Source organism: Streptosporangium sp. NPDC048886 (assembly GCF_055586905.1).
Window position 1 is genome coordinate 1 of sequence record NZ_JBVJHH010000058.1, and the last position, 50,917, is coordinate 50,917.

Annotated in this window: 30 protein-coding genes and 2 pseudogenes; 18 read left to right on the forward strand and 14 right to left on the reverse strand. The window is 72.0% G+C overall.

Annotation, left to right across the window (positions count from 1 at the left end; translation table 11 throughout):
• Together ACZ6R6_RS43750 and ACZ6R6_RS43755 are read left to right on the forward strand one after the other, a co-directional pair.
• A partial coding sequence (locus tag ACZ6R6_RS43750; protein WP_470102841.1) for a LamG domain-containing protein occupies positions 1 to 2,150 on the forward strand: 2,150 nt, incomplete at its 5' end.
• A complete protein-coding gene (locus ACZ6R6_RS43755) occupies positions 2,096 to 3,244 on the forward strand; it encodes a hypothetical protein (protein ID WP_470102842.1) in 1,149 nt (382 codons plus the stop codon). The genes ACZ6R6_RS43750 and ACZ6R6_RS43755, both read left to right, overlap by 55 nt.
• A 214-nt stretch (positions 3,245 to 3,458) precedes the next feature.
• Here ACZ6R6_RS43755 and ACZ6R6_RS43760 read toward each other — a convergent pair.
• The 8 genes and pseudogenes from ACZ6R6_RS43760 to ACZ6R6_RS43795 all read right to left on the reverse strand — a co-directional run.
• Positions 3,459 to 3,893, reverse strand: a pseudogene (locus ACZ6R6_RS43760) (transposase); the annotation flags it as partial.
• A 332-nt stretch (positions 3,894 to 4,225) separates the two neighbouring features.
• The gene (locus ACZ6R6_RS43765) at positions 4,226 to 5,515 is read right to left on the reverse strand and encodes a polysialyltransferase family glycosyltransferase (RefSeq protein ID WP_470102843.1); all 1,290 of its coding nucleotides are present in this window, start codon (positions 5,513 to 5,515) and stop codon (positions 4,226 to 4,228) included.
• Positions 5,512 to 6,441, reverse strand: coding sequence for a glycosyltransferase family 2 protein (locus ACZ6R6_RS43770; protein ID WP_470102844.1), 930 nt, complete (start codon positions 6,439 to 6,441; stop codon positions 5,512 to 5,514). Before ACZ6R6_RS43770 ends, ACZ6R6_RS43765 begins: the two co-directional genes overlap by 4 nt.
• A 195-nt stretch (positions 6,442 to 6,636) precedes the next feature.
• Positions 6,637 to 8,694, reverse strand: coding sequence for an N-acetylneuraminate synthase family protein (locus tag ACZ6R6_RS43775; protein WP_470102845.1), 2,058 nt, complete (start codon positions 8,692 to 8,694; stop codon positions 6,637 to 6,639).
• Positions 8,695 to 8,895: 201 nt separating this feature from the next.
• A complete protein-coding gene (locus ACZ6R6_RS43780; protein ID WP_306858280.1) occupies positions 8,896 to 9,081 on the reverse strand; it encodes a CsbD family protein in 186 nt (61 codons plus the stop codon).
• 127 nt (positions 9,082 to 9,208) lie between these two features.
• Complete coding sequence (locus ACZ6R6_RS43785) at positions 9,209 to 10,195, reverse strand: alpha/beta hydrolase (RefSeq protein ID WP_470102846.1); 987 nt, start codon at positions 10,193 to 10,195, stop codon at positions 9,209 to 9,211.
• 249 nt (positions 10,196 to 10,444) lie between these two features.
• Positions 10,445 to 11,137, reverse strand: coding sequence for a dienelactone hydrolase family protein (locus ACZ6R6_RS43790; protein ID WP_470102847.1), 693 nt, complete (start codon positions 11,135 to 11,137; stop codon positions 10,445 to 10,447).
• Between the two features lie 546 nt (positions 11,138 to 11,683).
• A complete protein-coding gene (locus ACZ6R6_RS43795; RefSeq protein ID WP_470102848.1) occupies positions 11,684 to 12,667 on the reverse strand; it encodes a DUF2804 domain-containing protein in 984 nt (327 codons plus the stop codon).
• A 176-nt stretch (positions 12,668 to 12,843) separates the two neighbouring features.
• On the opposite strand from ACZ6R6_RS43795, the gene ACZ6R6_RS43800 reads away from it, so the two are divergent.
• Positions 12,844 to 13,416, forward strand: a complete 573-nt coding sequence (locus tag ACZ6R6_RS43800; protein WP_470102849.1) for a putative glycolipid-binding domain-containing protein — start codon at positions 12,844 to 12,846, stop codon at positions 13,414 to 13,416.
• Positions 13,417 to 13,425: 9 nt separating this feature from the next.
• On the opposite strand, the gene ACZ6R6_RS43805 is transcribed toward ACZ6R6_RS43800, so the two are convergent.
• Positions 13,426 to 14,469 (reverse strand): LacI family DNA-binding transcriptional regulator, encoded by a 1,044-nt coding sequence (locus ACZ6R6_RS43805; RefSeq protein WP_470102850.1) that lies wholly within the window; start codon positions 14,467 to 14,469, stop codon positions 13,426 to 13,428.
• A 508-nt stretch (positions 14,470 to 14,977) separates the two neighbouring features.
• On the opposite strand from ACZ6R6_RS43805, the gene ACZ6R6_RS43810 reads away from it, so the two are divergent.
• The 5 genes and pseudogenes from ACZ6R6_RS43810 to ACZ6R6_RS43830 all read left to right on the forward strand — a co-directional run bounded on the left by ACZ6R6_RS43810 (position 14,978) and on the right by ACZ6R6_RS43830 (position 19,779).
• Positions 14,978 to 15,562 carry an extracellular solute-binding protein gene (locus tag ACZ6R6_RS43810; protein WP_470102851.1) on the forward strand — a complete coding sequence of 195 codons (585 nt, stop codon included), beginning with the start codon at positions 14,978 to 14,980 and terminating at the stop codon, positions 15,560 to 15,562.
• Positions 15,559 to 17,226: an ABC transporter permease subunit gene (locus tag ACZ6R6_RS43815; protein WP_470102853.1), complete on the forward strand. Its 1,668-nt coding sequence runs from the start codon at positions 15,559 to 15,561 to the stop codon at positions 17,224 to 17,226. The genes ACZ6R6_RS43810 and ACZ6R6_RS43815 overlap by 4 nt, the downstream gene beginning before the upstream one ends.
• Positions 17,223 to 18,000: pseudogene (locus ACZ6R6_RS43820) on the forward strand (sugar ABC transporter permease). The gene ACZ6R6_RS43815 and the pseudogene ACZ6R6_RS43820 overlap by 4 nt, the downstream one beginning before the upstream one ends.
• 307 nt (positions 18,001 to 18,307) lie before the next feature.
• Entirely contained in the window at positions 18,308 to 18,517 is a 210-nt protein-coding gene (locus ACZ6R6_RS43825; RefSeq protein ID WP_470102855.1) for a hypothetical protein, read from the forward strand.
• Positions 18,436 to 19,779 (forward strand): glycoside hydrolase family 13 protein, encoded by a 1,344-nt coding sequence (locus tag ACZ6R6_RS43830; RefSeq protein ID WP_470102856.1) that lies wholly within the window; start codon positions 18,436 to 18,438, stop codon positions 19,777 to 19,779. The genes ACZ6R6_RS43825 and ACZ6R6_RS43830 overlap by 82 nt, the downstream gene beginning before the upstream one ends.
• 138 nt (positions 19,780 to 19,917) lie before the next feature.
• On the opposite strand, the gene ACZ6R6_RS43835 is transcribed toward ACZ6R6_RS43830, so the two are convergent.
• Positions 19,918 to 20,787, reverse strand: coding sequence for a CPBP family intramembrane glutamic endopeptidase (locus ACZ6R6_RS43835; protein ID WP_470102858.1), 870 nt, complete (start codon positions 20,785 to 20,787; stop codon positions 19,918 to 19,920).
• A gap of 104 nt (positions 20,788 to 20,891) precedes the next feature.
• On the opposite strand from ACZ6R6_RS43835, the gene ACZ6R6_RS43840 reads away from it, so the two are divergent.
• From ACZ6R6_RS43840 to ACZ6R6_RS43855, 4 genes are all read left to right on the forward strand, one after another.
• A complete protein-coding gene (locus tag ACZ6R6_RS43840; protein ID WP_470102859.1) occupies positions 20,892 to 22,847 on the forward strand; it encodes a sensor histidine kinase in 1,956 nt (651 codons plus the stop codon).
• Positions 22,844 to 23,527, forward strand: a complete 684-nt coding sequence (locus ACZ6R6_RS43845) for a response regulator (protein WP_470102861.1) — start codon at positions 22,844 to 22,846, stop codon at positions 23,525 to 23,527. The genes ACZ6R6_RS43840 and ACZ6R6_RS43845 overlap by 4 nt, the downstream gene beginning before the upstream one ends.
• Positions 23,528 to 23,634: 107 nt before the next feature.
• Positions 23,635 to 24,606 carry a proline dehydrogenase family protein gene (locus tag ACZ6R6_RS43850; RefSeq protein ID WP_470102863.1) on the forward strand — a complete coding sequence of 324 codons (972 nt, stop codon included), beginning with the start codon at positions 23,635 to 23,637 and terminating at the stop codon, positions 24,604 to 24,606.
• A 187-nt stretch (positions 24,607 to 24,793) separates the two neighbouring features.
• Positions 24,794 to 25,363 carry a putative glycolipid-binding domain-containing protein gene (locus ACZ6R6_RS43855; protein WP_470102865.1) on the forward strand — a complete coding sequence of 190 codons (570 nt, stop codon included), beginning with the start codon at positions 24,794 to 24,796 and terminating at the stop codon, positions 25,361 to 25,363.
• An 89-nt stretch (positions 25,364 to 25,452) separates the two neighbouring features.
• Here ACZ6R6_RS43855 and ACZ6R6_RS43860 read toward each other — a convergent pair whose 3' ends face one another.
• Positions 25,453 to 30,792, reverse strand: coding sequence for an amino acid adenylation domain-containing protein (locus ACZ6R6_RS43860; RefSeq protein ID WP_470102867.1), 5,340 nt, complete (start codon positions 30,790 to 30,792; stop codon positions 25,453 to 25,455).
• Entirely contained in the window at positions 30,789 to 35,627 is a 4,839-nt protein-coding gene (locus ACZ6R6_RS43865; RefSeq protein ID WP_470102869.1) for an amino acid adenylation domain-containing protein, read from the reverse strand. The genes ACZ6R6_RS43860 and ACZ6R6_RS43865 overlap by 4 nt, the downstream gene beginning before the upstream one ends.
• A gap of 834 nt (positions 35,628 to 36,461) precedes the next feature.
• Between ACZ6R6_RS43865 and ACZ6R6_RS43870 the strand changes: the two genes are divergently transcribed.
• Positions 36,462 to 36,764, forward strand: a complete 303-nt coding sequence (locus ACZ6R6_RS43870) for a DUF6342 family protein (protein WP_470102870.1) — start codon at positions 36,462 to 36,464, stop codon at positions 36,762 to 36,764.
• An 825-nt stretch (positions 36,765 to 37,589) separates the two neighbouring features.
• Here the strand turns inward: ACZ6R6_RS43870 and ACZ6R6_RS43875 are convergent.
• Entirely contained in the window at positions 37,590 to 39,107 is a 1,518-nt protein-coding gene (locus ACZ6R6_RS43875; RefSeq protein ID WP_470102872.1) for an alpha-amylase, read from the reverse strand.
• Positions 39,108 to 39,191: 84 nt separating this feature from the next.
• Positions 39,192 to 45,014: a pullulanase-type alpha-1,6-glucosidase gene (gene pulA, locus ACZ6R6_RS43880; RefSeq protein WP_470102873.1), complete on the reverse strand. Its 5,823-nt coding sequence runs from the start codon at positions 45,012 to 45,014 to the stop codon at positions 39,192 to 39,194.
• Positions 45,015 to 45,378: 364 nt separating this feature from the next.
• Here pulA and ACZ6R6_RS43885 point away from each other — a divergent pair, with 364 nt between their 5' ends.
• From ACZ6R6_RS43885 to ACZ6R6_RS43905, 5 genes are all read left to right on the forward strand, one after another.
• The gene (locus tag ACZ6R6_RS43885; RefSeq protein ID WP_470102874.1) at positions 45,379 to 46,677 is read left to right on the forward strand and encodes an extracellular solute-binding protein; all 1,299 of its coding nucleotides are present in this window, start codon (positions 45,379 to 45,381) and stop codon (positions 46,675 to 46,677) included.
• Positions 46,678 to 46,680: 3 nt separating this feature from the next.
• Complete coding sequence (locus ACZ6R6_RS43890) at positions 46,681 to 47,697, forward strand: carbohydrate ABC transporter permease (protein WP_470102876.1); 1,017 nt, start codon at positions 46,681 to 46,683, stop codon at positions 47,695 to 47,697.
• Positions 47,694 to 48,572: a sugar ABC transporter permease gene (locus tag ACZ6R6_RS43895; protein WP_470102877.1), complete on the forward strand. Its 879-nt coding sequence runs from the start codon at positions 47,694 to 47,696 to the stop codon at positions 48,570 to 48,572. The genes ACZ6R6_RS43890 and ACZ6R6_RS43895 overlap by 4 nt, the downstream gene beginning before the upstream one ends.
• Positions 48,573 to 48,621: 49 nt before the next feature.
• Positions 48,622 to 50,238 (forward strand): glycoside hydrolase family 13 protein, encoded by a 1,617-nt coding sequence (locus ACZ6R6_RS43900; RefSeq protein WP_470102878.1) that lies wholly within the window; start codon positions 48,622 to 48,624, stop codon positions 50,236 to 50,238.
• Positions 50,228 to 50,917: LacI family DNA-binding transcriptional regulator (locus ACZ6R6_RS43905; RefSeq protein ID WP_470102880.1), on the forward strand; the 690-nt coding region annotated here is incomplete at its 3' end. The genes ACZ6R6_RS43900 and ACZ6R6_RS43905, both read left to right, overlap by 11 nt.

Sequence of the window (50,917 nt, forward strand, 5' to 3'; positions counted from 1 at the left end):
ACTGGCAGACGGCCACGGTCGACGTGCCCAACCCCACGGTCGGCGCCTTCCAGGTCACCCCCTCCCAGGTGGTGAACGGCGTCATCACGGCCACCGGCGTCACCCCGACCCTGCACACCACGGTCACCGACCCGGCCGCCCAGCCGGTACGGGCGGAGTTCGAACTCGAGCACGACCCGGCCGCCACCGGGCAGGGCACCGGCCAGATCTGGACCGGCGCTGCCGACGATGTCGCCTCCGGTACCCAGGCCACGGTCACGATCCCGGCAGGCACGCTGACCGATGGCTGGGTGGTGCGCTGGCGAACCCGCGCCGTCGCCGCCACGGCCTCCTCGGCGTGGTCGGACTGGCAGCAGGTCACGATCGACCTCACGCCACCCGAAGTGGAGCCGTTCGCGCGGACCAGCGGGCCTGTGATCCAGACGGACAAGAGCTTCACCGTCGGGGCATGGCTGCGCGTGACCGACAAGGACAGGACCTACACCGCGCTCGAACAGCGGGGCACGCAGCAGGCTCCCTTCCGCCTCGGCAACGACCCCGATCGCGGCCTGGTGTTCACCTTCACCGGTGCCGACACGGGCGACGCGGCGGTCGAGGGTGTGTTCTCCGGCGTCGAACCCCCGGTGAACGAGTGGTTCCACCTCGCCGGCGTCTACGCGAGCGATTCCCGCACCGGGACCCTCTACCTCAACGGCAAGGCCATCGGCAGCGCGACGCTCGGTTTCCCGGCCTGGGGTTCCTCCGGGGCCGCGACTCTGGGCACCAGCGTGATCGGCAGCCTGGACGAAGTCTGGATGTTCCAGCGGGACCTGGTCGGCGAGGAGGTGTTCGCGCTGTACGACGGCAGCCCCACGGCGCAGGCGTCACCCGCTGGCGAAGGCGCGAAGGCGTCCGTGGCCGCCACGGCTCCCGCCGTTTACGACCGGATCAGCCCTGAGGACTGCTGGAGGGACTTCGGCACCGGCCGGCGCACGCACGGCCTGCTGAAGAACCGCTTCAGCGGCTGCATCAAGCACAATGCGTACGTCTCGGACAAGATCAGCGTCAACGACATCGTAGGCGACGACGACAACCAGGGCACCTGGTCCGCAGACTTGATGTTCATCACCAGAACGTTCAAGAACAAGCAGGGGCTGGAGTCCGGAGCGACGTCCCGGGACATCATCGTCGACCTTTACATCGGCAATGTGCAGACCGAGAACACCCTCACCAACCTGACGTCCACGACGCTCACCATCGGGATGAGCGTGGCGCCGGATCAGACGGCGTGCCAGACGGTGGGCGGCGCCCAGGAGAAGTCCGCTCTCCTGCCGGACTGGGACGACAACGCCTGGAGCAAGCCCGGGGACAAGTGGTCCACGATCGCCACGTTCCGCTTCCGGGCCGACCCCACGAACGCCCCGCCCAGGCGGGACGACCGGCTGACCAAGAACGTGGACAACAGCGTGGACCGGGTCTCCAACTGCAAGTTCCAGCCGTACGGACGGATCGTCCGCCCCAGGGACTTCGACCCCGAGATCATGTGGCAGTACGGCACGATCAAGCAGGGTGTCCAGGTCAAGTGCGACAGCATCGTCTACATCTCGCGGGGCGGCGGCTGCACGCTGCCGGCCGTGCCGTCCATCGAGTGGCGGCAGGGCGCCCGTTACGACGACGCCTACAACCACTACTACAAGGCCTGCTACCAACCGCAGAGCACGTATCCCGCGAAGACCGGCAAGGCCCTATCCGGTTGCGCGGTGAACCAGACCGGCAGGCCCGCCCAGCTCCTGTGGCGGGTAGGCGATCCGGCGGCGACCAACAACAACGCCCGCGCAGTGACGAGGTGCCGCAGCCTCTGGAAGAACTTCAACGTGCCCAACGGCACGCAGGAATGCGATGAGTATCCGTTCGCCACGGCAGGAAACCGATCGGCCTCGGATGACGACAAGCGGCTTCTGTCCGTATGCGCCATGCCGGCGGGGGCCCAGCAGGCGAACCAGATAGCGGGCGGGTTCCTGAACCGCTTCTACCAGAAAGAGAGGTTGATGCGCGAAGACCACTACTTCAACAGGTTCGCCAAACCCACGGCCGCGCTCAAGAGCATCGATGATCTATGCTCACCGACGACGGCCGACAGCAGTTCCATTTATCGCACACCCATACCCTGATCAACGCGCATGAGGGCCGTCGCGGGGTCGCCCCCGTGACGGCCCGCTTCCGCTCGAAAAGAGAGGATCGGTCATTCATGGACTTCCCGGCCGTCGTGGCGCGCTACGAAAAGGTGCTCCAGGCCGACTCCGCATGGCTTTCGGAAGGGCTGGCCTGGACCGTGGTGCTGCCACGGTCGGAGCCCCTCGCGCTAGCCGAAGTGGGACGGCGGCTGACCGGCGGCGGCCGGCCGGTGATGAGCGAGCTCGACGAAGTCGATGACCGGGACCTCGTCTATCTGGGACAATCGGGCGCGGCCACGATGCTCGTCGAGCCTGACGGGTTCACGTATGTCGGCCATCCCCCGGTTCTGGCATGGCTCAGTCAGGGCGCGCAGGTATGGCATGTCTCGTGGAACCTCACCGGCACCTCCAGAATGTGTTACGCGGCGGACGGGCGCCTGCTGGCCGACGTCCATCGGCTGGAATCGGCCGTGGCGATCGGTGTCGCCCCCGGCGCGATCGCGGCGGAGATGGCGAAGTTGCGTGTGGCGGCCGGCACTCCGTGGCCGGCGCTGCAGGCGACAGCCATGGCCATCGTGGAGTCACGCACCGGAGCGCGCCTCGACCAGAAGTGGTTCGAGGAGTCCAGGGTCGTCGTCCATCTCGATCAGCCGATCTCGCCGGACATTCCACCGCTCGGGTTCTCTCACTACGAACCGGAGCTGGCAGCGAGAATCGACCAGGCACCGCCGCAAATGAGAAAGAGGGTCCTCGGCCACACAATCGACGAGCTGATCCACCGGTTCGACCTCGCCCTGCCCGGGATCTCCGCAGGGTTGCATCGAGCCGGAGACCTGCCTGGCGAGGCATTCTGGCATGAGGCGGATGTTCTTCACGAGGAACTCGGACAGCCGTGGGAGGGACAGCCGACGGCCGAGAGGGGGCGGGACGACTGGGGGTGGCGGCGCTGGGTCGCCGCCAACGCGGTCCGCCACAGCCTGCGATCTCTTGGCGAGGGCCTCGGCTGCCTGGACGGCCTCACCTTCGCCAGGTTCGCGTTCTCGCAGGAGTGGCCGGCGTTCAGGGAACAGATCCGCAGGCTGACGTCGTAAGCTGCTCGGGCTGCACCCTGCCGTACGAGGAGCGCGAGCTCACCGAACCCCTGGCCAGGGACGGCATCCATACGCGCGGCAGGTGCTGGCGCGGCTGAAGTTCATCGAGCACAGCGGGCGGCGTCGGCCCGTCTCGATCAGGCGCTGACGTTGCTCGCCGTCGAGGGTCTGTCCAGTGAACGGTGTAACTCGGTTTGATTGCTTCTGTCGGGAGGTCGGGGAAGGTGATGGCGAAGGCGTTGAGGGCGGCTTTCCACCGGGTCACCCAGTGCTTGCGGCCCTTGCCGGTCGGATCCAGGCTCATGATCGCCATATAGGCGCACTTGAGCGCGGCCTGCTCGTTCGGGAAGTGCCCGCGGGCCCTGACCGCCCGCCGGATCCGGGCATTGACCGACTCGATGGCGTTGGTCGAGCAGATCACCCGGCGGATCTCGGACATGGTGAGAGGGATCTGCTCTTCGTCGGTGTCGGGCTGGGATGCTGCCAGGGCGGCCAGGAAGGCCAGGGCAAGCATCGCGAGGGTGATGTGCCGGTGCCGGCCGATCCAACTGCCCACCTGGTAGTGGTCCAGCCCGACCTGGCCCTTGGCGGCTTGGAAGGATTCCTCGATCGTCCAGCGGGGGCCCGCGATGCGTACCAGGGTGGGCAGCGGTGTCGGCTGGACTGCGGACCAGCCGGTCCGGCATGCTCGGCCGGACTTCAGCAGTTCTTGCGCTCCAGGTCCGCCGGCAGGCCACGGACGTAGGCGCCGGCGATACGGCGCGGCTCGATGCGTCCGGCGGTTCGGTGCATCAGGTCATTGAAGGTGACCATCCAGCCGTCAGGGTCTTACGCTGTCGGCCACGGTCATCACGCGATCTTTGGTTGTCTTCACAAACTCCGAATGATCACGCGATGGCCGTCTTCGCGTCACTTCAACCACGAAGATCGCGAAGTGTCACTGGAGTACTGGCGATACGCGCCGGCGCCGGGCCGTACGGGTCAGGACAGTGCTCTGGACAGGCGGCGGCGGAGCCGGTCCAGCGCGCCGGGCTGCTCGGCGGAGGCCGTGGGGACCAGCTCCAGGGCGGTCAGGCGCTGGCGCTTGAAGTAGCGGGCCGGCCCGTGGGCGTCCAGGTAGGAGACGGCCGATCCGCGCAGGCCAGGGTGGGCCTCGCTCTGCATGCAGTAGCCGACCGCGCGGACCAGGGCCGGAAGGTCCACCGGGGGCGGCTCCCGCAACGACCCGTCGGCGGACAGGCGGGGGAGCAGGGCGTCGGTGATGGTGGCCGGGACGCGGTTGCTGTTCTCGTACGGCGTGAGCCGTTCCAGGACCAACTCCCCGCCCATCGTCGCCACCGGCAGGCCGAACTGCCGTCCGGCGGTGATCAGGGCGGTGGAGAAACACCCCGTCACGAGGGCGGGCCGCAGCGCGGCGAAGCACGCCTCGGCGGGGACGGTCTCGCCCGCCACCGCCAGGCGCACGCCCAGCTCCCCGGCCGTCTCGCGGAGCCGCTGGGCGTGCCGCCGCCCGGCCGCCGGGTGGGGTTTGAACAGCACGGTGCCGAAGCCCCGGGCGGCCAGGCCGCGCAGCATGTCCGCGTGGAGCGCGGCCTCCTCGTCGGGAGTGAGGATGTCCAGCGCGGACAGGTACTGGCCGAGGATCATCGGCGGGCCGGCGGGCAGGTCCCGCACCCCCTGCCCGAGCGCGCCGCCCCGTTCGATCACGTCGAGGAAGGCACTGTCGGGCAGCGCCTCGGCGGGCACGCCGTACTCCGACAGCAGCAGCGGGGACAGGCCCGGCACGAGGTCGAGGTGGAGCAGGCGGGTGATCCGGCCGGAGATCTCCGCCGGCAGCGGGTCGCGGGTGGGGCCGTAGCTCATCAGTCCGTCGGAGTAGACCGTGATGGGGCAGTCCCTGACCAGGGCGGCGAGGGTCCGCGACGGCGGGACCGCGATGGACTCCAGGATCAGCTCGTCGGGGCCGTCGTCCAGGGAGAGCCGGGACAGCAGCAGGCGGCCCAGCATCGGGACCTCGATGACGCGCGCCTTCCAGTCCGACGGGTGCAGCGGGGCCACGATGTCGTTCCAGGAGCGGACCTCGTCGAAGTACGGGCGCAGCGCGGCGAAGCCGGGGGCCTGGTCCAGGGACGGGGTGACCTCCGGGACGGCCGCGTTGTTGGAGACCAGCAGGATCCGGCGGCCCCCGCGCGGCCCGAAGCGGCCGTCGTCGATCGCCGCCGCCAGCGTCACCGCGCCGAACAGGGTCGATGCGTAGAACAGCTGTGTCATCGGGCCTCCAGGAGCCTGTGCAGGATCTGGTCGCGTTCCGGTCCCAGGCTGGTCTCGGCGAGCAGGCCCGGGGGCAGCCGCCGCAGGGCGTCGGCGCCGCGCTGCTCGAAGCGGGTGCGGAGCTCGGGGGAGAAGCGGTCGGCCAGCTCCAGGTGGTGGGCCAGCAGCGCGCAGAAGGTGCGGGCCGCCTTGGGCGCGAACTCCTCCTCCAGGTCCGCGAAGACCAGGTCGAAGGCGTCGAAGAAGTGCAGCTGCCGGGCGTCGCCGATCTGGGTCAGCGAGCCGGAGACCATCCGCCGGTAGAAGAGCCCGGCCAGCGAGACCACGCCGAACGAGCTCGCCTGCCGGTGCAGCCGCCAGATCCACGGCCGGTCCTCGGCGGTGTGCAGGTGCCCGGGGAAGGTCAGCAGGTCGCCGAGGTCGCGCCGGTAGATCCCGGCCCAGGCGTAGGGGTAGTCGACCATGGTCCTGACCTGGGCGGGCAGGATGTGGTCGCGGGGCTTCAGCACCACCTCGCGGGTGGCCAGCGGCGCCCGGTGGATCACCCGCCGGCGGCCCTCCACCTGGACGTGGTCCACCCGGACGAAGTCGCAGCCGAGCCGTTCGATCGCCCCGACCAGATCGGCGAGATAGCCGGGCGCCAGCCAGTCGTCGCCGTCCATGAAGGTCAGGTAGCGGCCCGAGGCCAGCGACACCCCGAGATTGCGGGCGTCGGCCAGCCCGACCGGCGTCTCGTTGCGCAGGACGACCAGGCCGGGCAGATCGTCGCGGAAGTCCTCGATGATCTGCCCGGTCGCGTCCGCCGATCCGTCGTCGACCACGATGAACTCGAAGTCCCGGTGCGCGTTCCTGATGAGCGAGGTGAGCGCGTCGGAGATGTAGAGCTCGGCGTCCCGCACCGGGACGACGACGGACAACTTGATCAACTTTCCCTTTCCCGTCGGGATGGAGCGCCCGCGAGGGTGCGCCGGTGGCTGGACTGAGGAGCGAAGGCCGGTGGGCGGCCCGAGGAGCGGTGGGCGGCCCGAGGAGCGAGGAGGGAGGCCGTCGGTTGCCGGCACCCGCGCCGCGACACGCGGCGTCGTCTCCCCGGGCGCCCTGCCGTACGGGGTCGCGCGGCTCTATACGGTCACGCGGCGCAGGCGGGACTTGGGGGCCTCCTCGCCGGGGAAGACCCGCTTGACGCCGTCGCCGAGGGCGGTCTCGATGATGCGGATGTCGCGGACCAGGTGTTCCAGGCCGGCCGGCTCCAGGGAGGCGGCGTGGTCGGAGCCCCACATGGTGCGGTCCAGCGTGATGTGCCGCTCCACGGTCACCGCGCCCAGGGTCACCGCCGCGAGGGAGATCTGCAGGCCACGCTCGTGGCCGGAGTAGCCGACCGGCACGCCGTAGCGCTCCTGGAGGGTGACGATCGTGCGGAGATTGGCCTCCTCGGGAGGGAGCGGGTAGGTGGAGGTGGCGTGCATCAGCACCAGCTTGGAGGTGCCGAGGATCTCCACCGCCCGGTCGATCTCCGCCAGCGTGGACATGCCGGTGGACAGGATGAGCGGCTTGCCGGTGGCGGCGAGCGCGCGCAGCAGCTCCAGGTCGGTCACGCTGGCCGAGGCGATCTTGTGGGTGACCACGTCCATGGACTCCAGGAAGTCCACCGACGGCACGTCCCACGGCGAGGCGAACCAGTGCAGGCCCCGCTCCCGGCAGTGCTTGGCGATCTCGGTGTACTCCTCCAGGCCGAACTCGGTCCTGAGCTTGTACTCCATGTAGGTCATCTCGCCCCACGGCGTCTGCCGGATCTGGTCGCGCTGCTCCAGCGGCACGCAGATCTCCGGTGTGCGCTTCTGGAACTTGACCGCCTGGCAGCCGGCCTCGGCCGCCACGTCGATGAGCCTGCGCGCGATGTCCAGGTCACCGTTGTGGTTGATGCCGATCTCACCGATGACGTAGACCGGCTGCCCGGCGCCGACCAGCGCGTCGCCGATCTGGACCGGCTTGGCGACGGGGGTGAGCCGCAGCTCGGCGCGGGGCGCGGGGGCGGCGACGGTCTCGGTCTCCGGGCGGGCCGCGAGGACCCGGTCGCACAGCTCCCGTACGGCTCCCGCCCCGCCGGGCCTGGTGAGGACGGTCCGGGCGGCGGCGCGGACCCTGGGGTGGGCGTCGGGGACCGTGACGGGCCAGCCGACCTCGCTCATCGGGCCCAGGTCGTTGACGTCGTTGCCGATGTAGGCGACGCGGGCCGGGTCCAGCCCCTCGATGGCCAGCCAGTCGCGCAGCACGGTCCGCTTGTCGGTCAGGCCCTGCAGGACCGGCACGCCCAGCTTGCGGGCGCGGGCCGCGACCACCGGGTTGTGCTCGGTGGACATGATCATCAGCTTGACGCCGGACCGGCGCAGCAGCGCGACGCCCATGCCGTCGGAGCGGCTGACCGCGACCATCTCGCGGCCGTCCTGGTCGACGTAGGCGCGGTCGTCGGTGTGCACCCCGTCGAAGTCGGTGATCACGGCGTCCACGTCGATCGGCTCGGGCTGGTCCACGAACGGCGCCAGCGCCCGGACGATCTCCAGGTCCTCGACGGTGTCCACCTCGATGGCGTGCCGTGAGGGCACCGGCTGCACGGCGACGGCCCCGAAGAAGCGGTGGCCGTGCTCGCGCAGGCCCTCGGCGCGCATCACGTAGAACGCGCCGGTCTCGCGGAAGTGCGGCTCGCGGTCCTGGCGGCGCGGCCGGAAGGAGGGGTCGTGGTTGAGGCCCGCGCCGCCGGCGTTCCAGAGGAACTCGTGCGTCTCCAGCCCGGAGAACACCACGTCGGCGGTGCCGTCGAGGACCTTGACGATGGCGGTGTCCAGGTCCGCGGGGTCGATGAACGCGCTGGTGCACTGGACCAGGACGACCACGTCGGGGGTCTCGGGCAGGTGGTCGAGCACGTGCAGCACGGCCGACTCGCTGGAGGCGTCCGCCCCGCTCAGCTCGCCGGGCCGGTCGATCACGGTCGCCCCCGCCTCGCGGGCCACCGCGGCGATCTCGGCGTGGTCGGTGCTGACCACCACCTCGTCGATCAGCTCGCTCCGCACGCAGGTCTTCACCGCGCGGGCGACCAGGGGTGTGCCGCCGACCGCGGCCAGGTTCTTCAGCGGGACGCCCACCGAACCTCCACGGGCGGGGACAACGGCCAGGACTCGCAAGGTGGCTCCTCATGACATACGGCAAACGCCCCTGAACTGGGGTGTTAGGAACGCTAGTCACGAGGGTGACCGGACAGGGGTGCCTGAGCTGAACGTCCAGAGTCGCCCGCCTTAACTTTCCGCGCGGGGTGGGAGCGCCCACGGCGAGGCGCCGCGGCCGGCACTGATGCCGTCCGCGGCGCCCGTCATACGGAGCGGTCCCTATTCGGCGAAGCGGCCCCGTGTCTCTTCGGAAGCCCTCTTGGCCCTGTCCTTGGCCTTGTCCGCCGCCTCCTTCGCCTTACCCTTGGCCCGGTCCGCCCGGCCCTTGGCGGCCAGGCTGTCGTTGTCGACCGCCTCACCGGCGGTCTCCTTGACCTTGCCCTTGATCTGGTCGAAGTTCGTCATCGTGCTCCCCCGTGGTTAAGGACCGATTGGTTATTTCCTCTCATAGCCAGAAATGAGGACATCAATCGCTACTTAACTAACTTTAAGTGACGAAATGGCTCCTCTTGGTGACGGAGGGTGGCGGCCGTCAGGCCGTGGCGCCGATGGAGTCCATGAGCATGGGCAGCGCGCGCTCCAGGCCGCGCTGCCAGTACGGCCAGCTGTGCGTGCCCGGCCCGTAGAAGTCGACCGCCACCTCGGCCCCGTCCGCCCCGGCCCGCTCGGCGAAGGTGGCGGCCTGGCGGAGCAGGGAAGCCTCTCCCGTGTCCACGGAGGCGCCGGGCGGGTCCAGCGGGCCGGGGGAGCCGTCCCCGCAGGAGACGAACAGCCGCATCCCGCGCAGCCTCCCGGTGAGGTCGGCCGGGTTGTGCGCGGCCCACTCCGGGTCCCGGGGGGCGCCCCAGAGCTTCCTGGAGTCCTCCCCGTTGCGGCCGAGCAGCCAGTCGACGCCGCCGTTGCCGTCGCGGGTGTGCAGCACGCCCGAGAAGGAGGCGGCGGCCTGGAACATGCCCGGGTGGCGGGCCGCGTAGGACATCGCGCCGAACCCGCCCATGGACAGTCCCGCCACCGCCCGGCGGTCCCCGGCGCCGTAGTCGCGCTCCAGGACCCGGCGGACCTCGGTCAGGTGGAAGGTCTCCCAGCCGGGCCCCTCGCGCCAGTCGGAGTAGAAGCCGACCTCGCCGCCCTCGGGCATGACCACGATCGCCGGGTAGCGCGAGGTGAGCCTGGCCGCCTCCCCCCGGGTGGCCCACGCGTCGTAGTCGGGCTGGCAGCAGCCGTTCAGCAGGTACAGCACCGGCCACGGCCCCGAGCCCGGCCGCCAGCCCGCGGGCAGCAGCACCCGGACCGTGCCCTCGCGGCCGAGCGCGGCGGAGGCGATCGTGAGCACGTGGTCGCGCTCGCCGAGGCGGGCGACCTCGAGGCCCGGCGACCGCTGCGCCCGGTCCCCGTCGTCACCGCCGGACAGCCGGCCGGAGGATCCGGAGGAGAAGGGCGTCAGCAGCGCGAGGAGCACGGCCGCCACCGCCGCTCCGGCCAGCAGGAGCACTCCCAGGCGTGCGGCTGTGCGGTTCACACGGCCAATCTTGACGGGTCGCGGTGGTCCCGGGAAGCCCGCGGGCCGCCGCCGCCCGGATCATCCCGGGCCGCCCGCCCTTCGGGGCCGCCTCTGTGTAGCGGCCTTCCGGTCACTCCGGGCCGCCTCCGTATCGCGGCCTTCCCGGTCACGGGCCGCCTGCGGGCTGTGGGCTTCCCGGTCACGGACCACCGCTGGGGCGCGGCGTTCCGGTCACTCCGGGCCGCCTCTGTGTAGCGGCCTTCCCGGTCACTCCGGGCCGCCGTCCTCCCGGCCCGGCGCCCGTTCCAGATGGCGCAGGAACCACTCCCGGGCCAGCTCGGCCACCTGCTCCAGCGCCCCCGGCTCCTCGAAGAGGTGGGAGGCGTCCGGGACCGTCTCCAGGCGCGTCTCGCCGCGCAGCTCCCGCATCGCCTCCTGGTTGAGTCGGAGGACGGCCGGGTCGCGCTCCCCGACGATCAGCAGGGTGGGCTGGCGGACCGATCCGAGCGCCTCGCCGGCGAGGTCGGGCCGCCCTCCGCGGGAGACGACCGCCTTCACGGAGTCGGGGCGGGCCGCGGCGGCGACGAGCGCGGCCGCCGCGCCCGTGCTGGCGCCGAAGAGTCCGACGTCGAGGCCGGCGGTGGGCTCGTGCTCCACCAGCCAGTCGCTCAGCGCCGCCAGCCGTACGGCGAGCCTGCCGATGTCGAAGCGGAGCTCGCCCGTCCGCAGGTCGATCCGCTCCTCCTGCGGCGTGAGCAGGTCGGCCAGGACCGTCGCCAGGCCGGCCCGCTGGAGTTCGCCCGCCACGTAGCGGTTGCGCGGGCTGTGGCGGCTGCTGCCGCTGCCGTGCGCGAACAGCACCATCCCGTGCGCCGGCCGGGGCACCGTGATGTCGGCCTCCAGCACGACGTCCGCGGCCGGGATCTCCAGCCGCTCCAGGTTCATCCGGACGGCGTTCATGACGTCCTCCCTCGGACGGGGGGACCGCTCCCCGCCCCAGGGCGGTCAGCCTGATCCGCCCCTGATCGACGTGGTCCACTACTCCCATCCGGATATGCCCGAATTGGTGCGGCCGATACGGCTGATCGGGGTCATTTCCTCCCGGGAGGGACGCCCCGCCGCGCCCGGCCCGCCCGCTCCTGCCCCTGCCTGCCCGGTCCCGTGCCACCGCGTCCGGCGCCCGCCGCCGACCCTCGCCGCCTACTGACCGGACACTCAGGACTGCCCGGCGGCCGGGGACGCCCGGGTCGAGATCCTCGCCGCCGAGGTCGCCGAGCTCGACCCCATCCGCACGGTCGACCACGCCAGCGGCTGGCACGACCAGGGTGGGGGCGACCTGAAGAGCCTGCACGTCTACTTCCGCCGCTTCCGCGTGCCGCGCCGGCGCCGCGGCGACCGGCGGGTCCTGGTGCTGTCGGGCTGCTCACCTACGACCGTGAGGTGCTCAAGCTGCCCGCAGAGCCGGTGCGCTCGGTCAACGCCCGGCTGCGGCCGGAGTGAGGCCGGCTACCAGCGGTTACGCGCCTCCTCCGCCCAGCCGACCAGGCCGTCGAGGTCGACCCACGCGCCGTCGTCGGTCCGCGCCCGCCCGGCGAAGTGGCCGAAGCACTGGTGCGTCTCGCTGCCCACCACGCCGAGCTCGGTGCGCGCCACCTTCTCGTGGAAGGGGGTGAACTCCACCTCGACCCGGGGACCGGTGATCCGCCACGGACGCAGCCAGTCGGCCCGGTCGTAGCTCCAGACCAGCTCCTCGCCGATCTTGTGCAGCCGGCCGTCCACGAACAGCGCGTTCTCCGTCATGCCGGTGCCGTCGGTCCACTTGCCGCCGAGCTGGATCGCCCGGCCGGGGCCGCTGCCCGCGGCCCAGTTCCAGGTGACCGAGTAGGGCCACTTGCCGCGGCCGTGGTCGAGCACCGCGAAGGAGTCCGCCTCGCTCACCGCGTGCTCGCCGGACTCCAGGCGCAGCCGCCCCCGCACCGGACGCCCGACGTCCTTGAGGGTGTACTGGAACCGGCGGGGGCCCCACGGGACCACCACGCCGAGCGACTCGTGCCCGGCCGGCAGCGGTATGTCGAGGTCCAGCTCGACGCCGGGCGCGACGGCGCGCAGCGACGTGCCGCCGGGGTGCTGGCCGATGTCGACCGTCACGCCGCCGCCCCTCACGGACGCCGTCCCCGCACCGCTGCGCGGGGGCATCGCGGCCCCGCGCGCCAGCGGCACCACGGCGTCCTTGGAGATCTCCGCGCCGGTGGCGCGGTCCAGGACGTAGAGGCCGTGCACGCCCGCGTAGTCCAGCGACGACGCCACGACGCCGATCACGTGGGAGGGGGTGACGATCCCCCAGTACTCCCAGCGTTTGGCCCGTCCCCAGCCGCGCAGGTTCGCGCGGTGCAGCGGGCGCCGCGTCCAGCCGACCGCCTCCGGGTTGAGGCGCCCGTCCGGCAGGCACAGGTCGACGGGGGCGGTGATCTCCCGTTCGTGGGTCGGCATAGCCAGAGGGTAGCGGCCCCGGACCGGCATGGGGAGGGGCCGCGGCGGCCCCTCCCGCGCCTCGCGCGCGCCTCCCGGCGGTTCCTTCGGGAGGCGGTTCGCGTCACTCTCCCGGGGTACGTCGGTGCCGCCGGCCGCCTCGCGCGGGGGGAAGGGGCGGGTGAAGGGGGAGAGGGATGCGCGGGCTCGTGTGGATGAAGGACGGGGGCGCCGAATATGCGGAGGTCGGCCTGGGGGCGGAGTTGACGGCGGTCGGCGTGGCGATCGGGACGGATCCCGTGCCCTACCGGCTGGAATACACTCTGCGGACCCTCCCCGGATACGTCACCGAGCTGCTGTCGGTACGGGCCCACGGCGCGGGCTGGTACCGGGCGCTCGACCTGCGCCGCTCGGCCCACGGCGCCTGGTCGTGCGAGACGAAGGGGGAGGGCCGTCTCGACGGGCCGCCGCCCGGCGGGGACATGAACGTCCTGAACGACGCGCTCGACTGCGACCTGGGGCTCTCCCCGCTGACCAACACCATGCCGGTGCTCCGGCACGGCCTCGACGAGTGCGAGGGGCGGATCGACTTCGTCATGGCCTGGGTCCGGGTCCCGCACCTGCACGTGGTCCGCCACCCTCAGCGCTACACCCACCTCACCCCCGGCGCGGTGCGCTACGAGAGCGAGGGCTTCAGCGCCGATCTCACCTTCGACGGCGACGGGATCGTCACCGACTACCCGGGCCTGGCGAAGCTGGTCGCCCCCTGACCGCCGTCCCTACGGGGCGGCGCCGCGGTCGTGGTCGTGGTCGTGGTGAGTCCATCGGGCCCGGGTGGAGGAGCGGACCACGAGCTCGGGCTGGAAGAGATACTCGGCGGCCTTGACCGGGCGACCCTTGATCTCGTCGAGCAGGGCGCGCACGGCCGCCACCCCCATGGCCTGGACGGGCTGGCGGACGGTGGTGAGCGGCGGGTCGGTGAAGGACATGAGAGGGGAGTCGTCGGCGCCCACGACCGAGACGTCCTGCGGCACCCGCAGCCCGTGCCGCCGCACCGCGCGCACCGCGCCCAGCGCCATCAGGTCGCTGCCGCAGACCAGCGCGGTGGCACCCCGCCCGACCAGTAGGGACGCGGCGCTCTGGCCGCCCTCGACATCGAAGGGCGACAGTTCGATCAGGTCGCCGTCGTACCCTCCACCCATCTCCCGCAGCGCGGCCCGGAACCCGGCCAGCCGCCGCTGGACGGTGGAGTAGCGCAGCGGACCGTTGACGAATCCGATCCGGCGGTGGCCCAGCTCGATGAGGTGCCGCGCGGCTATCCGGCCCGCGGCGACGTCGTCGCAGGAGATGCAGGCGACGCCGAGGCCCGGGAGGTCGCCGTTGACGAAGACGATGGGCAGCCGCTGCCGCCTGAGGCTGTGGTAGCGGGACCGGTCGATGGTCGTGTCCGCGTGCAGCCCGGAGACGAACAGGATGCCGGCGACGCCACGGTCCAGCAGCATCCCGACGTATTCGTCCTCGCCCGCTCCCTCCGGTATCTGCGTGCACAGGACCGCCGTGTACCCGTGGCGGGCCAGTGCCGTCTCGATCACCTGGGCGAAGAACGGGAAGACCGGGTTCTGCAGCTCGGCGGTGATCAGCCCGACCAGCCCCGCGCTGCGCGGCCGCAGCCCGACCGGGCGCTCGTAGCCGAGCACGTCCATCGCGGTGAGCACCGCGCTCCTGGCCCTCGGGCTCACTCCGGGGCGCTCGTTGAGCACTCGGGAGACCGTTGCCTTGCTGACCCCCGCCTGCCGGGCGATGCGGTCGAGTCGTGCCGCCATGCTCGGTGATTGTGGGGCAGCTTTCTGAAACATTGCAAGAGATCCTGAAAAATTACTGCAATTCTCTGCAACATATTCCAGGTTGGATGAACCCTCTGTTAACTTCGGCGCACACCACGGTGCACCCCCTGAAAAATCCTCCCACCTGGAGCTCAACCGTGCGCAGACCCGTAAGCGCCCTCGCCGGAGCCCTCTCGCTCGGCCTTTCCCTGACCGCCTGCGGCGCAACGGCGCCGACGGGGGGACAGCCCTCCGCGGCCCCGGCCTCCGCCGCCGACGCGACCCTGCTCATCTGGGCCGACGAGATGCGCTCGCAGACCCTCAAACCCTTTGCCGAGGCCTTCGCCAAGGAGAACGGGATCAAGGCCGAGGTCGTCGTCGTGGCCCAGAACCAGCAGCAGACCTTCACCACCGCCTCCCAGGCGGGCAAGGGCCCCGACGTGCTCGTCGGCGCGCCCACCTGTTCGGCACCGCTCCGAACGGCGATCCCGACCCGTCCGACCTGGGCGTGGGCGACAAGAAGTCCGTCGAGGCGTTCGAGAGGATCGCCAAGCTCGGAGAGAAGGGGGAGGGTGCGCTCAAGCGCTCCTTCACCTCCGACAACTCGGCGGCGGCCTTCAACGAGGGGAGGACCGCGTTCATGGTCGCCGGTCCGTGGCGGCTGGCCGATGCCCGCAAGGCAGGCGTGAAATACGACATCGCCCCGGTGCCCGGTTTCAAGGGGGCCGAGCCCGCCCAGCCGTTCGTGGGCGCGCAGTCCTTCTTCGTGGCGAGCAAGGGCAGGAACAAGGCGCTCGCCCAGGAGTTCGTCACCGGCACCCTGGCCTCGGCCGAGGTGGCGCAGGCCCTGTTCGACGCCGAGCCGCGCATGCCCGCCCTGAAGGAGGCCCTGACCTACGCGGCGGGCAAGGACCCCGACGTCGCCAAGTTCCAGGCCGCCGCCGAGAACGGCACGCCGCTGCGCGCGATCCCGCAGATGGTGGCCATCTGGGTGCCGTTCAACACGCTCATCCACGCCGCCGTGAAGGGGGACCCGGTGCCCCCGGCGGTCGAGGCGGCCGGCAGGGCCATCGCCGAACAGCTCGAGCAGTGACCACGAGACGGTTCCTGCGCGGGGAGCGGCATCGCCCTCCCCGCCAGGGCGAGACACCCTCCGCGACCGGAGGTGACGCGACGGTCGCCGCCGCGCCGCCGCGCGATCCGTCCCGATCCCGGGGGCGTGCCCGGACCGTACCCGCCCGGGTGTGGCCGGCGAGCGCGGGCGGGATCGCGGTCCGGGTCCTCGCGCTCGGGCTCATCGCCGCCGTCGCGCTCTGGGCCGTCGCGCCGCTGGTGGCGGCGGCGAACTGGGCCGGGGCGGGGATCGTCGCGGCCGTCACCGCCGCCGGCCTCTTCGTCTACCTGACGCCGCGACGGCTGCCCGCCAAATACCTGCTGCCCACCACACTCCTGGTCCTGGCCTTCCAGATGTTCCCGGTGGTGCACACGATGTCGCTGGCGCTGACCAACATCGGTGACGGCCACCTGGGCACCAAACAGGACGCGATCAGCGCGATCGAGACCTCCTCCGTCAAGCGGCAGCCCGGCTCCGCCGAGTTCCGGCTCACCGTGGCCGAGAAGGACGGCGAGCTGGTCTTCCTGCTGGCAGCCGGCGGACGCGCCTACGCCGGCACCGCCGAGGGGCTGCGGCCGCTGGAGGGCGCCACGCTCGGCGCCGGCGGCCGGGTCACCGCGGCCGGCGGCTACACGACGCTGACCGCCGCGCAGGTCTCCGCCCGCAGCTCGGAGATCACCGAGCTGGCCGTGCCCGTCGAGGGAGGGGCGATCCGCAGCCAGGGCCTGTCGAGGGCCTACCGGGGCACGGCGGCGCTCACCTACGAGGCGGGGTGTGACTGCGTCACCGGTCAGGACGGGATCTGGCGGGCCGACGAGGAGCAGGGCCGCTTCGTGTCCGACGACGGGCAGGCGCTGGCACAGGGCTGGAAGGTCGACGTCGGCCTGGCCAACCTCACGGCCGCGCTCACCAACCCGAGGATCAACGCGCACTTCCTGGGCGTCTTCGGTTGGAACCTCGTCTACGCCACCTCCGTCGTCGTGCTGACCGCCGGGCTCGGGGTGGCGGTCGCCCTGGTGCTGCACCATCCCCGGATGCGGGCTGTACGGGCCTACCGGACCCTGATCGTGCTGCCCTACGCCATGCCCGCGTTCGCGATGCTGCTGGTCTGGCGGGACATGTTCAACACCGACTTCGGGCTGATCAACAGGATGCTCGGGCTCGACGTCGACTGGCTCGGCGCGCCGCTCACCGCCCGCCTGTCGGTCCTGTTGGTCCAGCTCTGGCTGGGCTTCCCCTACATGTTCCTGATCGCCACAGGGGCACTGCAGACCATCCCGTCCGAGTATCTGGAGGCGGCCCAGGTGGACGGCGCGACCGCCTGGCAGCGGTTCAGGAAGGTCACGCTCCCGCTGCTGATGCTCGCGCTGGCCCCGCTGCTGGTCTCCTCCTTCGCCTTCAACAACTTCAACAACTTCAACGGCATCTTCCTGGTCACCGCCGGAGGCCCGTTCCCCGCCGACAACCCGACGGTGGGTGCGACCGACCTGCTGATCACATACACCTTCCGGCTCGCCTTCGGGCAGCAGGGCGCGCAGTACGGCCTGGCCTCGGCAATGTCCATCTACGTCTATCTGATCGTGGCGGTGCTCTCGATCATCAGCTTCCGGCGCACCCGGGCCTTCCAGGAGGTGGACCGATGAGACACGGACTGCTGCTGCGGCACCTGGCGGCGGCCGCGGTCACCGCCTTCGCCCTCTTCCCGGTCCTGTTCGTCGTCTCCTCGGCGCTCAACCCGCTCGGCACGCTCAGCTCGGCGACCCTGCTCCCGCGCGGCGCGGGTCTCGGCAACGCCGCGGACCTGCTCACGACCACGGCCTTCCCGACGTGGTATTTCAACTCCATCCTGATCACCGCGCTCACCACCGTCCTGTCGGTGGCGGTCTCGGCGGTCTCCGCCTATGCCTTCAGCCGCTTCCGCTTCGCCGGTCGCCGCGTGGGCCTGGGAGCGCTGCTGGTCATCCAGGCGTTCCCGCAGTTCCTGGCGATCGTCCCGCTGTACGTCATCTTCAGCGTGATCAGCGACAACTGGCCCGCCTTCGGGCTCAACAGCATCTGGGGCGTGGTCCTGCTCTACATCGGCGGCCAGGTCGGCGTGAACACCTGGCTCATCAAGGGCTTCTTCGACACCATCCCACGGGAGCTCGACGACGCCATGCTCATCGACGGCTGCACCCCCACCCAGGCGTTCCGCAAGGTGGTCCTGCCGCTGTCGGCGCCCATCCTGTCGATCAGCGCGCTGCTCGTCTTCATCGGGACGATCAACGAGTTCCTCATCGCCAGCGTCTTCCTCAAACGCCAACTTCGGCATGTTCGCCGTGGGAACGCTGCTCACCGCGGTCCCGACCGTCGCCGTCTTCCAGTTCCTGCAGAGATACATCGTCCACGGGCTCACCGCGGGCGCGGTGAAAGGTTGATCATGATAGATCGAGGATTCCACCACGACGGCTCGCCAGACCACGTCAGCACGCAGGCGCCGGAGCCCGGTGAGACGGTCACCGTCTTCGTCCGCACCCCGCGGGACCAGCGTTCCGGCGTGCACCTGCGGACCACGCCCGACGGCGAACCGCACTTCACCGCGGCGGTGATCGACCGGGAGACCGAGGACGAGATCTGGTGGCGGGCCGACGTCGTGGCCCGCGCCGCGGTGAACCGCTACCGCTTCCTCATCGACGGGCCGGGCGGCCACCGCTGGCTGACCGCCTCCGGTCTGGTCTCCACGATGTGCCGGACGCCACCGACTTCCGGCTCGTCACCCACGCCGCTCCCCCCGAGCGGGCGGCCGGCAGCGTGGTCTACCAGATCTTCCCCGACCGGTTCGCCCCCTCCGGCGCGGTGCGCGAGCTGCCGCCGTGGGCGATCTCCCGGCGCTGGGACGACCCGGTCGCCGGGACCGGGCCCGACACCCCCGGCAGGTCTTCGGCGGTGACCTAGACGGCATCCGGTCCCGGCTCGACCACATCGCCGGCCTCGGCGCCGACACCCTCTACCTGACGCCGGTCTTCCCCGCCGCCTCCAACCACCGCTACAACGCCTCCTCCTTCGCCGAGGTCGACCCGCTGCTCGGCGGCGACGCCGCCTACCGCGCGCTGATCGACGAGACGCACCGCAGGGGCATGCGCATCCTGGGCGATCTCACGACGAACCACTGCGGCGACACCCACCCCTGGTTCCGGGCCGCGGTGCGGGACAAGGGGGCCGCCGAGCGGGAGATGTTCTTCTTCACCGACGACGACCTCGGCTACGAGGCGTGGATGGGCGTCCCGTCCCTGCCCAAGTTCGACTGGTCGAGCGGCCGGTTGGCCGAGGCCGTGGAGGAGATCGTCCGGCGGTGGCTCCGCTTCGGCCTGGACGGCTGGCGCGTCGACGTGGCGAACATGACCGGCCGGCTCGGCCAGGCCGACCACGCCCACGAGGCGGCCCGGCGCATCCGGCGGGCGATCGCCGAGGAGAGTCCGGACGGGCTGCTCATCGCCGAGCACGCCCACGACGCCACCGGCGACCTCGACGTCGGCGGCTGGCAGGGGACGATGAACTACGCCGGATTCACCCGCCCGGTGTGGAGCTGGCTGCGGGGCACCGAGGTCCGCCTGCCGTTCCTCGGCGTCCCGGCGGAGGTGCCCAGGGTCGGCGGCGGCGACGCCGTGGCGACGATGCGGGCATTCTCCGGCCTGATGTCGTGGCGCTCGCTGGTGCACTCCTGGTCGATCCTGGGCTCCCACGACACCGCCAGGATCCGCACGGTCTGCGGAGGGGACCCCGCCCTGGTGGAGGTCGCTGCCGGACTGATGTTCACCCTGCCCGGCACGCCCATGGTGTTCGCCGGTGACGAGATCGGCCTGGCGGGGGCCTGGGGAGAGGACTCCCGCCGGACCATGCCCTGGAGCCGCCCGGACAGCTGGGACCACGGCACGTTCGGCGTGTACCGCGACCTGATCGCGCTGCGCCGCACCGAGACCGCCCTGCGCCACGGCGGCCTGCGCTGGCTGCACGTCTCGGAGGACGCCGTGGCCTACGTCCGGGAGCGCGCGGGCGAGCGCCTGCTGGTCCTGGCCGCCCGCGCGGCCCACCGGCCGGGCTCCCGCTCGCCGCCCGTTCGGCCGTCCCGGTGTACGGCGGAGCGGAGACGGCCCTTTCGGGCGACGGCACCGTCACGCTGCCGGCCGACGGGCCAGCCCTCCACATCTGGCGGCTGACCTAGCGGGGCTTGGTTACGGGCTCCGGCAGGTCGGCGGGGGCAGGGGGCCGCAGTGGTCCGGGCGCGTCGGCGGCGGGCCCGGATTCCTGACGAGGCCGGGCATGTGCCCGAGGACCGGGAATCCGCAACTCCGCCGCTACCTCCTCCACAGGGGCCGGGTGGCGAGCACGACGAGCGCCGTGCAGCTCGACGTCAGCGCGCCTCCCTCCCCGACGAACCAGCCGGAGTGTTGCGTGGCGGCGGTCATGGCCCCGGCCACGAAGTAGATCGAGGCGTTGAGGGTGGCGTGCAACACCAGGACCGGCCAGATGCTCCCGGTGCGCAGCCGCAGCCACACCAGCGGATAGGCCAGAGCCACTGCCTCCACCATGAACCACCCCAGCGCGTACGGCGTGGAAACACCCTTCTCGATCCCGCCCGGAACGAAAAGCATCAGCGGGAAGTGGGACACCCCCCAGGCCAGGCCCACGATGAGGGCCGCGGCGTCGACGCTCCTGGTCGCCGAGAGCCGGACGGCCAGCAGCGAACTCCAGCCGACCTGTTCGCCGAACGACAGCAGTATGTACGGCACGATGCCGGGACCCAGCCCGAGCAGGACGCCCAGGGCGGGATGGAGCCCGGTGGTCTCGGCCAGGTTGCCGGGATCGAAGCGCGCGGCGCCGGTCAGCCATGCCACGCCGTACCCCAGCCCGACACCCAGCACGGGTATCGCCCAGGCCAGGCCGATCGTCCGCCAGGGTGCCCGGCGAAAGCCCCAGTCGAAGCCGCGCAGGCCGCGCCCGCCCGCCAGCCAGGCCGCCAGCCCGGCGATGCCCGGCATGAACCCCCCGCTGAAGACGGCGATCTGCGCGGCGATCGGCGCCTGGTCGAGCCGGTTCAGATCGAGCCCCCGGGACACGGCGAAGGCCAGGGACGGGAGCACGAGCGCGGGCAGCACGATCGCGAACACTGTGAGCTGCCGCCGCGTCAGATCGCGTTCCGGTAGAGGAGATGTCGTCGTATGCATGGCGGCAGTACATCCGCCCGGTGGTCCCGATCTCCTGGACCTGCGGTCCCGTCATGGTCCCGCAGTCATTGTCCAGGTGACATGGGATATTTCACCATGTGCGAGTGCGTACTTATCGATGGCCGTGGCTGATCCCGGGTGCCTCGTCGGCGGCCATCCTGGCCGGTGCTGTCCTGACCACCGCGGTTCCCGTCCCGGATGTCACCTACCTGGTGCTCGACGCCGTGGTCGGCCTGACCTTTCCCCTCGTCGGGGCGCTGATCGTCACGCGCAGACCGCGGAACGTGCTCGGCTGGCTGTTCTGCCTCAGCGGTGCCGGGCTGGCGATGCAGGCGCTGGCGGGCGGCTATGCCGTGTACGGCGAGGCGCACGGGTGGCCCGGGGCCGGTTTCGCGGCCTGGGTGGTGAACTGGGTGTTCTTCACCGGGTTCGGGCCGCTCTTCTTGCTGCCGATGGTGCTGCCCGACGGCCGGCTGCCGTCCCGGCGGTGGCGGTGGGTGATCGGGACGCTGGTCCTGATGACCGTCGTGCTCCAGGTCATGCTGATGTTCCGGGACCGGATCTGGGTCTGGGGCACCGAGGAGCCCAACCCGCTCGGTTCCGTGCCGACGGACGTCGTCGCGGCCTCCTTCGGCGCCGTGATCGTCGCGATGTCCGTCGCCGGCGTGGTCGCGGTGGCCATGCGGGTCCGCTCCGCCCAGGACCGGCGCCGGCTCCTGCCCGTACTGGCCTCGGCCGTCACCATCGCGCTCGCCTCGATCGTCGACGCGGCACCGCCGGAAGGCCTGCCGCTGCTCGGGGCGTGGCTTCAGGCGGCGACCCTGCCGCTGCTCCCCGCCGCGACGGCGGTCGCGATCTTCCGCTACCGGCTGTTCGACATCGAGGTGCTGATCCGGCGTACCGTCGTCTACGTCGCGGTCACGTGCCTGCTGCTCGGCGCCTACCTGGCGACGGTCACCACGTTCGACACGCTGCTGCGGCAGGACGGCGGAGTGCTGGAACCTCTCCTGGGCACCGCTGTGGTGGCGGTGGCGTTCGCGCCGGTCCGCGATGCGGTACAGCGAGCGGTGGCCCGTCTGCTCTTCGGCAACCGGGGCGACCCCGCAGCGGCGCTGTCCCGGCTCGGCCAGCGGCTGGAGGTGTCGGCCGATCCGACGCGGCTCCTCGACGGCGCCGCGGAGACCGTGGCGCACACGCTCCGGCTTCCCTCGGTCGCCGTGCTCGACGCCGACGGCACGCCCGTCTCCGTCGTCGGCGGCGTCCCCGGACACGGGGTACGGTTGCCGCTGCTGAGCGGCGGTCAGCGGGAAGGGGAACTGCGCGCCGCCCCGCGCTCGCCGGGTGAGGACCTGTCCAGGCTGGACCTGGCCGTACTCGACGATCTCGCCCGGCACCTGGCGGTGGCTCTCGCCGCGGTACGCCTGGCCCGGGAGGTTCAGTCCTCGCGCGAGCGACTGGTCATCGCGCGCGAGGAGGAGCGCCGCCGTCTCCGCCGCGACCTGCACGACGGCCTCGGCCCCGGCCTGGCCACCATCTGCGTCCGGCTGGATCTGATCCGGGCCGTGGCGCCGGCCGGCCTGCGCGACCAACTCCGGGAAGTACGGCAGCTCACCGACGAGCTCGTCGGCGACATCCGCCGGACCGTGCATGATCTGCGGCCCCCGGCGCTGGACGAACTCGGCCTGGACGGCGCCCTGGAGGACCTCGTCCTGGACATGGCCCCAGACCCCGGCGGCGGTCCGGCGGTCGCTGTCAGGGCTCCGCTGCCGTTCCCGGCCCTCCCGGCGGCGGTGGAGGTGGCCGCGTACCGGATCAGCCAGGAAGCTCTGGCAAATGCGCTCCGGCACGCGGACGCGTCGAACGTGGAGATCACGGTGAGAGCCGAGCCGGAGCGGCTGTTCCTCGAGATCCGCGACGACGGCCGCGGCCTGCCCGACCCTGTCGTCGAGGGAGTGGGATCGGGCAGTATGCGGGAGCGTGCCGCCGAGCTCGGCGGCCTGTTGCGAAGGACGTCCAGCCAGGGAAAGGGCACGATCGTTGAGGCGGTGCTTCCCCTATGAGCTTCATGCCGGTCGGTGAACCCGTGAGCTCCGAGCCGATCGGTGAACCGATCCGCGTGCTGCTCGTGGACGACCACCCGCTGCTCCGGCACGGCCTGAGGGCGCTGCTGGAGCAGGTCGGCGGGGCCGAGGTGGTGGGCGAGGCGGGGGACGGCGAGGAGGCGATCGCGCTCGCCCTGTCGCTGAGCCCGGACGTCGTCGTGATGGACCTGGTGATGCCGGGGGTCACGGGGATCGAGGCGACCCGGACGCTGATCGACCGGCGGCCCGATCTCGGCGTGCTCGTGCTGACGATGAGCGAGGACGACGCGTCGGTCTTCGCCGCGTTGCGCGCCGGAGCTCGGGGCTATGTCCTCAAGGGCGCGGACGGGAACGACTTCATCGCCGCCGTCCGGGCCGTCGCCAGGGGAGAGGCGGTGTACGGCCCGGCGGTGGCCCGCCGCATCCGGCGCTTCCTCACCACAGGCCCGGAGAGCGGCCCTTTCCCGGAGCTGACCCAGCGGGAGCGGGAGATCCTCGACCTGCTCGCCTCGGGGAAGAGCAACGCCGAGATCGCCCGGCGGCTCTTCCTCAGCCAGAAGACCGTCAAGAACCACCTCACCTCGATATTCGCGAAGCTGCAGGTGGCCGACCGTACCCAGGCGGTGGTCCGCGCCCGTCGCGCCGGCCTGGGGAAGTGAGGTGAGGCTGCTTGGACTCAATCGTCCAGCGGGAGGGCGCCCTTTGGCGAATCTGTAAAAACAATATTCGCTGGTGATAGAGTCCGGGGCTGACGAAGGAGATGACCATGACCTCATCGACGATCGGGTCCCGGCGACTCGAGGAGCTCGCGGCCGAGACGCTGCGTGCCCTGGCGCTGGACGAAGCCCTCAAATGGCGGATCGCGGCCGACCCCGCGCTGCTCTCCGTCGCCCGGCGGGTCGCCGGACGCTACATCGGCGGGGAGACCCCGCAGGAGGCGCTCGGGCAGGTCCGTGAGATCAACGCCAGGGGACAGGCCGCCTCGGTCGAATACACGGGCGAGAGCTGCCGGGACGCCGCGCGGGCCGTGGCGGAGACGGAGGTGTTCGTCGCCCTCGCCGGGCAGGTCGCCGAACAGGGGCTGAACTGTTCGATCTCGCTCGACCTTTCCCACATCGGCTCGGTGGTCGACGCCGAGCTGGGCCTGGCCAACGCCGTCCGCGTCGCCGAGGCGGCGGCGGGCGCCGGCCAGGAGATGATGATCTCCATGGAGGGGTCGGACCGGACCGACCTCATCCTGTGGACCCACGGGCGGCTGTGCGAGCGGTTCGACCACGTCGGCATCACGGTTCAGGCCCGGCTGCACCGGACCGCCGAGGACCTTCCCCGCCTGCTGGAACGCCCCGGGCGCATCCGCCTGGTGAAGGGGGCCTTCCTCGAACCCGAGTCCGTCGCCTACCCGCGCGGCGGGGCCGACCTCCGGACGGCCTACCTCCGCTACGCGAGGACGCTGCTCGACAGCGGCCACGCCTGCTCCATCGCCACCCACGACCAGGACATCCTCGACGAGCTCCACGGCCACCTGGCCGGTGCGCGGCGGGAGGCGGAGCGCTTCGAGTTCGAGACGCTGCTCGGTCTCGGCCCCGAGCAGCTGCGCTCCGCGCAGTCACGCGGCTACCCGGTCCGCGAGTACGTCATCTTTGGCACCGAGTGGTGGCTCTACGTCTGCAACCGGATCGCCGAGGACCCGTCCCGCCTGTTCCAGGCACTCGCCGACGCCGTACCGGCAGGTGCGTGACGCCCCCGAGCGGGCCTCACACCGGCCGGCCGGGGTGCCGGGTGCCCGGAGACCGGCACGAGGGCAGGCCGCGACCGCCGGTCCCCCCTCCGGGGCCGCGCGCGCGGTTCACGCGCCCCTCCCCGGGGTACGTCGGTGCCGCCGGCCGCCTCGCGCGGGGGGAAGGGGCGGGTGAAGGGGGAGAGGGATGCGCGGGCTCGTGTGGATGAAGGACGGGGGCGCCGAATATGCGGAGGTCGGCCTGGGGGCGGAGTTGACGGCGGTCGGCGTGGCGATCGGGACGGATCCCGTGCCCTACCGGCTGGAATACACTCTGCGGACCCTCCCCGGATACGTCACCGAGCTGCTGTCGGTACGGGCCCACGGCGCGGGCTGGTACCGGGCGCTCGACCTGCGCCGCTCGGCCCACGGCGCCTGGTCGTGCGAGACGAAGGGGGAGGGCCGTCTCGACGGGCCGCCGCCCGGCGGGGACATGAACGTCCTGAACGACGCGCTCGACTGCGACCTGGGGCTCTCCCCGCTGACCAACACCATGCCGGTGCTCCGGCACGGCCTCGACGAGTGCGAGGGGCGGATCGACTTCGTCATGGCCTGGGTCCGGGTCCCGCACCTGCACGTGGTCCGCCACCCTCAGCGCTACACCCACCTCACCCCCGGCGCGGTGCGCTACGAGAGCGAGGGCTTCAGCGCCGACCTCGCCTTCGACGACGGCATCGTCACCGACTACCCGGGCCTGGCGAAGCTGGTCGCCCCCTGACGGCCGCCGCCCCTACGCCTGACGGCCGCCACCGTATGGCCTGGACGGGCCGGCGGACAGTGGTGAGCGGCGGGCGGGGCGCAAGGCCCTCACCCGCTCCGGCCGGCGCCCTCCAGCAGGACGGCGTCCGCCTCGACCTGGACCGAGTCCAGGTCATCGGCGATCTCGGCGCCCGCCACCGCGTCGGGCAGCGCGTCCTCCATCCGGCGCAGCGGCCGGTACCACAGCCCCAGCGCGCCCCAGAGCATCAGCAGCGCACCGCAGACGGTCAGCAGCAGCCCGACACCGCGCCCCGGCCCCACCCCGACGACGTCACCGACGAGCGTGTCCGCCAGGGCGCCGCCCGGGACGAGCAGCGGGCCGAAGACGTCGTCGGCCAGCCACGGCGCGGTGAGGAACGCCAGCGGCGTCATCGACACCGCCAGCATCTGGTTGGTGGCCAGCACCCGGCCCTGTAGCTCCAGGCCGACCTTGAGCTGGATGAGCGCCAGCCAGTGCGCGTTCAGCACGGTGAGGAACACCCACGACATCAGCCCGCCGAAGGCCGCCAGCGCCAGCGAGGGCCGCAGCCCGACCAGCAGCACCCCGGCCCCGAAACCGATCACGAAGCCGACCATGCCGATCGCGCGACGCTCGGTGCCACCCCAGAACACCATGACCAGCGAGCCGAGCACCGCGCCCACGCCCTGCATCGCGGTCACCGCGCCCACGCCCGCGACGTCGCCGAACGACAGCACCGCGGGCACGGTCACGGCCAGGGCGAGCATGTTCAGGTAGTTCATCACGACGAAGAACCCGATCATGATCATCAGGGGGCGGCGCCGTACGAGGAAGCGCCAGCCGCCGACGATGGCCTGCCCGAAGGACTCCTCCAGGCGGTGGAACAGCCGGTCGGGGAAGCGGACCAGCAGCAGCGTGCCGAGCCCGGCGAGGAACGTGACGACATCCACGGCCACCACGCCGTGCAGCCCGACCAGCGCGATGAGCGCGGCGCCGCCCAGCGGGCCGATGAGCATGCCCAGACCGGTGCCGAGGTTCGCCACCGCGTTGGCCTGCATGAGGTACGGCTTGGGCACCAGCTGCGCCACCGCCGCCAGATAGGCGGGCCGGTGGAAGGCCGTCACCAGCGACAGCAACCCGGCGATGATCCCGACCTGCCAGACCTCCAGCCGCCCCAGCCACAGCAGGATCACCAGGGCCGCGGTGGCCGCGGCGGAGACGCCGTCGCACACCAGCATGACCCGCCTGCGGTCCACCCGGTCGGCGACCGCGCCGCCCAGCGGCGCCGCCAGCAGCGACGGCAGCAGCGCGAGCATGCTGACCAGGGCGTAGTCCAGCACCCGGCCGCTCTCCTGGTAGGCCCACACGCCCAGCGCGAAGGAGGTCAGCGCGGCACCGAGCAGCGACACGGTCTGCCCGGCCGCGACGGTGTAGAAGCGGCGCAGGTCCCGGCGGGCGCTCCGGCCCGCGACCTCGACCTCCCCGACCGGCTCGGGCAGGTCGCCGCCGGCCCAGCGGTCCAGGTGCTCGGAGATGTGCCGGGCCAGGGGCTCGGCCTGGTGCTTGATGAAGTAGTGACCGGCCCGGGGGATCGTGGCCAGCCCCACCCGGTCGGCGAACGCCCCCCACTCCCGGTAGCGCTCCTGGTAGAGCTCGGTCGCGCGGTCCCGCTCGCCGATCACGCACAGCAGCGGCGCCGCGAGCCTGCGCTCCTCGCCGACGGGGGTGTCGAGGTGGCGGCTGAACCACGCCTGCGCCTCCTCGACGTCGTGCCGCAGGCCGCGCAGCATGGTCCCGGTGTCGCCGAAGTCCTCGTCCAGGGCGCCCAGCGTGCGCAGGAAGTCGCGCTGGGTGCGGTCGGAGGCCCAGCGATGGGCGGGGAACCTCCGGTTCCACCAGGCCGACAGCCGTCCGGGCAGCCGAGCGTCGGGGAAGCTGCCGCCGACGAAGACGCCGGCGACCGGAGTCCCGGACGCCTCCAGCCGCAGCGCCAGCTCGGTCGCGGCGGCCGAGCCGACGCAGTGCCCGTACAGCGCGATCGGGCCGGGTCCCCCGGGCAGCTCGGCCAGCTCGGCCACGATCCGGCCGACGAGCTCCGGCATCGGCAGCATGGCCTCGTCGGGCCGCGCCGGGTCGTGCCCGGGCAGCTCGACGGCGAGCACCGCAGTGGTGGGAGAGGAGCGGGTCAGCGCGGCGGCGAGCGGCTGGTAGGCGGCGGCCGAGCCGCCGCCGTAGGGCAGGCAGACGACGGTACGGCTCGCCGTGCGCGGACCGGCCAGCCGGTGCAGCAGCCCGGCCGGGGCCTCGGCGCCGCCGTCGAGGTGAGCGGCCAGCTCGCGGACCGTGGGCCGGGTGAACAGGTCGATCACCCGCAGCGACGGGTCGATCTCCCGGACCGCCCGGACCGCGCGGAAGGAGTCGCCGCCCAGTGCGAAGAAGTCGTCGTCGACGCCGACCTCGACGTCCAGGATGTCCGCCCACACCGCCGCGATGCGCACCTCGGTCGGCGTGCTCGGCGCGACCCGCTCCGCGGCGGGCGCCGCCTCGGGGATCGGCAGGCGGGCCCGGTCGACCTTGCCCAGCGGGGTGAGCGGCAGCTCGTCGAGGACGACGATCGCGGGCGGGACCATGTAGTCGGGCAGCCGCTCACGCAGCCCCGCCCGGATCACGGCGAGGTCCACCGAGGCGGGCGCGACCCAGGCGGCCAGCCGCCGGGAGCGGCCCTCGCCGACCGGCAGCACCGCGGCCTCGGCGACCCCGGGCTGCTCCTGCAGCGCGGCCTTCACCTCGCCCAGCTCAACCCGGAAACCCCTGATCTTGACCTGGTCGTCGACCCGGCCGAGGAACTCCACCAGCCCGGCGGAGTTGAGCCGGACCCGGTCGCCGGTCCGGTAGCAGCGGTCGGCCCCGGTCACCGGGTCGGGGACGAACCGCTCGGCGGTCAGGTCGGGGCGGTTCAGGTAGCCGCGGGCCAGGCTGGGACCGGCCACCCACAGCTCGCCCGGCACCCCGGCGGGCAGCGGACGGCCCGCGGCGTCGACGACGTAGCAGTCGACGCCGGCCAGCGGGCGGCCCAGCGGGACCGACCCCGACCCCGACGGCGGGTCGGGCACCCGGCCGCCGAGCACCGAGACCGTGGTCTCCGTCGGCCCGCAGTGGATCTGCACCTCCAGGTCGGGACCGGCCGCCCGGACGCGCTCGGCCAGCTCCCACGACGTCGCCTCGCCGGCGAGGATCAGCAGCCGGCGCGGCAGCATCCGGGCCAGGTCGCCGTGGGCGGCCAGCAGCTCCAGATGGCTGGGCACCATCTTGATCACGTCGACGGGATGCGCCGCCAGGTAGGCGGCGTACGCCTCCGGGTCGGTGGCGGCGTCCTGGTCCACGAGATGGACCGCGGCGCCCCGGACGAGCGCGCCGTACAGGCAGGTCAGCACCAGGTCGGAGGCGATCGTGGAGACCACGCCGTAGGAGGAGCAGCCCTCGGGCACCAGCTCGGCCAGGCCGTGCAGGTAGTGCAGCGCCGACCGGTGCTCGATCGCGGCGCCCTTGGGCCGCCCGGTGGAGCCGGAGGTGAAGATCACGTGCGCGAGGTGGCCGGGGGTGACGTCGACCTCCACGGGCTCGTCGGGCCCGGCGGCCAGCAGGTCGGGCAGGACCAGCGTGCCGGGGACCCGGCCGGCGTGCTCGCGGTCGGCCAGCACGACGCGCGCGCCGGCCGTCTCCAGCATGTAGGCGAGGCGGTCGTCGGGGTAGGCGGGCTCCATCGGCATGTAGGCCCCGCCCGCCCGCAGCACGCCGAGGAGCGCGGGGACCAGCACGGAGCGGCGGTCGACCAGCACGCCGACCGGCTCGTCCGGCCGCACCCCGGCCGCGGCCAGGTGGCGTGCCAGACGGTCGGCCAGCCGGTCCACCTCGCCGTAGGTGAGCGATCCGGAGGCGTCCACCACGGCGGTCGCCTCCGGCGTGCGCCGCGCCCAGTCGCCGACCACCGCGTGCAGCGGCCGGGTCAGGTCCATCCTCGTCCGCGCGCCCGCGACGGTGGGCCCGGACACCGGTTCCAGCGGCACGGCCGCCGCGGGCGTGTCCAGGTCGGCGAGCATGCCTTCCAGCAGGTTCAGGTACCAGCCGGTCATGCGCCGCGCGGTCGCCTCGTCGAACAGGTCGGTGCGGTAGGTCAGCTCACCGTCGTACTCCTCGCCCTCGTTGACGAAGGCGAGGTTGAGGTCGTATTTGGTGGTGCGCGGCGGAGGCGGCGCCTGCTCCGCGGTGAGGCCGGGGAAGTCCAGCACCTGGGGGCGGTCGTCCAGGACGTTGAGCAGCGCCTGGAAGATCGGCGTGGTGGCGAGGCTGCGCTCGGGGTGCAGGTGCTCCACGATCCGCTCGAAGGGCACGTCGCGGTGGGTGAGGGCGTCCAGCACGGCGTCCTTGGTCCGGGCCAGCAGCTCGCGGCCGGTCGGCTCGCCGGACCTGTCGCCGCGCAGGACGAGCGTGTTGACGAAGCAGCCGAGCATGCGCGCGGTGTCGGGGTGGAGCCGCCCCGCCTCGGGCACGCCGACCGGCACGTCGTCGGTGCCGCAGGTACGGCCCAGCAGCTCCTGCCAGGCGGCCAGCAGCACCATGAACGGCGTGCAGCCGGTCTCGGCGGCGGCCTCGCGGACCCTGGCGGTCAGCGCGCGCGTCAGCCGCACCGGGACGGCGGCGCCGGACCAGTCGGCGACCGACGGCCGGGCCCGGTCCACGGGCAGGTCCAGGACGGGTTCGAGCCCGGCCAGCCGTCCGGTCCACCAGGCGAGGTCGCCCTCCGGCTGCCCGGCCAGCCAGGCCGCGTAGTCGGCGTAGCGCACCTGCGGCGCCGCCGGCGGCTCGGCCAGGCCGAGCCGTGCCGCGTACAGGGCGGCCAGCTCGGCCAGCGCCAGGTTCCGCGACTGGGCGTCGAAGGCGATGTGGTGCACCGTCAGCGCCAGGACGTGCTCGTCGGCGCCGGTGAGGCGGAGCAGCAGGGCGCGGGTGGGCGGCTCGGAGTCCAGCGCGAACGGGCGGGCGACCTCCTCCCGCAGCCGCTCCTCCAGCAGATCGTGGTCGTCGAGGTCCTCGACCGCGATCGGGACCCGGCCGGCGTCGACCGGGGTGGCGCCCTCGTCGGTGACCAGGCTGCGCAGCACCTCGTGCCGGTCGGCGAGGTCGCGCACGGCGCCCAGCAGCGCGGCGACGTCCAGCGGGCCGCGCAGCCGTACGACGGCGGGCACGTTGTAGGCGGCCAGGTCGTCGAGCTGGGCGAGGAACCACAGCCGGGCCTGGGCCGGGGACAGGGGAGCGGGGCCACCTGCCGGCTCCCTGGCGGGGATCGCCGGGGCGGCCTGGGCGGCGGCGCGGCGCGCCGCCGACAGCCGCGCCGTGAGGGCGCTGCGGCGCTCGTCACTGACGGTCATGAGTCCTCCTCCAGGTCGTCCAGCAGCAGGGCCTCCAGCCGCGCGGCGTAGTCGGCCAGCGTCCGCCGTTCGAACAGCAGGCGCACCGGCACCCGCAGGTCCAGGGCGTCGCTCAGCCGGGCCGTCACGAGGGCGGCGGTCGCGGAGTGACCGCCGAGGGCGAAGAAGTCGTCGTGCGCGCCGAGGTCGGAGCGGTCCAGCACGGCGGCCCACACCTCGGCGACCAGCAGCTCGGCCTCGGTGCTCGGCGGCACCCGGGTGGCCGCGTCACCGGGTTCGGGCAGGGCGGTGCGGTCCACCTTGCCGGAGGCCGTGACGGGCAGCGCGTCCAGGAGCACCCAGCGGCGGGGGACCATGTAGTCGGGGAGCCGGGAGCCCAGGCGCCGCTCCAGTTCGCCGGTGTCGGTCCCCGGCGGCGCGGCGAGATAGCCGACCAGGTGGTCGCCGCCGTGCACGGTCACGGCCGCGTCGGCGACGCTCTCGCGGAGCACGGTCTCGATCTCGCCCAGCTCGATCCGGTGGCCGCGGACCTTCACCTGCCGGTCCCGGCGGCCCAGGAAGTCGAGCGTGCCGTCGGGCCGCCAGCGGGCCAGGTCGCCGGTGCGGTAGCGGCGCCCGCCCAGCGGGTCCTCGGTGAAGGCCGCGGCGGTCAGCTCCGGCCGGCCCCGGTACCCCCTGGCCACGCCGGCGCCGCCGATCCACAGCTCACCGGGCGTCCCGGCGGGCAGCACGCGGCCCGCCCGGTCGAGCACGTAGGCCCGCTCCCCGGCCAGCGGGACGCCGATCGACACCGGGTCGCCGGCCGGGGCGGTGACCCGGACCATGGTGGAGTAGATCGTGGTCTCGGTGGGACCGTAGGCGTTCCACAGCTCGGCGACCCGCTCCAGCAGGTCACCGGCGAGGGCGGCGTCGAGCACCTCGCCGATGCTGACCACGCGCACGTCCCCGCCGCGCCAGCCGGAGGCGACCAGCATGCGCAGCGCCGTCGGGGTCGCGGTCATCAGCGTGACCCCCGCCTCCTCGATCCGCCGCGCGACGGCCCGCCCGTCGAGCGCGTCGTCCCGGCCCAGCAGCTCCAGCCGCAGGCCGTGGCAGAGGCTCACCCACAGGTCGAAGCCGAACACGTCGAACGAGAACGGCGTCAGGCCGAGCATCACGTCGCCGGGCCGGATCCCCGGGGCGAGCGTCATCGAGGAGACGAACGCGGCGAGGTTGGCGTGGGTGACCTCGACGCCCTTGGGGTTCCCGGTGGAGCCGGAGGTGTAGAGGACGTAGGCGAGGTCGCCGGGCTCCACCCGGGAGGGACCGCCGGCGTTCACCCCGTCCGGCGCCACCCCCGCCGTGGACGGCCCGGCCAGGTCGACGACGGTGCCGCCCAGCCGCTCGGCCACCGCCAGCCCCTCGCCCGCCGCGACGATCATCTTGGTGCCGGAGTCGTCGACCTGGTGGCGGAGCCGCTGGAGCGGGTGGCCGGGGTCGAGCGGGACGTAGGCGGCACCGGCGAGCAGCACGCCCAGCAGCGCCGCGGGCAGGTGCCGGTCGCGGGGCAGGCACACGCCCACGCAGGCGCCCGCGGCCGCCGGGCCCAGCGCCGCGGCCACCCGGCGCGACCGGTCGGCCAGCTCGCCGTAGCTGAGGACGCCGTCGGCGTCGACGACCGCCGGGGCGTGCGGGTGCCGTGCGGCCCGCTCCAGCACCGCCTCCACCACGGTCCGCGGCGCGTCCGCGGGCAGCGGCGCGCCGGTCCCCGCGGCCAGCAGCGCCGCCCGCTCCTCGGCGCCGACCACCTCGAACGCCGACAGCGGCCGGTCGGGGTGGGCCAGCGCGTCCGCCAGCAGGCGGACCAGCCGGTCGGTGAGGATCTCGGCGCCGGAGCGGTCCAGGTGCTCCACGTCGTACTCGACCTGGAGCTCGGGCCCGGCCGCCGTGTCGTTGAGGTAGACGATCAGCGGCGCCTGGGCGCTGCCCGCGTCCAGCTCGCCGACCAGGTCCACGCCCACGCCCCCGTGTTCCAGACGGACGGGGACCGCGGGCGGCTGGATCGAGAGCGTGACGGGCGTCAGCACCGCGCCGGGCGGGCGCTCGACCCCGCTGACCTCGGCCCGTTCCCACGCGGACAGCGCGCGGTGGTCCATCGCGCGGGCGGTCACGGCCCCCGCGTGCCGTACGGCCTCACGCAGCGACAGCCCGTCCTCCAGGCGCAGCCGTACCGGCAGCACGTCGACCAGCATGCCGACCACGGCCTCCAGGCCGGGGTCGGCGCGGTCGGCCACGGCGGCGCCCAGGACGACGTCCCGCCGATCGGTCAGCCCGGCGACCAGCATGCCGAGCACGGTCAGGTAGACGGCGAACGGGGTGGCGCCGCAGCCGGCCGCCAGCTCGCCGGCCTGCGCGGTCGTCGCCGGGGTGATCCGGCGCACCAGGCGCTCGCCGCGCAGCCGGCTGGGGCGGCCGTCGGGGCGGGGCAGCAGCTCGTACGGCGGGACCGCCCCGGCGAGCTCCTCGGCCCAGAAGGCCCGCAGCGCCTCGGTGCTCCCGCCGGTCGCCTGCTCGCGCAGCGCCACGTCGCCGATCTGGAACGGCGGCTCCGGGATGTCGCCGGGGCGGGTGAGCCCGTCGAGGAGCTCCCGCATGACGATCCCCAGCGACCAGCCGTCGAAGGCGGTGTGGTCGGTGAGGAGCACCAGCTCCGCGCTGTCCGGCCCCGACCACAGGAGGGTGGCCCGCAGCAGCGGCGACTCGCGGGAGATGTCGAAGTCGTGGGCGACCGCGGCCCGTCGCAGCGCGTCGGCCTCCTGCTCCGAGGCCGGGCGGTGCTCCTCCAGCGGCACCGGCACCGGCGGCCCGACCTCGATGGTCACGCCGTCCACGACGACGGTGCGCAGCGCCTCGTGGCGGCGCACGATCGCGTCCAGCGCGGCTCGCAGCGGCTCCGCCGAGGTGAGGCCGCGCAGTCCGAGCCGGAAGGCGATGGCGGTGGCGCCGGGGTTGTGGCTGACCTCGCGCAGCAGGCACATGCCGCGATGGGCGGCGGTCAGCGGATAGCCGGTCCGCCCGGCGTGGCGGACCAGCGGCGTCACGGCGGACGGGGCGGCCTCGGCGACGTACGACGCCAGCTCGGCGACCGTGGGCCGCGCCAGGAGCGTCGTCAGCGGGACGTGGACCCCGAGCGCGTGCTCGATCCTGGCGCAGATCTTGGCGGCGGCCAGGGAGTGCCCGCCCAGGTCGAGGAAGTGGTCGTGGACGCCGACCCGCTCGGTGCCGAGCACCTCGGAAGTGATGGCGGCCAGCCGCCGCTCGGTCTCGTCGCGGGGGGCGACGTACCCGGTCCCGGCCGCGCCAGTGGCGGCGACGGAGCCCGGGGCGGAGGAGAACGCCACCGCGGGCAGCCGGGAGCGGTCGGCCTTCCCCGTGGGGCCCACCGGGATGGCGTCGAGGAACACGATCCTGGAGGGGATCATGTAGTCGGGCAGCCAGTCGCGCAGCCAGGACCGCAACCGCCCGCCGTCGAGGCCGGGACCGGCCGGTTCGACGTAGGCGACCAGCCGCCGGGTGCCCTCCCCGTCGACGGGGGCGAGCACGACGGCGTGGTTCACCAGCGGGTGGCGCACCAGCCTGCCCTGCACCTCGCCCAGCTCGACGCGGAAGCCCGCGACCTTCACCTGGTCGTCGATCCGCCCCTCGTAGAAGTAGGTCCCGCCCGCTCTGCGGACCAGGTCGCCGGTGCGGTAGTGGCGCACGCCCGCGGCGTCGGTCACGAACCGCTCGGCGGTCAGCTCGGGCCGGTTCAGGTAGCCCCGGCCGACCAGCGGACCGGCCACCCACAGCTCGCCGAGCTCGCCGTCGCCGAGCGCCTCGCCGCCGGAGCCGCGCACCGACAGCTCCGACCAGGCGTACGGCGTGCCGATCGGCGGCTCGCCCGTCTCGTCCCTGGAGATCTCGTGCGCGCAGCAGTGCACGGTGCACTCGGTGGGCCCGTACAGGTTCACCATGCGTCGCACGCCGGGGTTGGCGAAGACGCGGTCGGCCAGCGCCCGGCTCACCGGCTCGCCGCTGGAGAGCACCGTGCGCACCCCTGGGGGCAGCGGCTCCCGCAGCAGCGCGGTCAGCGCCGAGGCCGCCGCGCTGACCATCGTGACCTCGTCCCTGGCGGGCAGGGTGTGCAGCGCGAGGGGGTTCTCCGCCATGATCACCGTGCCGCCCAGCAGCAGGGGGAGATAGAGCTGGGGGACGGACGGGTCGAAGCAGACCGAGGTCGAGGCGAGGAACCCGGCCAGCTCCTCGGCGGTGAAGTGGTCGGCGTCCCAGCGCAGCAGTGTCATCACGTTGCGGTGTTCGATCACGACGCCCTTGGGGCGCCCGGTCGAGCCGGAGGTGTACATGACGTAGGCCAGGTCGGCCGGGTCGCTCGGCAGGCCCGGGTCGCCGTCCGGGCGGTCGCCGAGCGCGTCCACCAGGATGAGTCCACTACCCGGCAGCCGCTCCGCCAGCGCCGCGGAGGTCACCGTGTGTGACACCCCGGCGTCCTCGGCGATGAACTCCAGCCGGTCGGCCGGGTAGGTCGGGTCCAGCGGCACGTAGGCGGCGCCGGTCTTCCAGACGCCCAGGAGCGCCGCGATCAGCGTCTCGTCGCGGTTCAGGCACACGCCGACGGTCGAGCCCCGCCGTACCCCCCGGGCGACGAGCTCGTGGGCTATCCGGTTGGCCTGGACGTTCAGGTCCGCGTAGGTCGTGCGGGTCGTGCCGGCGATGACCGCCGTGCGATGGGGAGTGCGTCGCGCCTGCTGCTCGAAGGCGTTGTGGACCGGTCCGAGCGATGCGAGGTTGCCAGCCACCACTGGTCTCCTTGGGGTACGGAAGGGGGGCATAGGCCGTACGACGGCAAGGGTGGCAAAGGGCGCTCGGACGATGTAAGGCAAAGATCGTTTTGTTACCCGAACGGTATTGATCGCCTGAAATTACTCTTAAACAACATTTGATCACCTCATGTGAGGTGACGCTCCGTAGTCGTGGACGGCCCGGCGGATCTGGTTGAGCCGCTGCACGTGCTTGACCGGCGGCTGTTGCGGCGTCTGCCCCATCGCGCCGGTGGCCGAGGAGGCGACGCCGGAGTCCGCGGCCGTGACTGGGGCGTTGCAGGAAGACCGGTACATCCATCTCGTCCGGCCGGCGTGGGACCTGCGCGGGCTGGGGTGGCGACGCGGCTTGAGCTTCCGCCGACCGAGGAGCCGCATCTGACGGCGCAGACGATCCGCAAGGCGGCGGCGCGGTGAGCCGGGAAGCCGTCCATGAGGCGTTCGAGGTGATGGACAAGGGCTCCACGGTCAACGTTCCCCAAGTGCGTCCCGCTGTGCTGAGAGCCTCGGCGGGCGGGGCCTGGCGTGGGTGGACTTCCTGTCCGGCGGGTGGGGCGCCGGCCACGACCCGGAGTGCCGCCGCCGGAGGCATCTCGACTCCGCGCTCGACGCCTTGCCCCGCTAATCCCATACGGACAAATAATAGATAAGGGAATTTAGCGCTCAAATTTATATAAAGTAGCCAATTCTTATATTCAGGAAATGCCCGGAAAAAACTATAGAAAATCTCTTAAGGGCCGCATATCCTTCGCTATGGCGCGGTCCAAAGGGGGGTGCGCCGCTCCCGAACCGGGAGAAATGAAAGGAGTCGACATGCCGGAAGTTGACCTCGGGCTGGCCACTGACTGGCTTGAAGGCAGTGACACTCACGGCCGAATCAAGCTGGTCCAGAACCGGGTCTACCCGACCTCTCCGAAGAAGGACGTGCTCATAAGCTCGCCGGTGAGCATCGAGCTTTCGGTGAACACGAACCATTCCACCAGCCAAGAGGCGGACAAGATTTACTTCACGACCCACCACGGGTCGAGCAAGAAGATCATCGCGATCCTGGACTCCAACGGGGACCTCTACGTCGCCGGCCGGGTGATACAGGACCAAAAGAACCTGTCCTTCTAGTAGCGCCTCGTGGTGCGTGGGCACTGGTCCGTCGGCCGGCACAGCCCCTGACCGGGCGACGACCAGTGCGGCCGACGGCGTCCGCCGGGACGACAGAATGCCCGCGGCCGGCAGCGACGCACCAATGCCTGTGCGCGACACCCGATCGGGGTCGGCGGAGCTCCCATCGGCCCCGATCGGTAGAAGGAAATGACTACCTCTGCTCGGACGGGCCCGCCGCCTCGAAGAGGTGCGCTGTGTCCATCGCAAAATGTCGAGCGGTTGTTGACGCGGAAGATGATTAAACTCCGAACGCTCAAACCAGCAAGATGGCGATGGATTCGCACCGTCAGCGTCAAGTCCATCGAAATGGTCAGCTCATTGGACGGCACGCCCATTCTTTGCCTTCCCGATGGAACTCTGGGCCGCTCCTGCTGAAGTTGTCGGAATCGACGTCGCCGCCAGCCGTCGCCGGCCATTCGAAAGTTGTCGCTCAGCCCATCCGGTGCCATCTCGAAGGCGGGCACAGTCGCATGCGGGAACGTCCATGCCGTTCACGCCCACCGTCAGCGCTCCGAAGCGACGTGCGGGCACGTTCGGCAGTGAGCTGATCACACCTGCGGTGAAGTCATGGGAACGCTTGCGTGCGCGGCCCGAGCCGCCGGCGGCCGGGACCGGCCCCCAGACCGCATGCCCGGCCGCCGAGCGGGCGACGGGCACGGACGCGCCGGCGGCGCGGGTACGGGCCGTGCCGGCCGGGGGCGATCCGGCACGGCCGCGAGCTCGCACGGCCGCGCCGGTCACCGGGGATCCGGCGGGGCCGTACGGCCCCGCCGGATCACGGGGTCAGCGCCAGGAGTCGTCGCGTGTCGCGGTGCCGCCGGTGGGGGCGTAGTGGATGTTGGCGCCGCTCCAGCCGGTGGCGTAGTAGACGGTCGCCTCGCCGGCCGGCGGGTCGGTGGGCCTGACGCCGCCCACGTGGATGGCGACCGCGCCCTTGCCGGGGACGGTCACCGAGGCGGTGCCGCCGGCGTCGACCGTCACCGAGCCGCCGCCCGCGTCGTTGGCGTAGGTCCCGGCGGGCAGGCCGGTGGTGAAGGTCCGGGTGACGGAGCCGCCCTCGTTGTTGATGGCGACCCAGCCCTTGCCGCCGCGGCTGAAGGCGATCACGTTGTTGCCGTTGTCGTACCAGTTGCCGACGGAGGTGCCCGCGACGGCCCGGTTGAAGCCGACCATGCCGCTCATCTGGCGGTGGAAGCAGCTCCACCGCCCGCTGCCGCAGTCGGCGTCGGTGACGATGCCCCCGTTGGCCGAGGGCGGGCCGGCCTCGCGGTCGCCCCAGGTGAAGCCGGAGTAGACGCGCGGCGTGCCGTACGGCCAGGCCAGCATGAAGACGTTGGCCAGCTTGTAGGCGTCGCCGTACTTGTAGTTGAGCGTGGAGCCGTTGCGCTCGGTGTCGTGGTTGTCGACGAAGACCACGGCCTTGTCGCTGGGCACCGACAGGCCCCAGCTCTGCCCGAAGGTCCGCAGCCACTTGATCTGGCCGGTGAACTGCTCCTTCATCTTGCGGCCGTACACGAACTCGTGCACGTCGCCGATCCCGGTGTACTGGCCCGGCGTGACGGCCTCGTTGTCACCCTGGATGACCTCCTGGTGGATGTACGGCGAGCCCCTCAGCCTGGACTTGATCGCGGCCAGGTCGCCGGGGTTGACGTGCTTGGCGGCGTCGATGCGGAAGCCGTCCACGCCGAGGTCGGTCAGCCTGTTGAGGTAGCCGGCGATCTGGTTACGGACGTACTCGGAGCCGGTGTTGAGGTCGGACAGGCCGACCAGCTCGCAGTTCTGCACCCGCCAGCCGTCGCCTGTGTAGTCGGAGTCGTTGATCGAGCAGGCGGGAGAGTGGAAGTCCGCGGAGGAGTAGAGCCCCGGGTAGTCGTACTTGCCGAACCCGTAGCCGCCGTAGCTCCTGCTGCCCTGGCCGGTCATGTGGTTGACGACCGCGTCGGCGTGGACCTTGACACCCGCGTCGTGGCAGGCCCGGACCATGTTCCTGAACGCGTTCTCGTCACCGAACTTGCTGGTGAGCGTGTAGCGGGCGGGCTGGTAGATGTCCCACCAGACCGAGCCGCCCTTGCTCATCGAGTCGCTCGGCGGGGAGACCTGGACCGCCCCGTACCCGGCGGGGCCGAGCACGTCGGTGCACTCGCGTGCCACCGAGTTCCAGTTCCAGTTCCACAGCTTGACGATGGGGCCGGGCGTGGGCGGTGCCGCCTGGGCGGGGGCGCTGAGCACGGTGGGCACCACCACGACGGCGCTCGCCAGCGCGCTCAACGCCGTCGCGACGATGATTTTGTAGGATTTCATGCGGGGGCCTCCAGGGTTGTGGATGGGATCCCTAGGCCGGGCCGGATGCTGCAACACCCGGCCCGGCGTTCCTCCGCGGACCCGCTACGACCGCACGAAGACGGCGACCGTGCGGGCCGGAACCGTCAGCGTGCCGGTGGACGGGGCGAAGGTCGACTGCTTCACGACGGCGTCGTCGCCGGCCGCCTGGACGGGGTGGAGCGTCACCTGGGAGTCCTTCAGCGCGGCCACGGTCTGCGGCTGCGTCTCGGGAGTCGCGTTGAAGACGACGGTGATCGACTTCCAGCGCGGGTCGATGCCGGAGGCGTCCAGGTGCATGGTCACGACGCCCGGGGTCTCCGAGGCGCCGCTGGTGGGGAAGGTCAGCCGCTTCTGCACCTCGGCCAGGGAGCCGAGCCTGAAGGCGGGGGAGGAGGCGCGGATCTTCAGCAGCTCACCGTACCCGGCCCGCGCCGAGGTGATCGCCGCGCAGTCCGGCCGGAGCGCCGGGTCGGCCAGCAGCGGCCGGGCGTAGGGCCACTTGTCCCCGTTGTCGGCCCTGGGCGGCAGGCCCGCGCCGAAGCCGTTGCCCTGCGAGCAGTCCCACAGCAGCCGGTTGAACCAGTCGCCGGAGTCGAAGGAGTTGCGGTCGAGCGACTTCGAGCGCAGCCGCTCGCTGCCCGCGTGGACGAACGAGGTGCCCTGGGAGAGCACCGCCGTGGCCAGCGAGAGCGACTGCATGCGCACCCGGTCGGCCATCGGGGTCGCCTGCGGCAGCTTGTAGGCCAGCGCGTCGAACAGCGTCTCGTTGTCGTGGGCGTCCACGTAGGTCACGACCTCGCCCGGCGAGGCGGTGTAGCCGGCCGGGGAGCCGTTGTAGTCGACCTCCGAGCCCTTGACCTGCCGGCCGCCGGAGGCGGTGAAGGTGTAGTCGCGCAGGTTGCCGGTGAGCCCCACCTTGATCAGGTCCTGGTAGCCCAGGAGGCGGGCACGCTGCTGCTCGGCCGTGCCGTTGGCCGCCGATCCGTTGGGCGCGCCGGCCAGACCTGAGCCGAAGCCCTGGATCCGGGGGTCGGCGTCGAAGGGGCTGCCGCCCCGCACCGCGTCACGCAGGCGGTCGCTGAAGGTGCCGATCCCGGTACCGGCCATGTTGAGCTGGGTGGCCTGCTCGAAGCGGGCGCCGTCGGCCACCTCGCCGAAGTTCCAGCCCTCGCCGTACAGGATGATCGACTTGCCGTCCACGCCGTCCTCGGCGAGGGTCAGCCCGTCCAGGGCCTTGCGGACGGCGAGCATGTTCGCCTTCGGGTGGTGGCCCATCAGGTCGAACCGGAAGCCGTCCACCTTGTAGTCACGTGCCCAGGTGACGACGGAGTCGACGACGAGTTTGCCCATCATCGCGTGCTCGGGCGCGGTGTTGGCGCAGCAGGTGGAGGTGGCCACGGCGCCGTCGTCGAGCAGCCGGTGGTAGTAGCCGGGCACGATGCGGTCGAGCACCGAGGTGGGGTCCTGGCCGGCGGCGTGGGTGTGGTTGTAGACCACGTCCATCACCACCCGCAGCCCCGCCCCGTTCAGCCCCGCCACCATGCCCCGGAACTCCTTGATCCGGCCGGAGCCGTCCGGGTCGGAGGCGTAGGAGCCCTCGGGCACCGTGTAGTGCTGCGGGTCGTATCCCCAGTTGAAGGCGTCCTTGGCCGCGACCTTGGCGACGCACTCCTGCTGCTGGTCGGAGTCGGCCGGCATCGAGGCCAGGTCGCAGTCCGGCTCGGCGCGGTCGGCCCGCCGCTCGGGGACGGTCGCGATGTCGAAGACCGGCAGCAGGTGCACGTGGGTCAGGCCGTCCCCGGCGAGCTTGCGCAGCTCCCTCATCCCGGCGCCGTCCCCGGCGAACGCCGCGTAGGTGCCCCGCCGCTCGGCGGGGACCGAGGTGTCGGAGGCGGAGAAGTCGCGCACGTGCAGCTCGTAGATCGACGCCCGGTCCTGGGCCACGGCCTCGGGCTTGGCCAGGGAGGACCAGCCGCCGGGTGCCAGGGAGCGGTCGGCGAGGTCCACCACCTGGCTGCGGACCGAGTCGGCGGCCAGCGACAGGCTGTAGGGGTCGGTCACCTCGTTGGTGACGACCTTGCCCGCCGCCGGCGAGTAGACCGTGACGAGGAAGGTGTAGTAGCGCCCCTTCCAGGAGGGCAGGCCCCGCACCGACCAGACGCCGGTCCCGTCGTCGCGGCGCATCTCGTGGACGGTACGGCCGGCGCCCGCGGCGTCGCGGTAGAGCGCCAGCTCGACCTTGCGCGCGGTCGGCGCCCAGACCGACAGCCTGGGGGCCCCGCGCCAGACCGGACCGAGCTCGGCGTCGGTGGCCCTGGCGTAGACGTCGTCGAGCACGCCGGGGATCTGCACGCCGGTGGCGGTCAGCAGGGCACCGGAGGCGTCCCGCTCGACGGCCACGACCTGGCCGCGCAGCGCCCTGGCGACCAGGTCGGCGTCGCGCGGGTCCACCTTCAGCGCGGCGTGGCCGGCCAGGTGCGGCCACTTGGCCCGCTGCGCGTCGGTGAGCGCGCCGGGGATCAGCCGGATGATCCGCAGGTCGCCGGTGAGGTCTCCCTTGGCGTAGGCGATGTCACCCTTGCCGGAGAAGGCCAGGGAGTGGTGGAGGGAGGGGGACGGCTCGACCTTCCAGGCGACGGTGTCCCGGTCGATCCAGTGCGCCGCCGACTTGGTCAGGTCGGCGTCGGCGCCGCGGGCCGGAGGCTGGGGCAGCACGTGGCCCTCGGTGGCCGCCGCCCGCCAGACCTCGTGGCCGGCGGTGGTGAGGTCCAACGCCTGGTCGGCCGGCAGGTCCTTCTCGTCACCCTTGTGGATGATGTAGCTCACGTTCTTCGCCCCCTTGGTCAAGGGGACGCGGAAGTGGACTCCGAATCCGTCCTTGCCCGCCGGCTGGAGCGGGGTGGCCCACTCGGTGGGAGTGGCCACGTCACCCCACAGGTGCAGTCCCCAGCCCTCGTAATTCCCGTCCGGCCGGTGGTAATGCAGGATCGCGACGTTCTCGGCCGCCGCCCGGGTCGGGTGGACCTCCGCCACGCCCGAGCCGACGTAGGCCTCCGGCTGCAGCGCGGGGGTGAAGACCTGGTCGGGGCCGGGGTCCTTGGTGTCGCCCTTGTGGATGATGTAGTTCACCGGGGCGGCGGCGTTCTTCAGCGGGATCTTCCAGAACGCGCCGTAGGAGTCGGTGCCGTCCGGCGGGCGTGGCGTGGCCCACTCGGTGGGCACCCCGTCGGCCAGCCCGTCGCCCCACAGGTGCAGGCCCCAGCCGTCGTAGTCCTTGCCGGGGCGGCTGTAGTGGACGGTCGCGTAGCCCTGGGCCGCCGCGCGGGAGGGGTGGGTCTCGGGCCGGCCCTCGGCCAGCCAGACCTCGCCGGTCCTGGCGGGGTTGACGAGCCGGTCGCCGCCGTCCTTCTCGTCGCCCCTGTGGACGATGATCCCGACGTTGGCGGCGCCGGGCTTCAGCTTGATCCAGGCGAATCTGCCGTAGGCGTCCTCACCGGTCAGCGGGAGCGGGCTGCCCCACTCGGTGGGCTTTTCGACGTCACCCCAGACGTGCAGGCCCCAGCCGTCCACGTCCTCGCGCTGGTAGTGCACGACCAGCCAGTCGCGCTTGACCGCGCCGGGCTCCTCGGGAGCGGGTTCCGGGCCGACGGCGGCCGTCGCGGTCGCCGCGGCGAACCTGCCCGCGGAGTCCTTCACGACGGCCTTGTAGGTGATCTCCGTGCCCGCCGGGAGGCCGCGCAGGTCGTGGAAGACGCGGAAGAGGCGGCCCGTGGCCGAGGGGTTGGGCGCGTCGTCGGTGCCGAGCGTCCGCCACGCGCCGCCGCCGACCCTGGCGGCGAAGGTCACCTGGTCGAAGCCGGTCCCCGGCACGGTCGCGGTGACGGGGATCCGGCCGTCCTCGGCGGTGCCCCTGATCTGGGCGCCGGGCAGGGCGATCGAGATCGCCGGGGTCGCCGCCGGGGCGGCGAGCCTCGCCGAGGCCCGGTAGACCACCGCCGACAGGGCCGGCACGGTCACCGCCAGCTTGGCGTCGGCGCCCGTCGTGAGCGCCGCGGCGGCCTGGCCGTACACCCTGGTGAAGGCGGCGCCGGCGGAGAAGGTCGGCACGTCCACGGCCGCGGCCTGCTCGGCGTTGTTGACCGCGACGACGTACTCGACCTGCTCCTTGGCGTCGATCCTGGAGAAGGCGTAGACGCCACCCGCGGCCAGACGCTCGATCTGGGCGCCGTCGGCGAGGGCGGGGTGGGCGTCGCGGAGCCCGGCCAGGGCGGAGATGCCCCGGTAGAGCGGGTGGGCGGGGACGAAGTTGTCCTGGGCGTGGGTGGCCGTGGTGCCGATCAGGTCGTCGTCCAGGTAACTGTCGGTCCTGGAGGCGAACATCGGCTGGCGGGCGTCCTGGTCGCCGCCCTTGCCGGTGAAGCCCTGCTCGTCGCCGTAGTAGACGACCGGCTGGCCCCGGGTGAGATACATCAGCTCGTGGGCGAGCAGGTCCCGGCGGAGCAGTTCGGCGTCGGGCGCCCCGGGGTTGTCCTGGGCGAGGAAGCGGCCGATGCGGCCCATGTCGTGGTTGCCGAGGAAGGTGGGCAGCGACGCCGCGTTGGAGTCGGCGTCGGTGTGATGGTCGTCCCCGGCGAAGAGCTGGGCCAGCCGGGTCGCGCCCGCCGTGCCGCCGCTGAAGGAGCGGGCGGCCTCCTGGAAGGGGAAGTCCAGGGTGGCGTTCATCCCGCCGCGGGTGGAGTAGCGGCTGGTGTAGGCCGGCTCGCTGCTGTAGACCTCGCCGAACATGAAGAACCGCTTGTTGCCCAGCTCGGCCGCGTAGCCGCGCAGGGCGGGGGAGAACCTCTCCCAGAAGGCCATGTCGACGTGCTTGGCGGTGTCGATGCGGAAGCCGTCGATGCCGGTCTCGCGGACCCAGGTCCGGTAGATGTCGGTCATGCCCCTGACGACCTCGGGCCGCTCGGTCCACAGGTCGTCGAGGCCGAAGAAGTCGCCGTACTCGGAGTTCTCGCCGCTGAAGGTGGAGTCGCCCCGGTTGTGGTACATCGTCGGGTCGTTCAGCCAGGACGGGGTCTTGACGTCCTTGGGCGCGACCGGCGTGTAGGGGAAGGACTCGGCGTTCACCCTGGGGAAGGCGTCCCCGCCGGTGTGGCGCCGGTCGTCGAACGGCGCGCCGTCGGCGTCGAGGTAGGGGTAGGCGCCCTTCGAGCGGTAGGAGTAGGTCTTCTCCCGGTAGTCGATCACATCGGCCGTGTGGTTGGTGATGATGTCGAAGAAGACCTTCATCCCGCGCCGGTGCGCCTCGCGCACGAGCTGTTTCATCTGGGCGTTCGTGCCCAGGTGCGGGTCGATCCGGGTGAAGTCGGTGATCCAGTAGCCGTGGTAGCCGGCCGAGACGCCGGCGCCCGTGCCCTGGACGGGCCGGTTGCGGAACGCCGGGGTGATCCAGATCGCGGTGCTGCCGAGGTTCTTGACGTAGTCGAGCCTGCCGAGCAGCCCCTTGAGGTCGCCGCCCTGGTAGAAGCCCTTGTGGGTGGGGTCGAAGCCGGTGGCGAGCCGGTCGCCGGACAGGCCGCCCCGGTCGTTGCCGGTGTCGCCGTTGGCGAACCGGTCGGTCATCGCGAAGTAGAAGCGCTCGCGGCTCAGGTCGGCGCGGAGCGCGTCGCGGGCGAGGTCCTTGTCGGAGGGCTCCGCCGTACGGCTCAGCGCGGAGATCACGGGGGCGGCGGACGGCTGCCCCGCCGGAGCGGCGGGGGGCGGTTGTCCCGCGGCCGTGGCGGCGGCGGGGAACGGGGGAGCGGCGAGGGGGGTGACGATCAGGGCCGCGGTGAGGGCGGCGCCCGTCAGGAGATTCGCTCTCGCGCGTCGTGGGAGGAGTGGCCAGACCACCGGGGGGCCTCCGCGGAGTCGTTTCGAGGATGTTGCCCGGAAGTTACTCACTGGGCATGGTCTGTGCAATCCCTTGCCGAAACTTTCTGAATCACGGTGGTTTCCGGGGCCTCCGCGGGGCTCCGGCCCGCGAGCGGCGGGAGGTGTGGTGTCGCGGAAAGGGCCCTCTGAAGTGCTGATCCTCCCTGCCCGGCCGGCGGCGGCCGAGATGCGGCCCGCACCTTTGGTGGAATATGTAACAACTTTGCAGACTCTTGCAGAAAGTTCTTCCAATGCGGTTCATGTCGGCGTAACGTCCGGCGTACTCCAAACCCGGCCCGGTGGCTTCCCCGGCCCGGTCCGGTCCCCTGAACTATGAGGAGAAATGATGCGGCGAGCCTTCTCGGCTGCGACGATCGTCGCGGCTCTCGCCCTGGCGGTCTCCGCCTGTGGCGGCGGCGACGGCGGCTCGACGGCGGCGCCCGCCCAGTCCGCCGCGGCCGACCCGTCGAAGATCAGCGGCGAGATCACCTGGTGGGACACCGTCCGGCCGGACAGCGAGGGCCCGACGTTCCAGGCGCTCATCACGGAATTCCAGGCGAAGTACCCCAATATCAAGGTCAAGTACGTCAACGTCCCCTCGGACCAGGCGCAGAACAAGTTCCAGACCGCCGCGCAGGCCGGCGCCGGGGCGCCGGACGTCATCCGCTCCGAGGTGGCCTGGACCTCCCAGTTCGCCTCCCTCGGCTACCTCCAGCCGCTGGACGGCACGCGCGCCGTGGAGAACGAGTCGGACTTCCTGCCCAGCCCGCTGAGCAGCACCAAGTACAACGGCAAGTCCTACGCGGTGCCGCAGGTCACCGACACCCTGGCGCTGCTCTACAACAAGAAGCTCCTCAAAGAGGCCGGATACGAGAAGGCGCCGGCCACGGTGGAGGAGCTCAAGAAGGTCGCCCTCGACGTCAAGGCCAAGACCGGCGTCAGTGGCCTCGCGCTCAACGTCGACGCCTACTTCCTGCTGCCCTTCATGTACGGCGAGGGCGGCGACCTCCTCGACGTCCAGGCCAAGAAGATCACCGTCAACTCCCCGGCCAACGTCAAGGCCATGGCGACGGTCGCCGACCTGGTCACCTCCGGCGCCGCGCCCAAGCCCGCCATCCAGGACAGCTACGCCAACGCCATGACCGCCCTCAAGGACGGCAAGGCCGCGATGATCTACAACGGCCCCTGGGCGCTGTCGGAGATCTACCAGGGCAAGGAGTTCCAGGACAAGGAGAACCTCGGCATCGCGCCCGTCCCCGCGGGCTCCGCCAAGGCCGGCGCCCCCACCGGCGGCTGGAACTACGCCATCTACGCCGGCTCCAAGAACCTGGACGCCTCCTACGAGTTCGTCCGCTTCATGAGCACCCCCGAGGCCCAGGCCAAGGTCGCCAAGGAGATCAGCCTCCTGCCGACCCGCGCCTCCGCCTACGACAACCCCGATGTCCAGGGCAACAAGGACGTCGCCACCTTCAAGCCGATCATCGACACCGCGGTCGCGCGGCCGTGGATCCCCGAGGGCGGCCAGCTCTTCCAGCCGCTCCTGGAGGGTTACCAGTCCCTGGTCGGCGGCAAGGCCTCGCCCGAGGACATGGTCAAGTCGGTGGACGAGAAGTACCACGGCATCTTCAAGGACTGGAGCTGACCGGTGGCGACTTCCACTGGACGTGTGACCGGCACGGCCAGGGACCGGGCCGCGGGCGCCGCTGACGGTGCCCGCGGCCGGGGCCGCCCCAAGAAGGCCGGCCCGGTCCGGCGGGTGACGTCGCAGTACTGGTACGCCTGGGCCATGGTCGCCCCGGTCATCGTGGTCACCGCCGTGCTGATCGGCTGGCCGCTGGTCCGAGGCGTCTACCTGTCGCTGACCGACGCCACCGAGGCCACGATGGGGCGGACGATCGGCGTCAACGTGATCCCCTCGAGCTATGAGTTCGTCGGGTTCGGCAACTACGTCGACATCCTGACCAGCGGCCTGTTCTGGGAGAAGCTGATCTGGACGGTCGGCTGGACCGTCGCGTGCGTCGGGCTCCACTACGGCCTCGGTCTCGGCCTGGCCCTGCTGCTCAACCGGAAGATGCGACTGCGCTCGGTCTACCGGCTGCTGCTGATCCTGCCGTGGGCGGTCCCGCCCTTCGTCGCCGCGTTCATCTGGCGCTACCTGTACAACAGCGACTACGGCGTCATCAACGCGATGCTGAAGGCCGCGGGCCTCGGGGCGGTCGGCTGGCTCGACGACCCGACCACGGCGAAGATCGCGGTCATCGCGGTCAACGTCTGGGTGGGCGTACCGTTCATGATGGTCGCCATGCTCGGCGGGCTCCAGTCGATCCCCGGCGAGCTCTACGAGGCGGCCGAGGTGGACGGCGCCACGCCGTGGCAGCGCTTCCGCCACATCACCGTCCCCGGCCTGCGCACGGTCTCCAGCACCGTCGTCCTGCTGGGCACGATCTGGACGTTCAACATGTTCCCGCTGATCTTCCTGATCACCGGCGGGGGACCGGGCAGCTCCACGGAGATCCTGGTCACCTACGCCTACCGTGAGGCCTTCACCGGCATCCGCAACTACTCGGGTTCGGCGGCCTGGGGAGTGATCATCCTCCTGCTCCTCGTCGTGCTGGCCCTGGTCTACCGCCGCGCGCTGCGCAAGCAAGGGGAGGTCTGGTGAGCACCGTCACCGCAGGTCCCGCGAGGCGCGGCCGCGCCCGCGGCCGTGGGGAACGCAGCGTCGGCAGCTCGATCCTGCTGCACGGGACGCTCGTCGCCGCCTCCCTCGTCGCGCTGTTCCCCATCGTGTGGCTGATCCTGACCTCGCTCAAGCCGCGCGACGGCTGGCTCTCCACCGAGCTGACCTTCTTCGACAACTCGTCGCTGGACAACTACGTCCGGGTGCTGACCGAGACGCAGTTCCCGAACTGGCTGCTCAACTCCGTGATCATCGCGGGGCTGACCACGGTCATCGGCGTGTTCCTGGCCTCGACGACCGGATACGCGGTCAGCCGCTTCCGGTTCCCGGGCTACCGCGGCGTCATGTGGCTGCTGCTGATCACCCAGATGTTCCCGGTGGCGATCCTGATCGTGCCGCTCTACAACCTGATGGCGGGCATCGGGCTGCTCAACCAGATCCCGGGCCTGGTCATCGCCTACATGACCGTGGCGGTGCCGTTCTGCGCGTGGATGATGAAGGGCTACTTCGACTCCATCCCGCGCGAGATCGACCAGGCGGGGATGATCGACGGGCTGACCCCGTTCGGCACCTTCTGGCGGGTCATCCTGCCGCTGGCCCGGCCCAGCATCGCGGTCACCGCGTTCTACTCCTTCATGACCGCCTGGGGCGAGGTCGCCTACGCCTCGGTCTTCATGACGGGGGAGGAGACGCGCACCCTCGCGGCCGGCCTCCAGCAGTTCGTCGGCCAGCACTGGTCCGACTGGGGGCTGCTGACCGCCTCGGCCGTGCTGATCGCGCTGCCCGCGGCGGTCATCTTCCTGCTCGTCCAGCGTCATCTGGTCGCCGGACTCACCGCCGGCGCCACAAAGTCGTAACACCACCGTGCTATCACGTCCTGATATGTCACTTGATCGGGGGATTAATATGACCGAGCTTGTCCACGCGGACCATGCCAGCGAGACCGCCACCCGGTGGTGGCGGGACGCGGTGATCTACCAGGTCTACGTGCGCAGCTTCGCCGACGGCAACGGCGACGGGATCGGGGACCTGCTGGGTGTGCGGAGCCGGCTGCGCTACCTGGCCGACCTGGGGGTCGACGCCGTCTGGCTGACCCCGTTCTACACCTCGCCGATGGCCGACTTCGGCTACGACGTGGCGGACTACCGGGACGTGGACCCCATCTTCGGGTCGCTGGCCGACGCCAAGGCCCTGATCGACGACGCGCACCGGCACGGCCTGCGGGTGATCGTCGACGTGGTGCCCAACCACACCTCCGACCGGCACGTGTGGTTCCAGCAGGCCGTGGCGGCCGGTCCCGGCAGCCCCGAGCGGGAGCGCTACATCTTCCGCCCGGGCAAGGGTGAGGACGGGCAGCTGCCCCCCAACGACTGGGAGTCGGTCTTCGGCGGTCCCGCCTGGACCCGGCTGCCCGACGGCGAGTGGTACCTGCACCTGTTCGCCCCCGAACAGCCCGATCTCAACTGGGACGCCCCCGAGGTCCACACGGAGTTCGAGTCGGTCCTGCGCTTCTGGCTCGACCTGGGCGTGGACGGCTTCCGCGTCGACGTGGCCCACGGCATGGTCAAGGCCGAGGGCCTGCCCGACGTCGGCCACTCCGACCAGGTCCGGATGATCGGCGCCGACGTGGTCCCGTTCTTCGACCAGGACGGCGTGCACGAGATCCACCGCGCCTGGCGCAGGCTGCTCGACTCCTACCCGGGCGAGCGGATCGGCGTCGCCGAGGCGTGGGCGCCGTCGCCGCAGCGGCTGGCCAACTACGTCCGCCCGGACGAGCTGCACCAGGCGTTCAACTTCCACTTCCTCAACACCCCGTGGGAGGCGGCCAGGTTCCGCACGGTGATCCAGGAGTCGCTGACCACCTCCGGGCTGGTCGGCGCGCCCACCACCTGGGTGCTGTCCAACCACGACGTCAAGCGGCACCTGACCCGCTACGGCGGCGGCGACCTCGGCCTGCGCCGCTCCCGCGCCGCGGCCCTGCTGACGCTCTGCCTGCCCGGCTCCACCTACCTCTACCAGGGTGAGGAGCTCGGCCTGCCGGAGGTCCTCGACCTGCCGGAGGAGTTCCTGCGCGACCCGCAGCGGCTGCGCAACCCCGACGACGGCCGCGACGGCTGCCGGGTCCCCATCCCGTGGGCCGACGTCGAGCCGCACTTCGGCTTCAGCCTGCCGGGCATCGAGGAGACGTGGCTGCCCATGCCCGCCTCCTGGGGCCCGCTCAGCGTCCAGTCCCAGCTGCGCGACCCGCACTCCACGCTGAGCCTCTACCGGACGGCGCTGGAGATCAGGCGGGCCCGCCGCTCCTTCGACGACGCGCCGCTGACCTGGCTTGACTCCCCGGAAGGCACGTTGGCCTTCACCCGGGGGGACGGCTTCGCCTGCACCATGAACCTGACCGGCGAACCGGTCGAGCTGCCCGCCCCCGGACGGGTCCTGCTGGCCAGCGAGGAGCCGGACGTCGACGGCGGCGTGGCGCGGCTGGCACCCGACTCGGCCGTCTGGTGGGGACGCGATGCCGTATAGCGGCGGCCCGCCCGGCAACGGCGCGGCCAGACTCACCGACATCGCCGCGCAGGCGGGGGTGAGCGAGGCGACCGTGAGCCGGGTGCTCAACGGCAAGCCGGGTGTCTCGGCCGCCACCCGGCAGGCCGTCCTGGCCGCGCTCGACGTCATGGGTTACGAGCGGCCGCAGCGGTTGCGCCAGCGCAGCAACGGGTTGATCGGGCTGGTCACCCCGGAGCTGGACAACCCGATCTTCCCGGCGTTCGCCCAGGCCTTCGAGAAGGCGCTGACCCAGCACGGCTACACCCCGGTGCTGTGCACCCAGCTCCCCGGCGGCGCGGTGGAGGACGAGTTCACCGAGCTGCTCGTGGAGCGCGGGGTCAGCGGCATCATCTTCGTCTCCGGCCTGCACGCCGACGTCACCGCGCGTTCGGACCGCTACACCCAGATCATCGGGCAGGGGGTGCCGATCGTCCTGCTCAACGGGCACGCCGACGACGTCCCGGCGCCGTTCATCTCGCCGGACGACCGGGCCGCCGCGCGGCTGGCGGTGCAGCATCTGGTGGATCTGGGGCACGAGCGGATCGGCCTGGCCGTCGGACCGGGCCGGTTCGTGCCGGTGATCCGGAAGATCGAGGGTTACCGGCAGGCGATGGCGCAGTTGCTGGGGGCGACCGAGGTGGATGAGCTGATCTCGCAT

Bases quoted from the DNA above. Each gene is read 5' to 3' on its own strand.
- ACZ6R6_RS43900 (WP_470102878.1), top strand. From the start codon at position 48,622: ATGACCGAGCTTGTCCACGCGGACCATGCCAGCGAGACCGCCACCCGG.
- ACZ6R6_RS43765 (WP_470102843.1), bottom strand. From the start codon at position 5,515: ATGACACAGCTGTTCTACGCATCGACCCTGTTCGGCGCGGTGACGCTG.
- ACZ6R6_RS43885 (WP_470102874.1), top strand. From the start codon at position 45,379: ATGATGCGGCGAGCCTTCTCGGCTGCGACGATCGTCGCGGCTCTCGCC.
- ACZ6R6_RS43870 (WP_470102870.1), top strand. From the start codon at position 36,462: ATGCCGGAAGTTGACCTCGGGCTGGCCACTGACTGGCTTGAAGGCAGT.
- ACZ6R6_RS43780 (WP_306858280.1), bottom strand. From the start codon at position 9,081: ATGACGAACTTCGACCAGATCAAGGGCAAGGTCAAGGAGACCGCCGGT.
- ACZ6R6_RS43800 (WP_470102849.1), top strand. From the start codon at position 12,844: ATGCGCGGGCTCGTGTGGATGAAGGACGGGGGCGCCGAATATGCGGAG.
- ACZ6R6_RS43835 (WP_470102858.1), bottom strand. From the start codon at position 20,787: ATGCATACGACGACATCTCCTCTACCGGAACGCGATCTGACGCGGCGG.
- ACZ6R6_RS43795 (WP_470102848.1), bottom strand. From the start codon at position 12,667: ATGCCGACCCACGAACGGGAGATCACCGCCCCCGTCGACCTGTGCCTG.
- ACZ6R6_RS43875 (WP_470102872.1), bottom strand. From the start codon at position 39,107: ATGAAATCCTACAAAATCATCGTCGCGACGGCGTTGAGCGCGCTGGCG.
- ACZ6R6_RS43850 (WP_470102863.1), top strand. From the start codon at position 23,635: ATGACCTCATCGACGATCGGGTCCCGGCGACTCGAGGAGCTCGCGGCC.
- ACZ6R6_RS43790 (WP_470102847.1), bottom strand. From the start codon at position 11,137: ATGAACGCCGTCCGGATGAACCTGGAGCGGCTGGAGATCCCGGCCGCG.
- ACZ6R6_RS43855 (WP_470102865.1), top strand. From the start codon at position 24,794: ATGCGCGGGCTCGTGTGGATGAAGGACGGGGGCGCCGAATATGCGGAG.
- ACZ6R6_RS43845 (WP_470102861.1), top strand. From the start codon at position 22,844: ATGAGCTTCATGCCGGTCGGTGAACCCGTGAGCTCCGAGCCGATCGGT.
- ACZ6R6_RS43755 (WP_470102842.1), top strand. From the start codon at position 2,096: ATGCTCACCGACGACGGCCGACAGCAGTTCCATTTATCGCACACCCAT.
- ACZ6R6_RS43860 (WP_470102867.1), bottom strand. From the start codon at position 30,792: ATGACCGTCAGTGACGAGCGCCGCAGCGCCCTCACGGCGCGGCTGTCG.
- ACZ6R6_RS43805 (WP_470102850.1), bottom strand. From the start codon at position 14,469: ATGGCGGCACGACTCGACCGCATCGCCCGGCAGGCGGGGGTCAGCAAG.